Annotated in this window: 46 protein-coding genes (1 of these 46 running past the window's edge); 14 read left to right on the top strand and 32 right to left on the bottom strand. The window is 45.0% G+C overall.

Going from position 1 to position 57,671, the window contains the following annotated elements:
* The 8 genes from atpA to PN466_RS00550 form a co-directional block, all read right to left on the bottom strand.
* Positions 1 to 904, bottom strand: partial view of a F0F1 ATP synthase subunit alpha gene (gene atpA, locus PN466_RS00585; protein ID WP_271936098.1) — the 5' portion only. Its footprint begins 614 nt before the window's first position; 904 of the gene's 1,518 nt are visible here — the first part of the coding sequence; its start codon is at positions 902 to 904; its stop codon lies beyond the left edge, outside the window.
* Positions 905 to 988: 84 nt separating this feature from the next.
* Positions 989 to 1,537 carry an ATP synthase F1 subunit delta gene (atpH, locus tag PN466_RS00580; protein WP_271936096.1) on the bottom strand — a complete coding sequence of 183 codons (549 nt, stop codon included), beginning with the start codon at positions 1,535 to 1,537 and terminating at the stop codon, positions 989 to 991.
* On the bottom strand, positions 1,537 to 2,079 hold the full coding sequence (locus PN466_RS00575) for a F0F1 ATP synthase subunit B (RefSeq protein ID WP_278002931.1): 543 nt from the start codon (positions 2,077 to 2,079) through the stop codon (positions 1,537 to 1,539). The genes atpH and PN466_RS00575 overlap by 1 nt, the downstream gene beginning before the upstream one ends.
* Positions 2,080 to 2,201: 122 nt before the next feature.
* A complete protein-coding gene (locus PN466_RS00570; RefSeq protein ID WP_271936095.1) occupies positions 2,202 to 2,681 on the bottom strand; it encodes a F0F1 ATP synthase subunit B' in 480 nt (159 codons plus the stop codon).
* Between the two features lie 201 nt (positions 2,682 to 2,882).
* Positions 2,883 to 3,128 carry an ATP synthase F0 subunit C gene (gene atpE, locus PN466_RS00565; protein ID WP_271936094.1) on the bottom strand — a complete coding sequence of 82 codons (246 nt, stop codon included), beginning with the start codon at positions 3,126 to 3,128 and terminating at the stop codon, positions 2,883 to 2,885.
* Between the two features lie 128 nt (positions 3,129 to 3,256).
* Positions 3,257 to 4,012, bottom strand: a complete 756-nt coding sequence (gene atpB / locus PN466_RS00560; protein WP_278002930.1) for a F0F1 ATP synthase subunit A — start codon at positions 4,010 to 4,012, stop codon at positions 3,257 to 3,259.
* A 98-nt stretch (positions 4,013 to 4,110) separates the two neighbouring features.
* A complete protein-coding gene (locus PN466_RS00555; RefSeq protein ID WP_271936092.1) occupies positions 4,111 to 4,545 on the bottom strand; it encodes an ATP synthase subunit I in 435 nt (144 codons plus the stop codon).
* 250 nt (positions 4,546 to 4,795) lie between these two features.
* Positions 4,796 to 6,004, bottom strand: coding sequence for a class I SAM-dependent methyltransferase (locus PN466_RS00550; RefSeq protein ID WP_271936090.1), 1,209 nt, complete (start codon positions 6,002 to 6,004; stop codon positions 4,796 to 4,798).
* Between the two features lie 381 nt (positions 6,005 to 6,385).
* On the opposite strand from PN466_RS00550, the gene PN466_RS00545 reads away from it, so the two are divergent.
* The 5 genes from PN466_RS00545 (at position 6,386) to PN466_RS00525 (ending at position 12,486) form a co-directional block, all read left to right on the top strand.
* Positions 6,386 to 9,058, top strand: a complete 2,673-nt coding sequence (locus PN466_RS00545; protein ID WP_271936088.1) for a phycobilisome rod-core linker polypeptide — start codon at positions 6,386 to 6,388, stop codon at positions 9,056 to 9,058.
* Between the two features lie 484 nt (positions 9,059 to 9,542).
* Positions 9,543 to 10,028 carry an allophycocyanin subunit alpha gene (apcA, locus tag PN466_RS00540; protein ID WP_271936087.1) on the top strand — a complete coding sequence of 162 codons (486 nt, stop codon included), beginning with the start codon at positions 9,543 to 9,545 and terminating at the stop codon, positions 10,026 to 10,028.
* A gap of 85 nt (positions 10,029 to 10,113) precedes the next feature.
* Positions 10,114 to 10,599: an allophycocyanin subunit beta gene (gene apcB / locus PN466_RS00535; RefSeq protein ID WP_271936085.1), complete on the top strand. Its 486-nt coding sequence runs from the start codon at positions 10,114 to 10,116 to the stop codon at positions 10,597 to 10,599.
* 246 nt (positions 10,600 to 10,845) lie between these two features.
* Positions 10,846 to 11,049, top strand: coding sequence for a phycobilisome linker polypeptide (locus PN466_RS00530; protein WP_271936083.1), 204 nt, complete (start codon positions 10,846 to 10,848; stop codon positions 11,047 to 11,049).
* A gap of 258 nt (positions 11,050 to 11,307) precedes the next feature.
* Complete coding sequence (locus tag PN466_RS00525) at positions 11,308 to 12,486, top strand: FtsW/RodA/SpoVE family cell cycle protein (RefSeq protein ID WP_271936081.1); 1,179 nt, start codon at positions 11,308 to 11,310, stop codon at positions 12,484 to 12,486.
* 20 nt (positions 12,487 to 12,506) lie between these two features.
* Here PN466_RS00525 and PN466_RS00520 read toward each other — a convergent pair whose 3' ends face one another.
* Positions 12,507 to 17,747, bottom strand: a complete 5,241-nt coding sequence (locus PN466_RS00520; RefSeq protein ID WP_271936078.1) for a response regulator — start codon at positions 17,745 to 17,747, stop codon at positions 12,507 to 12,509.
* Positions 17,748 to 17,956: 209 nt separating this feature from the next.
* Here PN466_RS00520 and PN466_RS00515 point away from each other — a divergent pair, with 209 nt between their 5' ends.
* Complete coding sequence (locus tag PN466_RS00515) at positions 17,957 to 19,930, top strand: response regulator (RefSeq protein ID WP_271936077.1); 1,974 nt, start codon at positions 17,957 to 17,959, stop codon at positions 19,928 to 19,930.
* A gap of 25 nt (positions 19,931 to 19,955) precedes the next feature.
* On the top strand, positions 19,956 to 21,845 hold the full coding sequence (locus PN466_RS25815; protein WP_271936076.1) for a response regulator: 1,890 nt from the start codon (positions 19,956 to 19,958) through the stop codon (positions 21,843 to 21,845).
* A 1-nt stretch (position 21,846) separates the two neighbouring features.
* On the opposite strand, the gene PN466_RS00505 is transcribed toward PN466_RS25815, so the two are convergent.
* Complete coding sequence (locus PN466_RS00505; protein ID WP_271936075.1) at positions 21,847 to 22,308, bottom strand: Lrp/AsnC family transcriptional regulator; 462 nt, start codon at positions 22,306 to 22,308, stop codon at positions 21,847 to 21,849.
* A gap of 151 nt (positions 22,309 to 22,459) precedes the next feature.
* Between PN466_RS00505 and PN466_RS00500 the strand changes: the two genes are divergently transcribed.
* Positions 22,460 to 23,089, top strand: a complete 630-nt coding sequence (locus PN466_RS00500) for a LysE family translocator (protein ID WP_271936074.1) — start codon at positions 22,460 to 22,462, stop codon at positions 23,087 to 23,089.
* Here PN466_RS00500 and thyX read toward each other — a convergent pair.
* On the bottom strand, positions 23,078 to 24,556 hold the full coding sequence (gene thyX, locus PN466_RS00495) for an FAD-dependent thymidylate synthase (protein ID WP_271936073.1): 1,479 nt from the start codon (positions 24,554 to 24,556) through the stop codon (positions 23,078 to 23,080). The genes PN466_RS00500 and thyX overlap by 12 nt on opposite strands.
* Positions 24,557 to 24,724: 168 nt before the next feature.
* Positions 24,725 to 26,128: a dihydrolipoyl dehydrogenase family protein gene (locus PN466_RS00490; protein ID WP_271936072.1), complete on the bottom strand. Its 1,404-nt coding sequence runs from the start codon at positions 26,126 to 26,128 to the stop codon at positions 24,725 to 24,727.
* Positions 26,129 to 26,456: 328 nt separating this feature from the next.
* On the opposite strand from PN466_RS00490, the gene lepB reads away from it, so the two are divergent.
* On the top strand, positions 26,457 to 27,143 hold the full coding sequence (gene lepB, locus PN466_RS00485; protein WP_271936071.1) for a signal peptidase I: 687 nt from the start codon (positions 26,457 to 26,459) through the stop codon (positions 27,141 to 27,143).
* A gap of 125 nt (positions 27,144 to 27,268) precedes the next feature.
* Here lepB and speA read toward each other — a convergent pair whose 3' ends face one another.
* From speA to PN466_RS00460, 5 genes are all read right to left on the bottom strand, one after another.
* Complete coding sequence (speA, locus tag PN466_RS00480; protein WP_271936069.1) at positions 27,269 to 29,227, bottom strand: biosynthetic arginine decarboxylase; 1,959 nt, start codon at positions 29,225 to 29,227, stop codon at positions 27,269 to 27,271.
* Between the two features lie 45 nt (positions 29,228 to 29,272).
* Positions 29,273 to 29,596: a hypothetical protein gene (locus tag PN466_RS00475; protein ID WP_271936068.1), complete on the bottom strand. Its 324-nt coding sequence runs from the start codon at positions 29,594 to 29,596 to the stop codon at positions 29,273 to 29,275.
* Between the two features lie 109 nt (positions 29,597 to 29,705).
* On the bottom strand, positions 29,706 to 30,221 hold the full coding sequence (locus PN466_RS00470) for a DUF3368 domain-containing protein (protein WP_271936066.1): 516 nt from the start codon (positions 30,219 to 30,221) through the stop codon (positions 29,706 to 29,708).
* Entirely contained in the window at positions 30,218 to 30,466 is a 249-nt protein-coding gene (locus PN466_RS00465; RefSeq protein WP_271936065.1) for a UPF0175 family protein, read from the bottom strand. The genes PN466_RS00470 and PN466_RS00465 overlap by 4 nt, the downstream gene beginning before the upstream one ends.
* A 162-nt stretch (positions 30,467 to 30,628) precedes the next feature.
* A complete protein-coding gene (locus PN466_RS00460) occupies positions 30,629 to 31,993 on the bottom strand; it encodes a serine/threonine protein kinase (RefSeq protein WP_271936063.1) in 1,365 nt (454 codons plus the stop codon).
* A gap of 93 nt (positions 31,994 to 32,086) precedes the next feature.
* Between PN466_RS00460 and ndk the strand changes: the two genes are divergently transcribed.
* On the top strand, positions 32,087 to 32,536 hold the full coding sequence (ndk, locus tag PN466_RS00455; protein ID WP_271936061.1) for a nucleoside-diphosphate kinase: 450 nt from the start codon (positions 32,087 to 32,089) through the stop codon (positions 32,534 to 32,536).
* Between the two features lie 147 nt (positions 32,537 to 32,683).
* Here the strand turns inward: ndk and PN466_RS00450 are convergent, their stop codons facing one another.
* The 5 genes from PN466_RS00450 to PN466_RS00430 form a co-directional block, all read right to left on the bottom strand.
* Positions 32,684 to 33,964, bottom strand: coding sequence for a cation:proton antiporter domain-containing protein (locus PN466_RS00450; protein ID WP_271936060.1), 1,281 nt, complete (start codon positions 33,962 to 33,964; stop codon positions 32,684 to 32,686).
* On the bottom strand, positions 33,965 to 34,636 hold the full coding sequence (locus PN466_RS00445) for a hypothetical protein (protein ID WP_271936058.1): 672 nt from the start codon (positions 34,634 to 34,636) through the stop codon (positions 33,965 to 33,967). It abuts the gene before it with no gap.
* 98 nt (positions 34,637 to 34,734) lie between these two features.
* A complete protein-coding gene (locus tag PN466_RS00440; protein ID WP_271936056.1) occupies positions 34,735 to 36,399 on the bottom strand; it encodes an ABC transporter permease in 1,665 nt (554 codons plus the stop codon).
* Positions 36,400 to 36,509: 110 nt separating this feature from the next.
* Complete coding sequence (locus PN466_RS00435; RefSeq protein ID WP_271936055.1) at positions 36,510 to 37,457, bottom strand: ABC transporter ATP-binding protein; 948 nt, start codon at positions 37,455 to 37,457, stop codon at positions 36,510 to 36,512.
* Between the two features lie 102 nt (positions 37,458 to 37,559).
* On the bottom strand, positions 37,560 to 38,915 hold the full coding sequence (locus PN466_RS00430) for a dihydroorotase (protein WP_278002929.1): 1,356 nt from the start codon (positions 38,913 to 38,915) through the stop codon (positions 37,560 to 37,562).
* Positions 38,916 to 39,070: 155 nt separating this feature from the next.
* Between PN466_RS00430 and PN466_RS00425 the strand changes: the two genes are divergently transcribed.
* A complete protein-coding gene (locus PN466_RS00425; protein ID WP_271936054.1) occupies positions 39,071 to 40,414 on the top strand; it encodes an aminopeptidase P family protein in 1,344 nt (447 codons plus the stop codon).
* On the opposite strand, the gene PN466_RS00420 is transcribed toward PN466_RS00425, so the two are convergent.
* Positions 40,407 to 40,823, bottom strand: a complete 417-nt coding sequence (locus PN466_RS00420; protein WP_271936053.1) for a bacteriohemerythrin — start codon at positions 40,821 to 40,823, stop codon at positions 40,407 to 40,409. The two genes, PN466_RS00425 and PN466_RS00420, sit on opposite strands and share 8 nt — an antisense overlap.
* A gap of 220 nt (positions 40,824 to 41,043) precedes the next feature.
* Between PN466_RS00420 and mrdA the strand changes: the two genes are divergently transcribed.
* Both mrdA and PN466_RS00410 read left to right on the top strand, forming a co-directional pair.
* The gene (gene mrdA / locus PN466_RS00415) at positions 41,044 to 42,801 is read left to right on the top strand and encodes a penicillin-binding protein 2 (RefSeq protein ID WP_271936052.1); all 1,758 of its coding nucleotides are present in this window, start codon (positions 41,044 to 41,046) and stop codon (positions 42,799 to 42,801) included.
* 49 nt (positions 42,802 to 42,850) lie between these two features.
* Positions 42,851 to 43,450 (top strand): rhomboid family intramembrane serine protease, encoded by a 600-nt coding sequence (locus PN466_RS00410; RefSeq protein ID WP_271936051.1) that lies wholly within the window; start codon positions 42,851 to 42,853, stop codon positions 43,448 to 43,450.
* A gap of 21 nt (positions 43,451 to 43,471) precedes the next feature.
* On the opposite strand, the gene PN466_RS00405 is transcribed toward PN466_RS00410, so the two are convergent.
* The 9 genes from PN466_RS00405 to PN466_RS00365 form a co-directional block, all read right to left on the bottom strand.
* Positions 43,472 to 46,345 (bottom strand): sensor domain-containing protein, encoded by a 2,874-nt coding sequence (locus PN466_RS00405; RefSeq protein ID WP_271936050.1) that lies wholly within the window; start codon positions 46,343 to 46,345, stop codon positions 43,472 to 43,474.
* A 225-nt stretch (positions 46,346 to 46,570) separates the two neighbouring features.
* On the bottom strand, positions 46,571 to 47,644 hold the full coding sequence (locus PN466_RS00400; protein ID WP_271936048.1) for a glucose-1-phosphate thymidylyltransferase: 1,074 nt from the start codon (positions 47,642 to 47,644) through the stop codon (positions 46,571 to 46,573).
* Between the two features lie 70 nt (positions 47,645 to 47,714).
* Positions 47,715 to 47,975 (bottom strand): hypothetical protein, encoded by a 261-nt coding sequence (locus PN466_RS00395; RefSeq protein WP_271936047.1) that lies wholly within the window; start codon positions 47,973 to 47,975, stop codon positions 47,715 to 47,717.
* A 10-nt stretch (positions 47,976 to 47,985) separates the two neighbouring features.
* Entirely contained in the window at positions 47,986 to 48,873 is an 888-nt protein-coding gene (gene rfbD / locus PN466_RS00390) for a dTDP-4-dehydrorhamnose reductase (protein ID WP_271936045.1), read from the bottom strand.
* Complete coding sequence (rfbC, locus tag PN466_RS00385) at positions 48,870 to 49,418, bottom strand: dTDP-4-dehydrorhamnose 3,5-epimerase (protein WP_271936044.1); 549 nt, start codon at positions 49,416 to 49,418, stop codon at positions 48,870 to 48,872. The genes rfbD and rfbC overlap by 4 nt, the downstream gene beginning before the upstream one ends.
* 91 nt (positions 49,419 to 49,509) lie before the next feature.
* The gene (locus PN466_RS00380; protein ID WP_271936043.1) at positions 49,510 to 51,006 is read right to left on the bottom strand and encodes an HlyD family efflux transporter periplasmic adaptor subunit; all 1,497 of its coding nucleotides are present in this window, start codon (positions 51,004 to 51,006) and stop codon (positions 49,510 to 49,512) included.
* A 91-nt stretch (positions 51,007 to 51,097) separates the two neighbouring features.
* A complete protein-coding gene (locus tag PN466_RS00375) occupies positions 51,098 to 54,181 on the bottom strand; it encodes a peptidase domain-containing ABC transporter (protein WP_271936042.1) in 3,084 nt (1,027 codons plus the stop codon).
* 40 nt (positions 54,182 to 54,221) lie between these two features.
* A complete protein-coding gene (locus PN466_RS00370; RefSeq protein WP_271936041.1) occupies positions 54,222 to 54,977 on the bottom strand; it encodes a peptidylprolyl isomerase in 756 nt (251 codons plus the stop codon).
* Positions 54,978 to 55,241: 264 nt separating this feature from the next.
* A complete protein-coding gene (locus PN466_RS00365; protein ID WP_271936040.1) occupies positions 55,242 to 56,447 on the bottom strand; it encodes a tetratricopeptide repeat protein in 1,206 nt (401 codons plus the stop codon).
* Between the two features lie 213 nt (positions 56,448 to 56,660).
* On the opposite strand from PN466_RS00365, the gene PN466_RS00360 reads away from it, so the two are divergent.
* A partial coding sequence (locus PN466_RS00360; RefSeq protein WP_271936039.1) for a hypothetical protein occupies positions 56,661 to 57,671 on the top strand: 1,011 nt, incomplete at its 3' end.

The raw sequence follows: 57,671 nt of genomic DNA, 5'->3' as shown, positions 1-57,671 counted from the left end.
CCCGCTCGAGCAGACGGGAGTGGAGATAGAAGACATCCCCAGGATAGGCTTCACGACCGGGAGGACGACGCAAGAGCAGGGACATTTGACGGTAGGCTTGGGCTTGCTTACTCAAGTCATCGTAGATTACGAGAGTATGTTTGCCTTTGTACATGAAGTATTCCGCCATACTGGCTCCAGTATAGGGAGCAATATATTGTAGGGTGGCGGGGTCACTGGCGTTAGCGGCAACCACGATCGTGTAGTCCATGGCTCCCTTTTCTTCCAGGGTAGCAACGACTTGAGCTACCGTAGAAGCTTTTTGACCGATCGCCACATAAACACAGACTACATCCTCGGACTTCTGATTGATAATCGTATCAATAGCAACGGTTGTTTTTCCGGTTTGGCGATCGCCAATAATCAGCTCCCGTTGGCCGCGACCGACGGGAATCATCGCATCAATTGCGGTAATCCCGGTTTGCAGGGGTTCGCAAACCGATTGACGGGCAATAATTCCAGGAGCGGGAGATTCAATCAACCGACTTTCGCTAGTATTGATGTCGCCTTTCCCATCGATAGCTTCACCCAGGGGATTCACCACCCGGCCAATCATGGCATCACCGACGGGGACTTGGGCGATCCGGCCGGTAGCACGAACGGAACTACCTTCTTGGATATTGGTTCCATCACCCATCAATACCGCCCCTACATTGTCCTCTTCCAGGTTGAGGACAATACCAACGGTTCCGTCTTCAAATTCTACAAGTTCTGCGGCCATGGCGTTGTCTAAGCCATAAATCCGCGCAATACCATCACCCACTTGAAGAACTGTACCGACTTCAGAGACTTTTACATCTTGGTCGTACTGTTCAATTTGTTGTTGGATAATACTGCTAATTTCGTCTGGTCTGATAGCTACCATATGCGTCTATTTTGGGATATAAGAGGTGCTGTGTGTACTTCAGATTTTGAGCTTTAGGACGCTCAAGTCTCCAGGGAGGAGACCCTAGGCCAGAGCTAAACCAATGCGCCGCAGTTGGCCTCGCAGACTGGCATCAATCACTTGAGATCCCACTTGGATGATTACGCCACCAATGAGGTCTGGATCGATACGAGTTTCGATTTCTACATGCCTAGCGTTGGTCATCGCTTGAGTGCGTTCGGCGATCGCTGTGCGTTCTTCGTCCCTCAGTTCTACGGCTGAGGTCACCTGGGCCAACACGGTTTGATTCAGTTTCCGCAATAGGGCCAGGTAGGTTTGGCAAACGCCATCTAAAAATTGGATGCGTCCGCGATCAACCAGTAGGAAGAGGAACCGTTGAACATAAGCATCCGTTCCCTCTTGTGTAATTTGTCTGAGAACCCCTTTTTTCGCATCGGGGTTCACTAAAGGATTACCTAAAAACGAGCGGAGTTGTTCGCTGCTCTCCCACATTTCTAAGATTAGACGCACATCATCACCAAACTTATCAGTCAGGTCATGATTTTGGGCGATGGACATTAGCGCTTGGGCATAGGGTTCTACAATCGAACCGATCATGGAACTATTTGCCATTAGTTTCCTCCTACCCTAGCAATGCTGCGATCGATCAGTTGATGCTGAAGATCGTCATTTAATTCATCTCTAATTTGGGATTCCACCCGTTGCATCGCTAAAGCAACCACCCGTTTCCTAAGTTCAGCAATCACTCGAGTTTGTTCAGCTTCTAGATCTTGGGCGGCTGTTTCTTGTAATCTTTGGATGTCTTCATCCGATTTAGCCAAGATGGTGGCTTTTACCGATGCGGCTCGCTCTACCGCCTGTTGACGGATTTTTTCCGCTTGAGCTTGAGCCTGAGCGAGATTTTGTTCTTGTTCTTTGAGCGCAGATGCCGCTTTTTGTTGTCGCTCTTCGGCATCTTTAATGGCGTTTTCAATGGCTTCGCGCCGGTCGGCTAGGGTCTTACCCACTGCCGAGCGACCGAAGTACACCAGCACTCCGATAATAATACCGAGGTTAATGAGGTTCGTCTCAAGTACATCAAAATTGAGTCCGAATCCACCTTTTGTTGCTTCTGTTGCCAGCAACCACAAATTACCCATGCTAGGAAAGTCCATTTGAGCGCAGTTTTTCTACAGGTTTTCCTCGTTTCCGACCCAGGATTGGGACACAAACGAAGTCCGAAATGTTATGTGGGTATCGAAGGTTAACCAGCAAGATCCTCCCAATCAGGAGGAGATCAACAGGTTTTGAGCAGTTTATCGAGGATTTGGCGACTGAGTTGGTCTACCTGTCCTTCTAAAACGCCTAGGGTTTCCTGTTTTTGTCGATCAATTTCTTGCGTGGCTCGTTCGCGTTTGGCTTGAGCTTCTCGCTGGGCCTGAGCCATGTTCTGAGCTGCAATTTTATCGGCTTCAGCTTGAGCTTGAGCAATCACAGATTGTGAGTGTTTACGAGCGCCTGCGAGTTCTTCTTCATACTGATTCGCGAGCTGTTCAGCTTTGGCTAAACGTTCGCGAGCTTCGGTTAAATTAGAACGGATATAGTCGCTCCGTTCATCTATAGCACTGCCGAGAGGCTTATAAAAAATCTGATTCAGTAGAGCTGCTAAGATAAGGAATTGGATAGCCATTACAGGTAAAGTGGCATCTAGGTCAAAAAGACCTCCTGCTTCCTCAGCCGCTGCTTCTACTGCAAGAAGTATTGTCCCATCGATCATTGGCGATCGTCCCCAGTTTTTAACGATTTGCTCTGGTTTTACAATTATCCTGTTCTTGGTTAACAGAGCAGGGTTTCCCTAGAGTTTCTAGGGAGTTTGGTCTAATCTGTAACGGAACTGACAATCTCGGCGATTGGCTTTCGTTAGATTAGGGTAGAGATAGAAAGCGTTCCTATCTCTACTGTTCGTCAGCGCGATCGCTTACGAGAAGGGGTTAGCAAACAAGAGTACGAGGGCAACAACCAGACCGTAGATGGTTAGCGCTTCCATGAATGCCAAACTCAGCAGGAGAGTGCCTCGGATTTTTCCTTCAGCTTCGGGTTGACGGGCAATACCTTCTACGGCTTGACCAGCAGCGTTTCCTTGTCCAATTCCAGGGCCGATAGCAGCTAAACCAACAGCAAGGGCAGCAGCAATAACGGAAGCAGCAGCAATTAGTGAATCCATGATGGGTTCAATCTCCTTTTTTAAATTGAGTACACTTGATAGGATTTTTTCTTTCGGCTTGAGACCGAAGACCGGCAGAGTGAGCTTCTCTCTCTGTTGGGATGGGGATGAGCCTTGTCCCTTGACGGCTAACTATGTTCTTCTTCGCCATGATGGGGATCTTCTAGAGCTTCCCCAATGTAGGTGGCTGCCAAGGTAGCAAAGATGAGGGCTTGAATGGCACTTAAGAATATTCCCAATGCCATCACAGGTAAGGGAATAAACAAGGGAACCAGTAATACTAACACCCCAACCACCAGTTCATCAGCCAGAATGTTACCAAATAGACGGAAGCTCAGGGATAGAGGCTTAGTGAAGTCTTCAATTACCTTGAAGGGGAGCATGAAGGGCACTGGCTCAACGTAGTGAGCAAAGTATCCTAAGCCCAGCTTTTTGAGACCGGCGTAAAAATACGCTAGGGAGGTCAAAAGAGCTAGGGCGACCGTGGTATTGATATCGCTGGTTGGCGCAGCTAGTTCACCTTCTGGCAAATGGATGATTTTCCAGGGAACTAAGGCCCCTGACCAATTTGACACAAAGATGAACAAAAATAAAGTACCGACGAAGGGAACCCAGGGTCGATATTCTTTTTCACCCATGGCATTTTTGGCCAGGTCTCGAATAAATTCCAAAGCGTACTCCATGAAGTTTTGCATTCCGCTGGGTACTCTTTGGACGTTTCGAGTGGCGGCGATTGAGGCAATCACAAGCAGTCCAATCACAAACCAGGAGGTGATCATGACTTGCCCATGAATTTTGAGATTACCGATTTCCCAATAGAGATGCTTACCGACTTCAAGCTCGGCGAACGGGAGGCTATGATAAGCGTCCAGGAAGTTAAGCATATCCATTATTAAAGAGGGTTCAGAGTTAGGGTACCGATCGAAGTGGCTTGCCTTTTTACAGGATTTTACCGATTATCCATGGGGCGATCGCTCGCTGATTATGGAGTTAAGGTGGTCCTGAGAACATAAGCGATGATCGCAGCTTTGTAGGTTAAAAATCCCAAAAAAATGGGCACGATTTCTAGCTGTTTCCATTGGAAGGCGACAATCATCACGCCAATGAAAATGGCTAAACCGGTATTGCCAAGACGTTGCTTTGCTCGTCCGAGTCCTTCTACGTTTTTAGCCAACAGTCTGAGGTAAACTATCCCCGCACAGGAGCCGATCAGATAACTGAGGGCGGTCCCCAGGGAATAAAAGAACCAGACAGACACAAAGGCAACTCCTGTCATTCCCAATGTCCAACCATACAATTGAGTTTGCAGTTGATAATACTCTTCCATTGCGCCCGGTGAGGCACTGGGGAGAGGGGTTTGGGGCAGGTCTTCTGCTGTTAGCGTTTCCGTGTTTGGAGATTCGTCGGAGGTGTTCACTTCGACTGGTTAACCTGAGTTGTTGGTCTGCGTTTTCCCATCACCGCGTAAAAAGGGATATTCCTTTGCGGGAAAAGGATTCTGTGGAGTTTTCTCCGTCAGGAGAGCCACAGAGGATCTAGCCAAACGTTCTTTCAGGTGACCCTGAGAGGTCTGTTCGTAGACTCCCTGGAAATCATATCACGGAGAGGGATCAGTTTCTGAAGAAAGTGTTAATCCTTTGAGGGCATGAGGAAATAGGGAATTATCCTCAAAGATTTGTGGGGTTATCTCCCGATATTGGGGGCGTTAAAAGAATCAAGTTTTGCTCTAGAAGAAATCGCATCTGCTCTAGGTTGTGTGAGGTTTCGCCCAGAATCTGCGCAACGGTTTGTTGCCCATTACAGGCTTGAAGCAGTTGGAATTGTTCCTCGGATAGGGTAACGGGTTGATAGTCCGGGTTGAGAAGGCTTCGGGAGGGCCATCCATGGAGACAAGGATTGGGTTCAGGAATCGCTGCGGCCAGACTTTGATCGGCAGACCAGTCGGTGCGATCTAGGGGAGGACGAGCAAGGAAGAATTCGTAGTGGGTCAGTTCTGGATCAAGCAGTTCAATCAAGCGATAGCGTTGGCGTTCGCTTAGATTTTCTACCCGTTTCATCAGCTTGGGTGCTTGCCCAAGCAGGCGTTCAATCGTCCAATACTGGGGATTGGAAAAGCCGACAAAGGCTAATCCGGAAGCATCGATTAATTCAAACAGAGTATCGATGGTGTAATCAATTTCTTGGGGATGAACGTACATATCGGCAAAACATTCATCTTGATGATTTTCCAAGGCCCAGCGCCGTTTGTCTTCCCGCACGATGCGGTTATCTTCTGGTAATACGGAAAACAGATCGCGGCCAATTTTTACGCCATCCTGGTAATCTCCACGATGTTCTCCTTGCAGCAGAGCGATCGCCTGTTGCATCAGTTGAATTTCAAATCGTCCCAAGTGGGCGTAAACAAAAATATGGAGAATTCCCCCAGGCGCTAACTTACAAGCTAGGGATTGAATGCCACGAATGGGATCGGGGAGGTGGTGTAAGACTCCCACACAGTTGATGAGCTGAAACTGTCCCGGTAATTGGGCCACATCGTACAAACTGAGGTGATGAAATTCCACTCGGTCAGCCCCCGATCGCTGGCAACGCTCCTGAGCCACGGCGATCGCTCCAGCACTCAAATCAATGCCCACTACAGAGGCTTGGGGATTAAGATGAACCAAATATTCTGTACCCACACCTGTGCCACATCCAGCATCCAGAATACGGATATCTTGGCGAGGGGGTTTTCGTCCCGTACAGAACTGGTAAGCCGTCAGCCAATTCCAGCGCCAGTTGTATCCCGGAGGAGGTTCATCAAGGAAGGGTTCTGGAGGAAAGGGATAGGTATCGTACAGTTTCGCGACGGCGTTACTAATAGCTTGAGCTTCGGACATAGTGAGGAGCGTGTGATTTCTGCCAGATCTGATTATCCAATATTTGGGCCACAGGGATAATGAGAATTTTTGCTCATCAGGGGGGGGGATAAGAGCGGCTAGAGCGGGGTGAGAGAGGATTAGATGACTCCTAGAGCTGTTAGAAGTTGTTGATAACGTAACAAAACTTATCTTTTTTCTCAGTCAGGGGACTGGGATCGCCTATGATGGTGAATCGTTACGCTTTTTAATAAACAAGGGGAGTCAACCCAGACTACTCTTAAGATCAAACACCAATAGCTATTCAAGGATCGGTCCAATGGACTGGCCATGGATAGCCAAAAGCTGTTTAACGCATTAATGCAATTGCTGTAAACATCCAAAGGGAGCGAAGAAGAGCGCATGACTATCAAGGCAAGTGGTGGAAGCTCCGTTGCTCGTCCGCAACTGTATCAAACGGTAGCTGTTTCAACAATTTCTGTTGCTGAACAGCAAGACCGTTTCTTAGGACGGACTGAACTCGGTGAACTTTCAACCTATTTCGAGTCGGGTCTCAAACGGTTGGCGATCGCCGAAGTCCTCACCAAAAATTCTGAACTGATTGTTTCACGAGCAGCCAATCGGATCTTTACCGGTGGCTCTCCCATGGCTTTCCTGGAAAAGCCTGCCGATCCCGAACCCATGCTCGTTGGAGCAGGTCAACGCACGCAAGGCACAGAAACCTTTGTAGAAAGCAAATCCGGTGGTGGACTCTTTTCTGGATTTGGGTCTTTATTTAGCGGTGCCAGCGCCGGCCCCGTCCCTCCAGGATTCCGTCCCATTAACGTTTCCCGTTATGGGCCGGCAAATATGACCAAATCCCTACGGGATTTAAGTTGGTTCCTGCGTTATATCACTTATGCAATCGTTGCTGGAGACCCCAATATTCTCTCCGTCAATGTCCGAGGACTCAGAGAAATTATTGAAGGCGCTTGTTCTACGGCTGCAACCCTCGTAGCCCTACAGGAAATGCGAGCTGGCGCTTTAGCATATGTTAAAAATGACGCAGAAGCCAGTGATATCGTTGGACAATACTTTGACGTAGTGATTGCGGAATTCAAAGCTTCCACACCGTCAAACAAAATCCGTCAACGCCAGACCTTAGATCAACAAGGACTCACACTCCCTCAAATCTATTTCAATGCGTCTGAGAATCGGCAAAAATTTGTCATGAAGCCCGGCTTGTCCTCTTCCGAAAAACAGGAAGTGGTCAAGGCAGCCTATCGGCAAATCTTTGAACGAGATATTACTCGTGCCTATTCCCAATCCATTTCTTATCTAGAATCTCAGGTGAAAAATGGCGATATCTCCATGAAGGAGTTTGTACGTCGTTTATGTCTGAGTCCTCTCTATCGCCAGCAGTTCTATGAACCGTTTGTCAATAGTCGGGTTGTAGAACTAGCCTTCCGTCATATTCTCGGTCGAGGTCTGTCGAGTCGCGAAGAGTTCCAAAAGTATTTCTCCATTGTTTCTGATGGGGGACTCCCTACTTTAGTGGGTGCTTTAGTCGATTCCCAAGAATACGCCGATTACTTCGCAGAAGAGACGGTTCCTTACTTGCGCGGTTTAGGACAAGAAGCCCAAGAGTGCCGCAACTGGGGGCCCCAACAGGATCTGTTTAAGTACAGTGCCCCCTTCCGCAAAGTACCCCAATTTATTACCACCTTTGCGGCCTACAACGGTCCCTTACCGGATCAGCATGTGTATGGTTCTGGGAATGATCCTCTGGAAATTCAGTTTGGAGCGATTTTCCCGAAAGAAACCCGCAATCCCAGTAATAGTCCTGCACCCTTTGGTAAGGATACGCGCCGTTTGTTGATTCATCGAGGCGCAGGGATTGAGAGTCAGATTTCAGCTCCAGGAGCACGGGGTAAAGCACCCGGTAGTTTAGGGGCGAAGGTCTTTAAGTTGGATCAAGTCCCGGCAACGGTGAGTAAAAAAGCGGGAACTAATATCAAGTTCTCGGAAACTTCCACTCAAGCGGTAATTCGCGCCTGTTATTTACAGGTCTTTGGCCGGGATGTTTATGACGGTCAACGCCTGAAGGCGATGGAGACTCGCCTGGAAAATGGAGAGATTACAGTTCGGGAATTTATAAAAGCGCTGGCTAAGTCAGATGTTTTCCGTAATCTGTACTGGAGTTCTCTGTATGTGGTGAAGGCGATTGAGTATATCCACCGTCGGTTGTTGGGTCGTCCGACCTATGGCCGTCCGGAAATGAATCAGTATTTTGATTTGTGTTCTAAGAAGGGTTTTTATGCTCTGGTAGATGCAATTATTGATTCCGTTGAGTATGCTGAGTCCTTCGGAGAAGATACCGTTCCTTATGAGCGGTATTTGACTCCAGCCGGGTTGTCCTTACGCTCGATGCGGGTAGGTACCCTGCGTGAAGATATGGGTCAACTGGTTAAACCAGAAGAGACTCCACGCTTTATTGAACTAGGCGCGGTCACTTCACCACGAGGTGAAATCGAAGTACAAGAGCGGATTACTCAAGGGGTTCGCAAACAACGGGAACAACGTAAGGTCTTTAAGTTGACTAATTTGACAGATGTTCCAGCCGTGAAGATCTTGATTGGTGCCGCTTATCGTCAAGTCTTTGAGCGCGATGTAGCACCGTTTGTGGTCAGCAATGAGTTCTCTAGTTTAGAGAGTCGTTTGGGTAATGGTGAGATCACGGTCAAGGAGTTTATTGAAGGGTTAGGTTGTTCTGATCTGTATATCAAGGAGTTCTATACGCCTTTCCCGAATACGAAGGTGATTGAGCTGGGAACCAAACATTTCTTAGGTCGTGCGCCTTTAGATCAAGCGGAGATTCGTAAGTATAACCAGATTTTGTCTAGTGAGGGTATTCGTGCCTTTATTGGGGCAATGGTTAATAGTATGGAATATCTACAAGCCTTTGGTGAAGATGTGGTTCCCTATTGTCGGTACAATACGCTTCCTGCGGCTAACTTCCCGAATACGGAGAAACTTTATAACCAGTTGACGAAGCAAAGTAAGGAGATTGTGATTCCTAGCTTTGAACCGGTCTAACGACCATCAAGGTTGAAATTTGAACTCCATCCCTTAGAGGGTGAGAGGGGTGTCCATTGGGGAAGAGTTAAGGCTCAATCCCTGATGGACTTTATGGTTTATGGGAAAAATCGTGAAGCTTTGTAACAACCGATCGAAGCATAGTTGAATGGTCTTAAATACCTATGCTAACCAGATTAGAGAAGGGGTCAAAATGAGGGTAAATGTTAAAAAATATTAAGAAGTGATTTAGGATGTGAACTCCATGCCTGACAATGAGTTCGGACGGATATAAAACCAATGAGCTATATCAGAGGTTAATGTCCGGCGATCGCTGAGTCAAACTCTGTGTTTTTAAGCTAATTTCCTTGAGCTATGCCAAGGTCTCTTAAAAAAAGCAAGTTCATAACCGAAGTTGCAACACAATTAGACTCAGACCCTTTGGCGCAAGCCATCTATATAAGACCCAATTGGTGACAATTTCTATTTTGGAGGACTCCACAACATGAGTATCGTCACGAAGTCCATCGTGAATGCTGATGCTGAAGCTCGTTATCTCAGCCCAGGCGAACTGGATCGGATCAAAGCTTTTGTAACATCTGGTGAGCAACGTTTACGGATTGCCCAAATCCTCACTGACTCCCGCGAGCGCATTGTTAAGGAAGCTGGTGACCAACTCTTCCAAAAACGCCCGGATGTGGTTTCTCCTGGTGGAAATGCTTATGGCGATGAAATGACCGCAACCTGCCTGCGGGACATGGACTACTACCTGCGTCTAATTACCTATGGAATCGTGGCTGGTGATGTCACCCCCATCGAAGAAATCGGTTTGGTTGGTGCAAAAGAGATGTACAAATCTCTGGGCACTTCCATAGATGCAGTGGCTGAAAGTGTTAGTTGCATGAAAGCTGTCGCAACTTCCCTGATGTCAGGTGAAGATGCAAATGAAGCCGGTTCTTACTTCGATTATGTCAAAGGTGGTCTGACCTAGACTTCACCCAAGTTTTAGCCAAGGCTCAGGTTTTGAGCATTAACTACAACTGACCATTTTAAGTAACTTCATCAAGAACACAACCATGCAAGACGCAATTACTGCTGTTATCAATTCTTCTGACGTTCAAGGTAAGTACCTTGATACTTCCGCTCTAGACAAGCTCAAAGGCTACTTCCAAACAGGTGAGCTGCGGGTTCGTGCAGCTACGGCAATTAGTGCTAATGCTTCTACCATTGTAAAAGAAGCAGTTGCTAAGTCTCTGCTGTACTCTGATACCACTCGTCCTGGTGGTAATATGTACACCACCCGTCGCTACGCTGCTTGTATCCGTGATTTGGATTACTACCTGCGTTATGCCACCTATGCAATGTTGGCTGGAGATCCTTCTATCTTAGATGAGCGGGTTCTCAATGGTTTGAAAGAAACCTACAACTCCTTGGGTGTTCCCATTGGTTCCACAGTTCAAGCTATCCAATCTATGAAAGATGTTACGGCTAGCTTAGTTGGTGTTGACGCTGGTAAAGAAATGGGCGTTTACTTCGATTACATCTGCTCTGGCTTAAGCTAGGCTAAGTGCTTCAACTGAAGGTGGTACTTTATCAACTCCCTTCAGACGTGGAGTCTGGGAAGTCTAGGGTAAGTCCTAGACCGTTACAAGCCTAATCTATGGAAAGGGTTTGTCTCGGTGATTATAGCCAGCCGATCGCAATGGTCTAGAATTGGCTCTTGACTCCCAGACTTTGGAGGGTAAAGTAAAAAGGTTTTAATACCATTTTTTCTGTATTTTTGAATCACAATTAGGAGAGATTAGCCCATGCGGATGTTTAAGGTAACGGCTTGTGTGCCCAGTTTAAGCAGAATTCGGACGCAACGAGAACTCCAAAATACCTACTTCACGAAGTTGGTTCCTTATGATAATTGGTTTCGTGAACAACAGCGAATTATGAAAATGGGTGGCAAAATCCTCAAAGTGGAGTTAGCTACGGGTAAAGTGGGAACCAACGCTGGTTTGATCTAAATTCTGTATCAGTTGCGCTCCGGATGAGGGTTTTCCCTGTTGACAAAACCTGCACAAGAGTTTTCTAACAAAGCAAAAGTAAGGGTTAAAGCTTTACTTTTGCTTTGTTGTTTGTTAGAGTCCAGGGAGAATTGGGTGGATACAGTAGCTTCCTCTACCTGTGGAGTCGGGTCTAATTTTCATTTGTGCCTGTACTCCCAAGCTATTCCCTCTTCCCGGTTCTCTGTTCCCCAACACGAAGCGCTATAAAAACAGTCCTTGAAGTTCCAACAGTTAATTCTTTTGATTGACCCCTCGGTGAAGGAATGGGCAATAGAAGCCAGACTATTGCGGTGGTTAACATTCCTTTGGTTATCGGTTGGGTTGGTGATTCTGTTTTCTGCATCCTATCCTCTGGCGAATAGCTACTATGGGGATGGGTTTTATTATGTAAAGCGGCAGATGGCTTGGGCGGTTTTGGGCTGTGTGGGGTTTAATTTCATGGTTCATACGCCGTTGAAATCGTTGATGAGAGTTGCCCAATGGTTTCTACTGCTGTTTCTGGGATTGATTGGGGTGACGGTTATTCCTGGATTGGGAATAACGATTAATGGGGCCACTCGTTGGTTGTCTGTGGGGGCGTTTCCGATACAACCATCGGAGTTAATTAAGCCATTTTTGGTTCTGCAAGGGGCGCAAGTGTTTGGTTTATGGCCGTCGTTGAAACCGGCGATTCGCTGGCGATGGTTGGCAATTTTTGGGGCTGTGTTGGTGGGGATTTTACTGCAACCGAATCTGAGTACGGCGACGTTTTGTGGGATGACGTTGTTTGCGATCGCCGTGGCTTCGGGTTTACCCTATCGCTCCTTGCTGACAACTGGGGGAGTAGGATTGGGTTTGGGGATGTTGAGCTTGAGCATGAATGAGTATCAACGGCAGCGGATTATGACGTTTTTAGATCCTTGGGCCGATCCGATGGAGAATGGTTATCAATTAACTCAAAGTTTGATGGCGATCGGCTCAGGAGGGTTTTGGGGAAGTGGGTTAGGACTCTCTCAACAAAAATGGTTCTATTTACCCATTCAGTACACGGATTTTATTTTTGCAGTCTATGCTGAGGAATTTGGCTTTGTCGGCAGTCTGCTGTTGTTACTGATGCTAGGGGTGTATGCCACCCTAGGGTTGGTGGTGGCGCTCAAATGTACGGATAAGTTTCATCGTTTAATTGCGATCGGTGCGACTTTTCTGCTAGTGGGACAATCCTTGATTAATATTGGAGTGGCGACTGGAGCCTTACCCACCACTGGTTTACCCTTACCAATGTTTAGTTATGGGGGAAATTCGATGATTGCCAGTCTGTTATCTGCGGGGTTATTGGTACGAGTGGCTAGAGAGAGTCGTCAAGCGCAGGTGGTGTCTCTGGACGATCGCCGTAAGAAACAGACCCAGCTAAAATAAGATTAATTTTGGCGAAGGTATTATTTAGAGGTGAGAAAGGGAGCGATCGCCTCACAAATCCGTTCAAACTCAAAGTTATTGACCCGTGTCATTAACCACTGGGAAATTTGTACATCTTGAATTTCACTGGTGAGATCGAGAATAGATTCATGATCGGCTTCAATCGCATGTTGATGAAGGGCCCATAAGCTCTCCGATGATAAGGTTGGCCACGGTAAATCCCCAATTGAGGCGATCGTCGGTGAAGTCAGTTTAGTGTCCATGGGTTCAACCGTTGACTCTAGGGAACAGGTTTCATACAGATACCGAACGCCTAAATGATGAGCAATTTTCTCTAATAGCATATCTCCCTGAAAGGGTTTGCTAATAAAATCATCACATCCAGCCGCTAAAACCTGTTCTCGATCGTCCTGAAAGGCATGAGCGGTAAGTGCCATCACCACCGTAGCTTGACCTTGGATAGTCGCCTTAATCTGATGAGTCGCATCTAAGCCATTGAGGACAGGCATCCGCATATCCATGAGGATCAGATGGGGTTGCCAACTTTGCCAAATGGCGATCGCTTCTTTACCATTTTGGGCAGTCCGCACTTCAAAGCCCACATGACTTAATAAATGCAACATCAATAAGCACTGATCCTGTTCATCATCAACAACTAAGATGCGATGAACCGGTTGATCTGGAGCTAACCCAATGATCGCTTGTAGAGGACGAATAGAAATAATAGATTCAGCTTGTCCTAGCTGCAAGGGAATCTCAAAAAAGAAGGTACTCCCTATTCCCACAGTCGAGTTTACCTTTAATTGACCTCCCATTAATTCAACAAAGTGTTGACTGATCGCTAATCCTAACCCTGTTCCTTCTTGATCGTTATGCCCAGAATCAGAAATCAGAGTTAATCCCTTACTTTGGACAAACGGTTTAAACAAAACTTCGATATTTTCAGGAGCAATACCGATCCCCGTATCAGCCACACTAAACCGGAGATTATGTTGATTGGGATCGCTTGCTAATGTATCCGATAGCATGACCTCTAGGGTAACTGAACCTTGGTGCGTAAATTTAATGCCATTATCTACCAAATTTAGAAGGACTTGTCCTAATTTCTTTTCGTCTCCATAAATATATTGAGAGACGCTATCTTCAACTTTTATGTTCAGTTCTAGCCCTTTAAGACGAGCTTTAAGCTGTAATATATTCTTGAGCTTCTCTACACTTTTTAGTAAATCAAAATGAGTATAATTCAAGGAGATTTTTCCCGACTCTATTTTAGACATTTGTAGGACATCATTGATCAAGTTAAGGAGATGTTCGCCACTTTGATTAATTATTTTGAGTTGTTCTTGCTGAATAGAAGATAACGATCCATCACGTCCCATAACTTGTGCAAATCCTAAAATTGCATTGAGAGGAGTCCGGAATTCATGACTCATTTTTGCTAAGAAAGAGCTTTTCGCTCGATTAGAAGCATCAGCATGATCTTTAGCAATTTTTAGTTCTTCCGATTTGGTCTGAATTTGATCCACTAATTGCAACTGTTGAATTCCCAGACTAATCTGGTGGGCAATATACATGGCTACTTGAATTTCATCTTCTTGCCATTGACGAGGATGTTTATTTTGATAAATCCCTAATAATCCCCAGAGCTTTTGAGAGGAAAATAAGGGAATAATAAGATAAGATCTAGCTTGTATTTTTTCGAGAAACTTCAGATACTCAACTTGAAACCCTGCTTGATAAATATCTGTTATAGATAGGTATTGATAGTGAGGATAAGGCGGGATATCTAACCCAATCAGTCTCAAAGGATGAGGGTATTGACTTGGAGTATCGATCCAGAATTTAACGGCACAGCTTTCATCATTGATTAATTCGGAAGAACCAGAACTCCGATCTCTTATATCAATGATAGAAGTCCATTCTGAAGCCACGGAATCGGCAATGAATTGACCACTCCAATCTGGGTTTAATTTATAAAAAGCAACTCGATCGCTGTTAAATAAATTTCGGATTTCATGGGTAGTGGATTTTAATATTTGATCGAGATCTAATAGGGGTTGCATCTGTGCGAGTATTTTAGCAATAGACCGTTCTTTCTGGGCTATTTTCTCTAATTTATCTTCAGAAATCTTGCGTTCTAGTTCTGCTTCTGCTCGGGCTGAGAATATCTCTAGAATGACTTGCCTTTGGGCATCTATTTCCAATGCTTTTGTATCTAATATCGCCAGATAACCAATAATTTCTTGGTGAGTATTTCTTAAGGGTAAACCCAAATAGCTTTTGGCTTTTAGTCGGGAAATTAGTGGATGATTTCCAAATTTTTCTTGTAATTTATCTCGATAGTAAACTGATTCTCCGGATAAAATTTGATCGCAAGGGGCATCTAGAGTTTCAAAGTCATCAATTTTCTCTACTTCTGTAGAATTCCAAAATGCTAAAATATTGACTTTGCGAAGTTTGGGATCGGAGACTTTGGCCAGTAAAGCGTATTTGACTTGTAAAAGATTGGCTAAATATTGAGTACAACTATTAAAAAATTCATTTCCAGTAGCAGAAGCAATACCTTCGGCAATCAACTTTAACCCTAACTCCCGTTGCTTGTGAGCTGTGATATCAACACCAAAGGCTTGAATATCAACTAAAGTTCCCCAATGATCGACAATGGGTTGATTGGTCCACCTTAACCATCGATGTTCTCCTGTCCCTGAGCAATACTTATATTCCCAACTTTTGGGATTTAGAGTAGTTAAGAGTTCGAGAATATTCTCTTCAACTTCTTCAACTGACTGGGCATCAACCAACCATGAGTTAAGTTTTTTACCGATTAAGTCTTCAGCATTATGATTGAAAAAATGGCAAAAGTATTGATTGACAAAAGTGAGTTCTGTGTTGGGTTTCCAGCGGCAAATCAAAACATCTTTTTGGACTTCAATCAGTTCTCGATATCGCCGTTCACTCTCTTTGAGTGCCCATTCTATTTTATGGGTTTCTGTGATATCTTCTACCATGCCAAAAATAAATTGGATTTCATCTTTATCTTGAATCGATGAAACCGTCAGTCTTCCCCATCTGATCTCCCCATTTTGGTGAATATAGCGTTTTTCGACTTGATAGGATTGAATTCTACCGAGTAATAAATTTTGAAAGTTGGGGTCATTTTGATAGTCATCGGGATGAATAATATCTTTAATCTGAAGGTGTTGAAGGTCTTGTGAGGTATAGTTGAGGAATGATTCAAAGGCAGCATTGGTTTGTAAAATCTGCCCCTCTAAAGTGGTAATATATATGCCAATACCGGCTTGTTCAAAAATGGCTCGAAACCGGGCTTCACTGTGTTGAAGGGCGGTGCTTATGGTTTCTAGAGGGGTAATATCTCGAACGACTAACAGGGCGGTTTGGTGAGATAAGGGGGAAATTTTAGCGGACAACCAAATCCGTTGATCGCCAATCATGAGGTGATATTGAAGGGTTTGGGTTTCTCGGGTGGCGATCGCCTGTCGGATAGCCGTTAAGTGGGCATCTGCTTGGGCTTCGGGTAAACAGTCATACAAGCTTTTATATAATTTACTTTCTGGCGGTTTCTGGAGAAATAAGGGATTATTGGTCATGAATTTCAGACAAATCCCTTCCTGGTTATACACCATGACTACATCATCCATAGCCATGAGCATAGCTCTTTGCTCGGCTTCAATCTGTTTTTGGCCGATTACAGTTCCAAGTTGGGAGGCGATCGCCGAAGCAAAGGCCAATAATTGATGGGATTGATGGTGAAAATCTAAGGTGGAGATTCCCGACAGAAATAGCACCAACACCGCAACGACCTTTTCTTGCTGTTGCTCTGCTGAGACGGAGAAAATGGGAATCCACAACCCTTGCTGGATATGACACAGAGCAGCTAAATTCTCGTGTTGACAAATTTCCGGCGATTTCTCTGGCACATCCGGCACATATTGTGCCTTTCCCGTTACCCAAACTTTCCCCAGCAAACCGGTTCCACTCCTCCAAGTTTGGCCTTGACACACCAAGCGAAACCGTTCTAAATGACCCAATACTTCTGGCGGTTCCTGTTTATGGCAGTACCAGGCTGGACTGAGGGTTAAACTGCGACCATCATCACTCGGTAGCCAAGCTTCACCGTAGCTCCAACCGCTGGCTTCACAGAGATGTTCTAGGGCAGATTGAAGGGCACTCTCAAAATCCGGCGATCGGCTAATCGCTTGAGTCACCTTAAGTAATAATTGAGTCTCCTCTTCTGCCTGTTGCCGTTTCAGAGCCGTTTGTCGAATCCCAATCCACTTGCCTAACCCTTGAGCCATCAGCTCTAGAATTTCTTGAGCTTGAGTATCTAATGTATTTAGGGCATCATGAGTTGACCCAAACACCAAAACACCATAAAGTTCATCCTGTACCCAAATGGGTGTACCAATAAACGATTCCAACGTGTAGTTCCCCAAATGGAGGGGTTTCCGTTGTCTAGACCCCCGATCGGGTTGTTCATGGGTTATGGTTTGTTGCCTGCGAATTACCCAATCTAAATAAGTATCTTGAAAGTCGAGTTTCGAGCATCGACTGATACCGTCCAGGGTGGATTCCACAGCATCAATCACATACAGATCCTCTTCTATGTGACCAATCAAGCCAACCGAACATCCTAAAATAGAGCATCCCGTTTGCAGATAATCCCGAAACAAAGCTTCAATCGTGCGATAATGGGATGTATCTAAACGGTGTATCTGTTTCAGATGAAAGCTAAAGCGCTCCAGTTTTGCTTCCATCAAATGACGATATTCAATTTCTTCTTGTAGACGTAAATTCTGAGTGAGCAGTTTTTGTTGGGTTTGAGAGGCTCTGACATGATAGTCAATCCGGGCAAGCACCTCAGACTTTAGGAAGGGTTTAGTCACATAATCAACCGCTCCGACTTCAAAGGCCCTCACCTTATCGATTTCTTCTCCTAGGGCACTAATAAAAATAATCGGGATATCTTGGGTTAAGGGATCGGCTTTTAGCAAGGAGCAAACTTGATAACCATTAAGTTCTGGCATTAGAATGTCAAGTAAAATCAAGTCAGGAGGCATTGCTTTAGCACCCGATATTGCCAATGCACCTGTGACTGCCGATCGCACCTTATAGCCCTCTTGAGAGAGCATCTTAGCAAACAAATGCAAGTTGGCTGGGATATCATCAACCACAAGGATATTGGGTTTAACTGAGATGGGTTCCTGCTTAATCATCAGCGATCGATCAGACAATGAATGCAAAATGGGAACTTGGCTTGAGAGACAGAAACAGAACGATTGTGAATCTAAAGTTATTTTTGATTCATAACATATCTGTGATTGCCCTCTATTGTAAGTCTCTATGGATATTTTTGCCATAAATTCAGTTGATCTTAGAAGACAAAATAAGAATCCCCCTATAGACGTTCAGAAGTTTTGTTGTTTTTAAAAATCCATCGAGTGCTAAATTTATGACTTCTAATCGAGTTATCCTCTGTGTCGATGATAACCCCATTATTTTAGATAGCTTAAAGCGACAACTGAAAGCATGGTTGACATACGGTTATTTTATTGAGCAAGCTGAAAGCGGAATGGAAGCTCTAGAAATTGCTGAAGATTGTTTGTTGGATCAAATGGATATTGCTTTAATTATTTCCGATCATATGATGCCGGAAATGTCGGGCGATGAGTTATTAATTAGAATCCATGATTTATCTCCAAAAACATTGAAAATCTTATTAACAGGTCAAGCCAGTGCTGATGTTGTGGGACGAGTGGTTAATTATGCTAAGTTATATCGATATATTGCCAAACCTTGGGATGAGGAAGATCTGAAGTTGACGGTCATTGAGGCATTACGCAGTTATGACCAAGATCAAAAATTAGCCCAGCAAAATCAAACCTTACAACTGATCAATACAGAACTCAGGGAACTGAATCAGGACTTGGAGAAAAAAGTTTATCAAAGAACACAAGAATTGGAACTGGCAAAACAAGCCGCAGAATTAGCAAATCGGGCTAAAAGTGAGTTTTTAGCTAATATGAGTCATGAGCTGAGATCCCCTTTGAATGTAATTTTGGGCTTTTGCCAATTAATGGGTCGTTCTCCTATTTTACCAGCGGAACATCAAGAGAATGTTCGGATTATGAATCGGAGCGGTCAACATTTATTAACTTTGATTAATAATGTTTTGGATTTGTCTAAAATCGAATCGGGAAGAGTCACTCTAGACGAAGGCTGTTTTGATTTTAGGAGTCTAATTCATGATCTAGAGGATATGTTTAAGCTCAAAGCAGAGCAAAAAAATATAGAATTAATTTTTGTTATTGGTCGAGAAGTTCCAAACTACATTTGTGCAGACCAAGTCAAATTGCGTCAGGTTTTGATTAATTTACTCAATAATGGAATTAAATTCACTCAAAAAGGGCAAGTTTTCCTTCGTGTTTTAGCCATCGAAAATGAAGAATTGAGTGCCTCAAAAAAAGTGGCTCTGCAAGTGGAAGTAGAAGATACTGGCCCTGGAATAGCTCCAGAAGATCGGCAAAAGCTATTTGAGGCATTTGTGCAAAGTGAAACGGGAAAAGTGTCTCAAGAAGGAACGGGTTTAGGCTTGACGATTGCCCAAAATTTTGTTCGGTTAATGAACGGTACAATCACCCTTAAAAGTCAAGTGGGTTATGGGAGTAAATTTCAGTTTACGATTGAAGTCTGTACGGTTGATGCAAATGAAGTCGTCCCGAGCAGTGGCAGTCGTCGAGTAGTGGGTTTAGCACCAGAACAGTCTGTGTACCGAATTTTGATTGTGGACGATCAGTGGGAAAATCGGCAACTTTTGTTACAAATTTTAGAACCGATCGGTTTTGAAGTAAAAATGGCAGAAAATGGACGAGAGGCGATCGCCATTTGGGAAAGTTGGAAACCTCACTTAATTTGGATGGACATCCGGATGCCAGTGATGAATGGAGATCAAGTAACTGAGCATATTAGAGCGAATACACCAGCAACCGATCAATCCCCTATCATTATTGCCTTAACTGCAAGTATTTTAGAGGACGAACTCGATCGGGTAGTCAGGGTAGGGTGTAATGATTGTGTACGGAAACCCTTTACAGAAACTCTAATCTTTGAAAAGATTGCCCAATATCTAGATGTACGTTATATTTATGATTATCATTTAGAACAGCCAAGGGAAAAATTAATCACTACTTCTCTATCCCCATTTATTCTCACAGCCCATAGCCTCAAGGTTATGCCCAATCAGTGGCTAAAGACATTATATCAGGCAGCAGATGCCATTGATGATGATCGGCTTTTACAGTTGATTGAGCAAATTCCTGAGCAGCATTTTGCTTTAGCTAACGCCCTAACTGATTTAGTAAAAACCTTTCGCTGCGATCAAATCCTAAGTTTGATTGAAGAGAGCGATATTGATATTCTTGATTAAGATGAGGAGCTAGTTTGTAAAAACTGTGGATACTTACAAAGGGAATATTTTAATTGTTGACGATCAACTGGAAAATCTCCAGGTATTATCTAAAACTTTATCTGAGGCTGGATATAAAGTTAAGGGAGCTGTGAAAGGAGAAATGGCTCTCAGAGCTTCGCGAGCGGGAAATCTGGATTTAATCCTTTTAGATATTAAATTACCGGATATGAATGGTTATGAAATTTGTCAGGAGCTAAAAAAAGACGAACAGACTCAGAATATTCCCATTGTCTTCCTCAGTGCGTTAGATGAAGTTTTAGATAAAGTCAGGGCGTTCCAAGTTGGAGGGGTAGATTATATTACTAAGCCGTTTCAGGTGGAAGAGGTTTTAGCCCGCATTGAACACCAATTAACGATTCGACGATTGCAAAACCAGCTAGAAGCGCAAAACAAAACTCTGCAACAGGAAATTCAAGAACGTAAGAAAGCTGAAGAAGAGGCCGCAGCAGCGTCTAAGGCGAAAAGTCAATTTTTAGCGAATATGAGCCATGAACTCAGAACGCCTTTAAACTCTATTTTAGGGTTTACTCAAGTGATGCTTCGGGATTACCAAACTAATGATGAACAGCGAGAATATTTAGAAATTATTAATCGAAGCGGCGAACATTTATTAGATTTAATTGATGATATCCTTGATTTATCAAAAATTGAAGCGGGAATTATTCATTTAAATGAAAAAGACTTGGATATCTACTATTTATTAGATGGCTTAGAGGATTTGTTTGAAATCAAAGCAGAATCTAAAAATATCCATCTAGAATTTAATGTTGACCCCCAAGTGCCACAATACATCAAATCAGATGAACAAAAGCTTCGGAGTTGCTTGATTAATTTGATCGGCAATGCCATTAAATTCACAGAACTCGGTCAGGTGAAACTAAGTGTAACGCTACAACAGAACAGGGGTCATCATGGGAATATTGAATTCAAAGTGAGTGATACAGGCCCAGGGATAATACAGGAAGAACAACAGGATTTATTTAAGGCTTTTGTCCAAACGTCAACCGGGATAAGTTCTGCTCAAGGAACTGGTTTGGGTTTGTCGATTACTGATAAATTTGTCCGTTTAATGGGAGGAGAAATTTCCGTTAGCAGTGAAGTAGGAAAAGGAACAGTATTTGTGTTTGATATTCCCCTGAAATTAGGCCATCAATCTTTACCTAATTTCAGGGAAAGGGATACTCGCCAAGTCGTAGAGTTAACTCCCGATCAAAAGATGTACCGTGTTTTAGTTGTTGATGATACCCCAGAAAATCGCAAGCTGCTGGTTAAGTTACTTTCCCCTGTGGGTTTTGAAGTGATTGAAGGGACGAATGGTCAAGAAGCGATCGCTCTTTGGGAGAGTTGTAAACCTGACTTGATTTTCATGGATACTCGGATGCCTGTAGTCGATGGCTTAGAAGCGACTCGTATTATTCGGGAGCAAGAACAGCAGCAGGGTCTAAAATCAACAGTGATTATTGCCTTAACTGCTAGCGCTTTTGAAGAAAGGCGTACAGAAATTATACAGGCTGGTTCCGATAATTTTATTTGTAAACCCTTTAAAAGTCAGGTGATTTTTAATAGTTTATCTCGTTATTTAGAGGCTTCTTACATTTATGAAGCGATGCCAAAATCTAGAAGGAAGCTTAAAAAACATCGGTTACGCAGCGATCGCTTCTGGGGAGAACAGTTTACTCAAATGTCACCAACCTGGGTACAGACTCTCTATTCTACTGCAAGAGAAGTGAATGAAGAAAAAGTTGAATTTTTGATCAAATCAATTGCCCCGACTCACCCAGCCCTATCTGAAGCCCTGACTGCTTTATTTGATAACTTTCGCTTAGATATTATTATGCAAGTAACCCACGATTATTTGCAGCGATCGCCCTAACCTAGTGACGATCCATAATGCCTCGTCTCGGAAGTGGTGACGAAAGAATAATAGAAGTCGAAGTTTGTCCAAACTCACTCAGTTGATTGATTATCTCCTCTAAGTGTCCCATTGAAGAGACCGTCACTTCCATAAAGAAAGAGAAGTTACCCGTGACATGGTGACACGATCGCACTTCTGGCAACGTTTCAATCAAGGTTAAGATCTGCGGATACTTCTGAGGAGTCGTGGTGAGGGCAATAATAGCAGCAATAGCATAGCCCACTTTTTCCGGGTTGACCTGGGCTTGATATCCCGTAATGATACCCGCTTCTTCCATTCGTTTTACCCGTTCGGCGATCGCTGGAGCAGACAACCCCACCTTTCTCCCTAGCTCCGCCAATGATATTCTTGCCTCCTCTTGCAAGATCTCCAGAATCCGCCATCCTGTTCGATCGAGCAGCTTTTCAGAATCAAAAGTCATTAGTCTATTTTACCTCATAATTCTCCAAAAATTTCTTCATTTTCCTTCAAATTCCTATTCAATTATGCTTTATACTTAGCTATTCTAAAACAGAGTAGGAGAAACCCATTCCCTATTCCCCATTCCCTATTTCCTAGCACTATAATTCCCCATGGAACTTTCAGTCATTCTCAAAGGATTAATCATCGGTTTATCCATAGCCGCACCCGTTGGCCCCATTGGCATTTTATGCATCCGTCGCACCTTAAGCCAAGGCAGAATCGCCGGATTAGTCTCCGGTTTAGGCGCAGCCACTGCCGATGGTTTCTACGGCTGTATTGCCGGATTTGGATTAACTTTCATCTCCAATCTTTTCATCGAACATCAAATCACATTACGCCTCATTGGTGGATTTTTTCTCTGTTATTTAGGCATCCAAACCTTTCGCTCATCTCCCAGTAAAGAAGAAGCTAAAATTGACGGCAAAAACCTATGGCGGGCCTATATTTCCACCCTCTTTCTAACCTTAACCAATCCCTTAACTATTCTCTCCTTTGCTGCTATCTTTGCCGGATTCGGAGCTGGAAATACTAACGGACACTATGGGTTAGCTCTTATCCTCGTCCTAAGTGTATTTTCTGGGTCAGCCCTATGGTGGTTCGTCCTCGTTACCGGCATTGGCTTCATGAACAATAAAATTACCCCTCATCGCTTGCGCTGGATTAACCGTATTTCTGGAGTCATTTTATCCGGATTTGGCTTAATTGCTCTCTGGAGTATCAGATTCTCATCAGGGGGATAATTTCGCCTTTTTCAACCGATTTTTCTCATACCATTCAGCAATTTCAGGCATCCAACTTTGGAAATGGGGAAAAATATGTTCGCAGAGTTTTTGGCATTCGAGTTGAGCATCTAGCTTATATCTTAAGTCTAACAAATGCATCAGCGATCGCCCATTCAAAGAAACTACAAAATGCTGACGCACATCAAACGGAATAATCCCCCGTGCGTGTTCTTCCGATATGCCGCTCTCCACCATCTGCTGATATCGTTTTGCCGCTTGCAAACACCACTCTAAATCCGATTGTCGCTGTTCTTCGGTATAAGTATAATGCTTACCTTGACGATTGCTATATTCCCCCACCGGCCGCAGGTAAAACACCTCTTCAATCGGTCTTAAACCTTCAGCCGCTTGTATAATTCTCGCACCGGTATAGCGGTTAGAGTTATGAACCACGAGACCATTAGCCACAAAGTTATGCCAGTTTCCCGCGACTTCTAAATCATAGGTCATTTGCTCGCCTAAATACTCCACTTTGACAATTTTGACGGGATGAGCTTTAAGTTTATAGCGCTTCGCGCTAGGGAATAGGGTTGTGGTACATGGTTTTGAGGATGCAACACTATATTTCATAACAGCACTTTGCGCTGTATTCCCTGAAGAATTCGTTTGATAATTCGTAGAAAAACCGGCGGTAATTTTCTCTTCCATCCCAGCTTTTTCCCGATACAAGCGATTGCCAGTGACCGGGATTCCATTACACATCACCGCAGCGTCTTTAGTCATGTTAATCACATGACCATCCTTTCCAGTCACTAATCCCACTGCTTCACCCATAGTTTGCCAACCTCCTGAAGTGAATAGACGATGATTGATGGTACAATCGAGTGTTTTTCCAGTTTCTAAAGTTATCCGATAAACCGGTTGAATCCCTTGACAGATAACTTGTTCAATATGTCCAACTTCAAACAAACCAGTGTCCTCGTTTAAGACTCGTAACCGCATCTTCTGGAGTCTCTTTTTACAATCACGGCGATATTCTCCAGGGGGTTCACCTTTTCGACCCCTAATTTGTCTTGAACGAATTGCTTTTTCACCATTGTGCCAGAGGTCATATAATTCTCCGATGGTTTTTCTCAGCTTTTTGCTGCTTTCACCATTACAATTGACAAAGGTGACTTCCGTATTGGCAGCTAGACATTGTACATCGAACGAAATTCCTACCCGATGAGTCCGTACCTGTTGCATAACACTGTGGGGAAAATAACCACAGTTTAAAATGATTTGAGGATGCTCTAAGGGGCCATAATGTCCGCGACCGCCTGATAATAAATGTTTGACAATCAGTTTCCCGGCTTTCAATTCGTTTGGCCACTTTTCTCGCTCATCGTAGACTAGATTTTCACTATAATCTTGATGCATCGCCGCATAGATGACTTGCTGGGGATTGGGGGTTTTAGCAATGACTTCAACTCTAAATTTATCCATGATTGAAAAGGTTAGATTAAGCCCTTTTTTCTTTGATATTGCAACTCATCAATCCTTGATAGGCAAGGGGATGGTGCCCCTTGTTAAGGGCAGCTTCATAAAGAAAAGGTACAGGCCAGATTGAATCCTAAAAAATGACGACCCTAGAATATCATAGTTTCTAACTGTTTAACCTCGTTTCCAGGAGAGCCACCAATTAAGAATTGTTTTCGACCAATAAGATTGATGGAATTGCTGAATTTGCCAGCGATCGCCCACTCTTGTCAGCAGTTGTGATACACTGCCGAATACCCCCGGGCTATCTTGGAGCGCTTGCAACTTCAGTCGATGACGAATAGCTAGACTCAGGGGTTGGATCAACTCTTCTGCTCTGGTTCCCAACACTGTAGCGCCTAGAATTGTGCCATCCGGTTGTATCATCACTTTAATAAACCCGGTAATCTCCCCAGATAAAACTGCCGCTGGATTGGTCTTTAAATCTTCTTGAATCACCTGCACCTTATCTCCATATCGCCCCCTTGCGCTGGCTTCGGTTAATCCCACTCTAGCTAAAGTGGGCTGGCTGTAGACCGTATAGGGTAACTGTTGATAATCAATCGTAAAGAATGGTAAAAATAAGGCGTTTTTAGTGGCGATTTTTGCCTCATATAGGCTAAGATGAAGTAATGAATATCCACCCAAACTGTCCCCACAAGCATAAATTTTGGGATTTGTAGTTTGTAGTTTGTTGTTCACTCTTAAACCCCGATCGCCCCATTCCACGCCGAGAAACTCCAACGTTGGAGCAGGAAATGGCAAAGCAGGAGGAGTAACTAATAACACGTTATCGACGGCGATCGCCCGATTTCCCACTTGCAACCAAGTTTGTCCCTCAATCGGTCGTGCTTGAGTCACCTGGGTTTCCAGTAAAATCTCCACACCCAACGCCTTCAGTTGAGCTTGAATCAGGTTAGACGCTTCCGGTTCTTCCTGGGGCAAAATACAGGAATTTTCGGTAATCAGCGTTACTTGAGACCCCAACTCTTGAAAGACTTGCGCCCACTCAATCCCACGGGGATCTGATCCAATAATAGCCAAAGACGAAGGAGGTGACTTCAAGCTCGCTAGTTGCTTTGGGGTTAGATAACCCGTACTCGCTAACCCCTCAATCTCAACCCTGGGCTGGGTTTCCGGAGCCAGCAAATAGGCAGAAGAGAGCAAACGACGGTTGCTTAAGGCGATCGCAATTTGTCCCTGTTTTTCCTGAAACTCCGCCCATTCCTGCACTAAATCAATTCCCAACTGCTCTAGAGCTGGCGGAGAGTCCATCAGTGCTAAGGTCTCCACTCCAGTTTGTACCCATTGACACAACCCTTGATAGGATAGATTCTCAGCATCCCTCATCAGATCGAGCCGATTTTGCCCCTGTCGCAACGGTAGGGGCAACGTTAAACCATCCTCGAAACCATAGCTAAGAGAAGTCTCTGGTGGCACAATCAGGGCAACCCTAGCCTTTCGTTGCGCCGCCATAACCGCCGCATAGGTTCCCGCTGGAGAACCCCCCCAAACAATCAGATCGTAGTCAACAGACACAATAAGCAGTTATACGAGAGTGGACACAAGCAACAAAGTTAACTCTTGAGCGTCTATATTTCCTGACTAATCTACCCCATCCATTGACAAGCAACCTTGCCAAACTTCTACAATAGAGCCATCCTCAATCCGAACTGTCCCGAACTTCAATTCCCTTGTGGGAAAAAGAACGTGACCCGGGGAATTGACGGATTTAGCAGAAGTAGACAGAAGAGGGAACTTATAGATAACATCTTTAGAGCCTATTGTATTCTAGCGGTACACTAAAACAACGTCTTCACGATCAAGAGGCACTTGCCTCTCCCTTGCTTCAACTTCGTCCTAACCTATGACTCGTGTGAATAAACCCAACTCTGACCAGAATACCAACCCGACTCCCGAAAATCCTTGGATTGAAGGACTCAAAACCATTGGACTGGCAGCCCTTCTTGCCATTGGGATTCGTCATTTTGTCGCCGAAGCCCGTTATATTCCCTCCGGGTCAATGCTACCCACCTTACAGTATGAACCCACCCACGATCGCCTCATTATTGATAAACTCGGCTATCGGTTTGGCGATCCTAAACGGGGGGATATCATTGTGTTTTCTCCCACAGACAAGATGAAGGAAAAGGACCCCAATTTCAAAGATGCCTTAATTAAGCGAGTCGTTGGTTTACCGGGCGATAAAATTGAGATTGTAAATGGGCAAGTTTATATTAACGATCAACCCTTAGATGAAAATTATGTAGCTTCCGAGATTAATCCCTCCGCCCAGATCAACGATACATCCGATCATCAATTTACAACTGTAGATGTTTGTCCTCCCGATCAACGATTTTTGGATCAACCCCAAATTGTGCCTCAAAATTCCTATGTGGTTTTAGGTGATAATCGCAATAGCAGTTATGATAGTCGCTGCTGGGGGGCAGTACCGCGCAAAAATATTATTGGTCGTGCCGTGCTTCGCTTTTGGCCATTGGGACGTTTTGGAACCTTGGATGGAGTCCCCATTTATCCAGAGGAAGAGAGTTAATTCATCTCTTGCTTTGTAGGGTGAAAAATTTTTATCTCTACCCATATTATATAGCAAAGGAAGTAAGGAAAGGGAGAGTGAAGAAATTCCCTATTCCCTATTCCCTAGCGCGAAGCGGTCTAACTCTACACAGATAAATAGGTATAGCGGTTGAGACTTTCCTTGTAGCTATTGAGTAACCGTTGCGATTCGGCAATAGAAATCGTTCCTTCTTCTAGAGCTAATTCCGTTTGCTGGCGAATACTTTCAATTAAGTCTTCAATATCATATTCTACATAACTCAAAACATCCGCCATCGTATCTCCTTTTACGACCTGTTTAACCTGATAACCTTTAGGCGTTAAGGCAATGTGAACCGCATTGGTATCGCCAAACAAATTATGCAAATTCCCCATAATTTCCTGATATGAACCGCCTAAAAATAAGCCCAGATAATAGGGATCTCCGGGGTTTAGGGGATGCAAATCCAACAAAGATTTTACATCGCGTAGATCGATAAATCGAGTGATTTTACCATCACTATCGCAGGTAAGATCAGCTAAAGTTCCTTGACAAGTGGGCTGTTCATTTAAGCGATGAAGAGGCATAATCGGGAATAATTGATCGATCGCCCAGCTATCCGGCGCTGATTGAAACACCGATAAATTGACATAGTAGATCGAAGCCATACTCATCTGGAGACCTTCGAGATCGTCTGGTACATAGGGTTCGTGGCGAATGATGTCCAAGATCTTCTCACAACAGGCCCAATAGAGCTGTTCGGCTTTCGCCCGTTGGCTTAAACTCAAATAGCCAAAATTAAACAAACTAATGGCTTCTTCCTTAAACTGAATCGCATCATGGTAGCATTCCTGATAATTATTGACCTGAATAAATTGGTATGTTTCCCACAAATTGCGGATGATCAAATGATCGCTACTTTCCACCTCGAAAGTCTTCTGTGTCAGCACTTCACTGGTCCCTAAGACATCAAAAATGAGTACGGACTGATGGGAGGCGATCGCCCTTCCACTTTCGCTCACCAATACAGGAGCTTTCACTTTGGCTTGTTCGCAGGCTTCTTTGACCTCAGCGACAATATCATTGGCATAATTCTGCATATTGTAATTTTTCGAGGCATAGAAGTTGGTTTTTGAGCCATCATAATCGACCCCTAAACCGCCCCCCACATCCAAATAGCGCATATCTGCACCACTTTTAGCCAACTGTACATAAATTTGGCTCGCTTCCCGGATGGCATCTTTAATCACACTAATCGAGGAAATTTGAGAGCCAACATGGAAATGCAACAGTTGCAGAGACGATAAGAGATTGGCCTCTTGTAGGCGTTCCATCACATGGACAATTTCGGGAATGGTTAAGCCAAATTTTGCTCCATCTCCCGTGGATGTAGCCCAACGACCTTCCCCTTTAGCGCTCAGTTTCGCTCGCACTCCCACCACTGGAGTTACCCCTAATTCTTGGTGAGCTTTGATCGCTAACTCCACTTCTTCGAGTTGCTCTAAAACAATGATCGTTTGTTTGCCGAGTCTGCGGGCTAAGATGGCGGTTTCGACATATTCCTTATCCTTATATCCGTTGCAAATTAACAGGGAATTGGAGGTTTTCAGGAGAGCTAAGGCGATCAACAATTCGGGTTTTGATCCCGCTTCGAGACCAAACTGGAAGGGTTGGCCAAAATGAACCAAATCTTCTACCAGTTGCCGATGTTGGTTGCATTTGACGGGAAATACCCCTTGATAAATGCCAGGATAATTGTATCGGGTGATGGCTTGAGAAAAACAAGCATTCAGCCGTTCCAGGCGATCGGCCAGTATATCGGAAAAGCGAATGACGAAGGGAAGATGAATATCGCGCTGTTTGAGAGCTTCCACCAGCTCATAGAGATCTAAAGAACCCCCGCGATCGCCTTTCGGAGAAACCACCACATGACCGGCCGCATTAATGGAAAAATAGGGGTCTCCCCATCCATTAATGCGATAAAGTTCCTCAGAATCCTCAATTGTCCAAGCGGGTTGATTCGGTTCTGGGGTTTGTATTGGGGCGATCGCCTGTTCTGCCGTTGATATGACCTCAACACCCATAGTCTAGTCCTCTGAAGATTTAGCCAAGATAGTTCTTGTCGCATTCTAACGCTCACGCCCCATACCTTGGTCAGATTGCCCCTTTTCTATTCGTTTCGGTTTGGGTAGGAATAGGATAAAAAGCAAAATCGCCACTAGTAACCCCCCTCCGAGACTCAAACCCGCCGATTTTACAAAGGGATGCACAGTAGTAGCATGGGCATCCCACGGCATGAGGAAGGGGTTTTCTGGTGTAATGAGAGCGTAGCTGGTGGCGATCACACTGGCAGCGGCCATGCCTCCACCGACGAACCCAATTGTAATACTTAAAATGAGAGTAAATCCTGACCAAGCTCCGGGTTTGCGGAACTTGGATGTTGCTTTGAGCATAGCATGACGGAGGGCGGAGGCACGGTTTTCGCCCTGGGCCAGGTTTTGGGTATAACCCGCCCCTACGATTCAATTAAAAATGGGTTTGGGTTGGCGATCTCCCGATCTTTTACTTTGTATTGTAGAGATCGCCTGTTTCTCCAACCCTCTCCAAAATCTGACGATACAATGCTGGAGAGATTCTAAACTGCGAATGGTCAATCAAATCATCCATTAAAGGCTTTACCGCACTGAGCAACTTTTTCTGCTTCGCTTCCACTAACATACCCAATAGCCCAGTAATTTTCAGTCCCAGCCGATGGGCTTCTGCTCTACCAGAGCGCTCATCGATCAAGAGTAAATCTGCTTTTAATTCTAACGCAAGCGAGATCGCCTCAGATTCCCCCGGATCTAACCTCACCTCTTGCTGAAGGCGTACCACTTCCTCATCGTTGGTAACTTGCCTAACCTCTAACCAGGTGATCGTTTGCATGTCAACTGCTCCAGGAACCGGTGGCGCGATCGCGACCAGTTCGCGATATACTGCTTCGGGGATGATGAGGCGATCGTAGAGTTCCGGCAAAAGGTGCAGATGGGAAATTGCTGCCAAGCTCGTAATCACTGATGTATCGCTGATGATAATCACAATCGCCCTAAGTCTTGCAAATTCTGGATATCCAACTCAAAATCCTCCACATCATAGGAGTAAAGGGGAATACTTCGCTCCTGAAGAAGTTGGCGAAACTGGGGTGCAGACATACGAGCCAACTGACTGGCATACCCTAATGTCAAATGTCCCATTTCAAAGAAATGTAAAGCAATTTCGCGACAAAACTGATCCGGGGTAAGGTGTGAGGCTTGAAGGATGTCATCGGAAATCAGAATACTCATAGATTAATGAACAATGAACAATTAATAATGAACAATGGGTCTGGGTTGGCGATCTCCCAATCTTTTACTTTGTATTGTAGCGATCGCATGGGTGAGGGGGAAGAAACGGGGTTTCTGGCGATCTGTACCTCTTTATCCTAGATCCGGGTAGAAACCCGGTTTCTAGGTTTCTGGCGATCGCCTGTTCTCTTCCAACCACTCTGAAATTTCCGCTACTAACCATTCCTTTTCTCGGAAGGAAATAAAAGAGCCAAATTGATGCTTTTTCACCCCTTCAAATAGGGCACAATTTAGCAGAGGTCTACCCTTGACTTTAGTCTGAGTATCGTGGACACAAATTTGTTCTAAATCTGATGTTTTGCCTTGAATTGTACGATTAAGAAACCACACTTTCCATTGAAGCCAAAAATCATCTGAGTCTATTCTCATATAGGTTCTCACCCCTGAACTCCAGGATAAATAGAGAATAAAGCCCAAACCCACCAAAATATGCAGGATCGCAAAAGAAAAAATCAGGCTCAGTCCGTGTGCCAAAATACCAAGTAACATGGATCCATTCCAAAATAAAGCAAATATCCATATAAAACCATCTTCTGAACGAAAGCCTCTTGGGGGAATATTCATCACTAATAATCCAGAGGTTTTGTGTAGTGTGATATTACTTTTTTTGGGCTTTGGATATGTGTATACATCAGCGATATCTTTTCTGATATCTATATGAGACTGACTTTCGAGCGCCTTTAATGCCTCAGTTGCGGACTCAAAGCGATCCTCAAACATCGGTTCTAAAACACGATCGAGCCAATCCGCTAATGTCGATGAACTGTTCACCGAAGAGTGAAAATCAATTTTCATCCGTTTCTGAGGCAGGCGATCGGGAGAATGATGGGTAAGTAAATATAATACGGTTGCACCTAAACTATATAAATCGGAGGAAAAATAGGCTTTACCTGTTAACTGTTCCGGTGGCATATACCCAATTGTACCGACAAAGGTTTGACCACTAGAAATCGTCTGTCGATAAACCTCTTGCACTGCACCAAAGTCAACCAAGAAAACTTGACCATCCGGTTGATAAATAATATTCTGGGGTTTGATATCCCGATGGATAATAGGAGGCGTAAAGTTATGGAGATAGACCAGTATTTTTAGGATTTGCACGGTAATATCCCTGATTTCTTCTTCCGTGAAATGCTTCCCGTTTTGAATCACATCCTCTAAAGACGCTCCAGCAACTAATTCCCGAATTAAATAGAAGATGCGATCGTTTTGAGTATCGACATGAAAGAAATCGAGGTATTGGGGAAGTTGGGGATGATGCAAATGGGCAATCACCTTAGCTTCTCGTTCAAACAGTTCCAAAACCTTCCACTCTTGTGCTTGCTTTAACGATACTGCCTTGATTGCGACCCTTTGATGATTGCTCAAGTCTTCAGCCTCATAGGTGATTCCCATCCCTCCTTGACCTAAAGCGTCAATAATCCGATAGCGTTGGGCAATCAAATCATTGCATTGGTGTAGGGTCATATTGATGATTCTCCCGTTAATCCCTAATTAATCCATTATATTTTGGGTTTAATGAGATAATTGAAGCTGGCTCAACCTAAAAAGGAGATCGCTTTGGAACGTACTTTTCTAGCCATTAAACCCGATGGTGTACAACGGGGATTAGTGGGTAACATCATCAGTCGCTTGGAAAGCAAAGGCTTTACGTTAGTAGGCTTAAAGTTGATGAATGTCAGTCGGGAACTGGCCGAGCAGCATTATGCTGTGCATAAGGAACGGCCCTTTTTCAGTGGTTTAATCGAGTTTATTACGTCTGGGCCAGTAGTCGCCATGGTCTGGGAAGGGGACGGAGTTGTTGCATCAGCTCGGAAAATTATCGGTGCAACAAATCCCTTAAATGCAGAACCCGGAACCATTCGGGGCGATTTTGGGGTCGATGTTGGCCGAAATCTGATTCATGGTTCAGATGCGATCGAAACGGCTCAAAATGAAATTAACCTATGGTTTAAGGAAGAAGAATTGGCTTCTTGGGAGCCGAGCCTGATGTCCTGGATACGGGAATAGGCAATAGGCAATAGGCAATAGGCAATAGATAATAGGAAATGTCCTAATATCATTTCTATTTAATCTTGCCACGAATTGATCCTTGAGAGGCAATTGGCTCTAAGCCCCTTGTTTAATGGGAACTTCATATTTCCTATTGCCGCTAGATTACGGTTTACTCAGAAGTTTTGGCCCGCTCCACTGAATGCCGATCGCCCCTAGGGGGGCAGTTACAATTATACTCAAAACGGCGATCGCTAAAATGGTTTGTCCTGTTACTTCTGTCATTGAGGTCATTTTACCGTCATAAAATAAACTCAGGGGCACTGCACCAATGGCAGCTTGTACTGTTGCTTTGGGCCAATAGGCAATGATGCAAAAGAGCTTTTCTTTACGGTTCAAATGGGACTTGAGTAAGGAAAGCCATACCCCCACACTGCGAGCGAGTAAGCCCAAAAACAGAATCAACAAGCCAATCCCCAATACTTCCACACTGATTTGATTCAGGTCTACTTGTGTACCAATATAGACAAATAACAGGATTTCCGCTAACACCCACACTTTACCAAATTTAGCGGCTAGGCGATGGGCAAGAGTATCATATTTTTCCAGAATGATAAACCCGATCGCCATAATTCCTAATAAACCGGCGATCGGAATGAGGTTTTTCACCGCATCGACTTCGGTAAACTCATAAAAGAGCACCGCAATCATTGTAAATATAATTACTTTTTTGGTATCCCGGATATGATAGCGCTTAAAGAACCATACCAAGCCAAACCCAATCCCCGCCCCAATGGCTGCACCCACGAAAATTCCCAGGGGAACACTCACCAATACATGGGTTACATTTAACGATTCACCCGTCGCTAAACCAACAAAAACACCAAAAATAGTAATAGCAAATACATCATCCACCGATGCACCAGCTAATACTAAAGTCGGCACTTCTTTGTGTTTTCCCCAACCCGCATCCTTAAGTTCGAGCATGGATGGCACAACCACGGCTGGGGAAACGGCTGCTACAATAAACCCCAGCATTCCCCCTTCAATCCAGGTTAAATGTAAGAGAAAATGGGATAGCAGTAAAATCACGCTGCCCTCAATAATTCCGGGAATACAACTGAGGCGAATGGCTGGCCCACCAATGGTATTTAAGGTAGCGCGATTAATGCCCAAACCAGCACGAATCAAAATCACAATTAACGCGACTGTTTTGAATTCTTTCAAGAGCGCTAAAACAGGATCGCTTACCCAATCGAGAAAACTGGGGCCAATGATTAATCCAGTAGTGACTAATCCCAATAATCCCGGCATTTTGATCTGTATAAACAGATAATAGAAGAGTAGCGATACCAGGATTATTAAGGCGAATTCAAGTAACATGAATGTCTGGGTAATGCGTAATGGGTTACCCGTCAGGGTATAACAAAAGTTGGCGATCGCCAATTAGCCCCATAGACCACAACACAATCGAGTTGTATCAATACCGTACTGGGTATAGATCGGTTTTAGCAATGACTCAGCATATTTCCTACGCTCGTACATATAGGCTCCTCGGTCAAGAGCAGAAAGGCCGGATGGTATTTTTTCGTCCATCAGCATCAAGCTTACCGAAATTGCATCATGGGTTCTAGCACACTCTGCGGCAGCTTGAAACACACAGGTCAGACTAGGAGCTTGAACATCGGGAACGAGGGGCGTGAATTCTCGTTTCTCCTTATCCCAACCGTCATAGCAGTAAATTTTTGAAGATTGTGAATTGCTAACCGCTGGCTCAACGACATAATAGGGAACATCCCCAAACAGAATGGGCATTTGGGATGCCCCTTTTTCGGCAACCCAGACGAGTCCAGTATCCAGAGGTACAGAATAGACAGAGTTACACCACTCTCCTAACATAATTGATTGATTGTGCCACTCATAGAAATCATAGATCTCTTCAGAAAGTGGGAAGTTCATCTCTTCGGCATACAGGTCAATCATTTCGCGCTCTAAACCGGGTTCAAGACCAGAGAAGGGACGCTTGTGATATCGAAGAGTCGTAGCGTGGTAAGAATTGCTGGTTTCAATCCAGTGTGAGAGTTCATGTAGGGCTTCACTCAGTGGTGATTGTGGCATATTCTCTATCTTCTTTGCTCATGATCAAGTTGGCGATCGCTAAATCTTACGAGATCGCCAACTGGAAGGAGAACTAATGTAACCTTTAGTTCTCGATATTAAGCATGACCCAAGGCTTTAGAGGCCGAAACCCCCGCTTGTCGCAGTTGCCGCGAATATTGGGTGCTAACTAAACCGACAACTGCCCATTGGGTTAACACGGAGACCATGACGGTCACGGCTGATGCATGGTTGAGGGCTTCCCAGGGAAAGATGGTAAACATCCACACAAGGGGTATGTTGTGAGGTTCGGCAGACAGAACCAGGAACAGCAGCGGAGGTAAAGTAATAGACCCAGCGATCGCTGCGGTTGCCCAAATCCCGCTTTTCTTGGATTTCATCATCATCATCAGTTGGGCAACACTGGCATAAACGAGCAGGACAGAAAAGCTCAATAACAGGTTGAAGATCCCATGGATAACATTGCCCTCATCTCCGGGCCACATTAAAATCCAGGGTAGGATGATCAATTGAGCTTGGAGTAGATTTAAGGCGATCGCTAATAGAGCTGGACTTTTATCTCCAGATATCAGGTCTTGAAATAGTCCTTGATGGCGCGTTTCCGACATATGGCGATACCGGGCCCAATCGACACAAACCTGTCTTTGGGGAGACAAAGCAGCCATTAATCCGGCAAAGAAAATCAGGTTGAAAATCAGCAAACAATAGAGATTTTCAAACTCATATCCATGGGGAGCTAAACCCAGAGTAAAGACGCTGAAGCATCCGGTTAACCAAAAGGACTGTTTTTTGCTGATTAAAGTCTTATTGGGATTGCGGAAACAGCGATCGATTACGAGCCAATTCCAGGTTGTCCATACCCCGCAAGTCACCACCATGGCTATACTTAAGGTCACCACGGTCTGACCAATAGGCAGAATAAACCAATGCCAGTCCATCGAATGATCCAGCAAATCGATTAAATTGTAATGAAAGAGCCAAATATGAGGCAACCATTTTTTCTCAATTAGATAGGGAATTAAGCTAGAAGGCGAAACCAGTTTCAGGACATCAATGGGCGCATCTTCGACGCGCATCAGGAACGTGAAAAACAGAAATGCCGTAACCAAAGCACCGCCTAACCAAGCTTGGAAGCCACCCATCCAATGACTGACCAAACCGAAGAGAATGGAACCACTGAAAAAGAAGGCACTACAAGCCAATAGCACTCCATAATAGAGGGCGAGTAACCCTAGGGGCATATGCAGATTAATTGCTGCCCACAGATGGAGGGGAAAAGCCAGGAAGCAGCCAAAATAGAGTAAGCTGGGCGCTCCGAGCAGTTTACCCATCAAAATTTGTTGGGTAGATTGGGGACTCAGGCGAATGAAATTGAGGGTTCCCTTGCGCTCTTCTCGGTCAAGGTCGCTAATAATTAAATAGGTTCCGCCGACTAAGAAGGCAAATACACCCACCACAGTTAACCAGACAAAAACATCCGACCACCACAGTTGCCAGTTAATTTCTAGGTTGCCGAATTGATCCGTCAAGCAACGTAACTGGTTGTAGTAGTACTTCTCATTGCCTTCGGTACAATAGCGATGAAATTCCCTATGGCGATTGGGTAATTCATTAAGGAAGCCAAATAGCACCAAGATTTGGGTAAATAAAGACATACCACCGGCAACTATGATGTTCCGAGTCTTAAACCGGCCTTTAAGTTCTCGAAATAATTGGGGGTTGATCTCCCCAATTGCATTCATTAAATCTAGTCTCATCGTCATATATCCTTTATAGGGGGCACAAGGTTAGATCTTGGGGGATAGGGAGATAGGGGGATAGGGGGAAATATTACCCACTGCCGACTCCCTTCTTACAGATGTTCATCCTTAGATTAAGATGCTTGTTTATGACCCAGTTTCAGGAAGATGGTTTCTAAGTCTTCCTGAGTGGCGTAAAACTCAGTTACCAGTAAATTCGCGCTCACGAGCGATCGCAATAACTCGGCGCTCTCTTCTGGGGTTCCGTTAAAGTTGACCCGTAAATGACCGGATGAGAGAGTTTCCCATCCATCCACTTGGGAAAATTGTTTAAGTTCTGTAATCAGTGCATCTTGAGATCCCAGGGTTGCGATCGAGATTTGTTGACGACTTAGTCGTTGATACAAATCCTTTAGAGTTGTACTTTCCACTAGGTAGCCCAATTCCATGATTCCCACAGACGTGCAGAGTTCTGCCAAGTCACTGAGGACATGGGAAGAAATTAAAACCGTCATTCCCGCTTCTTGGAGAACTTTAATAATTTCCCGAAACTGCATCCGCGCAATGGGGTCTAATCCCGAAACCGGTTCATCAAGCAATAAAACAATGGGTTCATGGATAATGGTTCGGGCTAGGGAAAGTCGCTGTTTCATCCCCCGCGAGAGGGTGGAAATCTGACTATTACGTTTATTGCCCAGTTGTACCAGTTCTAGCACATCATAGAGGCGTTGCCGACGGCGCGGGTCTTTGAGTTGATATAAGCGGGCAAAATAGTCTAAATAATCCCAAACTGTGAGATCGTCATAAACCGGGAAATCGTCCGGTAGATAACCAATACGCCGTTTTAGGCTGGGGTTAGAATGGTCTCTGAGGAGGCGATCGCCATTAATATAAATCTCACCTGTTGTTGGCTCTTCAGCCGCTGCCAACATACGAATTAAGGTCGTTTTCCCTGCACCGTTGGGGCCAATCAAACCATAGACTTCACCGCGTCCAACTTCTAAATCTAAGTCGTTGACTGCAATATGACGATCAAATTGCTTGGTTAGTCCAGAGGTACGGATTGCCAGTTCTTTTCCCATAATCCCTAATTTAAAGCTTAAGTATCAGCCTAGCCTGTAGGACTGGGATTTGGCAGTATTGTTTCCAGAAGTGTAACCGGTCCACTGAGTGAACAGTTTTATCTAAGTTAAGGTTAACGACCTAGGGGTTGATGGGCGATCGACATCACATCGGTGAATCACCCGACCCTGTAAAGCCTGATGCAACCAAGGTGTATTGGCTGCGAGGGATTTCAGAGTCGTGTTATCTGGAGTCCAAGACACTTGAGGATCGAATACAATTAACTCTGCGGGTTGCCCCACATCGAAACTTGGTGGCGTTTGATGTAAGCATAAAGCTGGATGGGTACTTAAGCTGCGCCATAATTGCACGGCTGAGAGTTCTCCCGTTTCTACTAATCCTTGCCAGAGTAGGGGTAGAGCTAATTCTAAGCCGATCGCCCCTGCCGGAGCCGTTTCAAAGCCGACTGTTTTTTCTTCATAAGTATAGGGCGTATGGTCAATGGCGATCGCATCGATTGCACCTTGGCTCACCCCCCCAATCAAGGCTTCTCGATCTTCAGGATTGCCCAAAGGAGCCATTAAGCGGAAACTTGGATCATAGGGAATCAAGTTATACATAAAATCTGCTCGCTGTCCAGATGGACGGCGATCGCCATGATGATGGGAGGAAATGGACTCCGTATCCAATAATAAATGCATCCAACTGGTACTTGCAGTGACCGGAAGTCCACTCTCCTTTGCCTCTTGAATCAACTGTACAGACCGTGCAGTAGACACTCGCATGACATGGACATGGGTTTGGGTTTGGGCAACCAATTCTAGAAGTGCCGCCAATGCTGCGGTTTCGGCAGCGGCGGGAATTCCGGGTAAGCCTAACTGGGTAGACATCAGGCCTTCGCGCATTACCCCATTGGTGGCTAAATCTACTGCCAACGGCCAGATGGCTACCGGTTTTCCTAACGGCCCGGCATATTCTAATAATCGTCGTAAGAGGAGTAAATTGGCGATCGCTAGGCCATCACTAAACCCCACCACACCCACACTGGCTAACTCCGCCAACTCATTCATTTGTTGCCCTTTTGCTCCTTGGGTAAGCGCCCCCCAAAAGGAGAGTTGTACCCCCAGAGACTGAGGCGCTTTTCCTGTCAGCAGAGATACAGTTGCTGGGTTATCGATGGGTGGGTTAGTCGTTGGCAATACACCCACCCGAATAAATCCCCCGGCTCTAGCTGCACAGACTAAAGACTCCAGAGTTTCCCGCTCTTCAAACCCCGGTTCCCCACTTTGACTATATAGATCCACCAATCCCGGTGCGACGATCAGTCCCCGGCCATCATGCACTTCAGTTTCTGGGGGATAGCGATCGATGGACGCACCTATGGCTTTAAGTTTGCCATGATCTAACCATACATCTTGAATCTGGTCAGTTTGGGCGATGGGATCGATCGCCCGCACTTGTTTAAGCAGCGTACTCATCAGAAAAATTGGGTCGGAAACCCCGCCCTGGAAGGGCGGCTTGACTAAACATAGGCTACCACAATTACATCTTAGGTACTACAATGTGAAAAACCCTTTGACTCGCACATGGAAAGAGCATTTAAGCTTCGATTTTACCCAACTTCTTTCGAGATATGATTTTGGCATCATCACGCCGCTCTAACCTCTCTCAACACATTGATTTTCCGGTTGTCCTCTGGTCGGGTCAACCCAGTCCCCGCAATTTTCCAGCGAATGTTTATCCCTTTCGCGCCAATAGTCATTTTCTCTATTTTGCTGGTCTCTCCATTCCCCGCGCAGCGATTCGTTTAGATCGGGGCAAGCTAGAATTATTTGTGGACGATCCTGCCCCGGGTTCGGTATTATGGCATGGCCCGGAACCGACTGCGGCTCAATGGGCAGAACAAATGGGTGCTGATGCCTATTATCCCTTAGCTGCTTTAGCTGAGAGAGCCGAAGATGCCGCAACGCTACCAGTGCAAGATTGGGCAACTCGCCAGCAACAAATGCAGTGCTTGGGTCGTTCTGTATCTCCTCTGGAGGGTCAAGATTTAGAGTTAGCTAAGGCAGTGGTTGAGTTGCGTCTGTGCCATGACGAACTGGCTTTATCAGAAATTCGGCAAGTAGTTTCGGTGAGTGTGGAAGCGCACTTAACCGGGATGAAGGGGACAGCCAAGGCTAGTACGGAGGCTCAGGTGCGATCGCTCATTGAAAGCGTATTTATTGCCCATGAAATGACTCCAGCCTATTCAAGTATTGTCACGGTTCATGGAGAAATTCTACATCACGATCGCTCTGCTCATCCCTTAACTCCTGGAGATTTATTGCTCGTGGATGCAGGAGCCGAAACTCTGGGGGGATGGGCATCTGATATTACCCGCACTTGGCCGGTGAATGGGCAATTTTCCCCCACTCAACGGGCAATTTATGAGGTCGTTTTAGCTGCCCACGATCGCTGTATTGCTCAAGTCAAACCCGGTCAAGAATATGAGGAAATCCACTTAGAGGGAGCCTTGGCCATGGCAGAAGGATTAGTGGATTTAGGCATTTTAATTGGCAATCCAGAAACCTTAGTAGAACAGGATGCCCATGCCCTCTTTTTTCCCCATGGAATTGGTCATTTATTGGGTTTAGATGTCCATGATATGGAAGATTTGGGTGATTTAGCGGGTTATACTCAAGGACGCAAAAGGAGCGATCGCTTTGGCTTGCAGTTTTTGCGATTAAATCGTCCTCTCCAACCAGGAATGGTCATTACCATTGAACCCGGATTTTATCAAGTCCCAGCGATTTTAGATAATCCCCAATTCCGCCATCAATATGATAAACTTGTTCAATGGGAAAAGCTTGCTCAGTTTAAAGATGTACGCGGGATTCGCATTGAAGACGATGTATTAGTTACAGACCAAGGGGCAGAGATATTAACAGCACAATTACCAACGACTCCAGACCAGATTGAACAAGTGATGATTAACTAGCCATAGGCTTATTTGCCTGCACCAAAGGTTCCAATTGTTTATCAATGCGGCGAATATGATTCACAAACCAATCGAGTAAATTGCGTTGCACTTGATCTGCAACGAGATCGAAATTTCGATTCATTTCAATATCACTCTTAATCTGGGTCAACATCTGCACAAAACTCTGATGGGCATTTTTATTGTCACAAGCTACAGGACACTGATAATTATTCATACAACCTTCTTCATACTGAAAATGAACGGCTACATAGCCATCGAGCATTTTCAAAATACTTTTAATTTCTCGGTTCGATTTTTTCGTCTTCAAGCCTTCTAGCAATCGATCCATTTCATCTAGCAACTGTTGATGTTGAATATCTAATAAGGGAATTCCAATTTCGAGAGAATCTGTCCAAGTTCGTGGCATAATCCACCTCTTTAGGCTTAAATAGGAAAAGAATTCAAACCGATTCTAACATGACTCACAGGACTGAAAGTTGATCAGATAATAAAGATTTCTCTAAAGTCCTGATATAGGGTATAGGAAACAACATTTGTTTTGGACTAATACCGTAATTACTCCGGATTAGTCTAGGGTGCAGTAGAAAAAAATCAATAACCCGAAGAAACAACAAAACAGAATTTCTATGACTTCTATTTCTTCCTGGTTTGCTGAAAGCACACCGGCCAAAATTTCTCGTAAACGGCTCCCTCAAACCCTAGTAATCGTTCTGATTTTTACTAGTATGTTCACAGCGTATACTTGGAAATTAGCCGAACTGCAAATTATTCGGGGGAAAGAAAATCGAGAACGAGCAGATAGTAATCGCATTCGCCAAATGCCCGTCCCCTCAGACCGGGGTAATATTTTCGATCGCCAGGGAAAAATTGTAGTCTCCAATCGTCTCTCTCGGTCGGTTTATCTTTGGCCCAAAGAGCGATCGCCAGAAGAATGGGAAATTCAAGCGCAACAGTTAGCAACCGTTCTTAATATCTCCCCAAAAGAAATAATCGATCAACTCGCAGCCGATCATTATCAATCTCGCCTACCAATTCGCATTTACCGCAATTTGAGCTTAGAAGAATTTACGGCTCTCTCCGAATTCAATCTGGTTGGGGTAGAAATTCGTTCAGAATCGAATCGTCTCTATCCCCATGGAACCTTAGCCAGCCATGTGATCGGTTATGTAGGAGAAGCCACCCATGAAGAACTCGACGCTAACCCAGATTATCCGATGGGGATGATTGTGGGCCAAATGGGGGTAGAACGGCTAGCCAATGAGCAACTCAAAGGTCAATGGGGTGGCCGGTTGGTAGAGGTGAATGCTAAGGGGGAAGAGTTACGAGAATTGGGCTTATATGAATCTCGGTCTGGGGATTCAGTGCAGTTAACCTTAGATCTAGACTTGCAAAAGGCCGCTGAACAGGCTTTAAGAAACCGTCGGGGTGGAGTAGTAGCATTGGATGTTAAAACAGGTGGAGTATTGGCCATGGCTAGTGGCCCGACGTTTGACCCACAAATTTTTACCCGTCGGGTGACTCCTGAGGATTGGGAAGAGTTACAAGGAGAAGATCAACCCTTTTTGAATCGCGCTCTACAGGGTTATCCTCCAGGAAGTACATTTAAGATTGTGACCGCAGCCGCAGGGATGGAGTCGGGGAAGTTTAGTCCCTATTCGATGTTAATGACTTCTGCTTATATTACAGTGGGCGGAATTCAATTCCATGAACATAGCGGTGGGTATGGGGTGATTGGGTTTCGGGATGCCCTCGCTTACAGTAGTAATACCTTTTTCTATAAGGTGGGTATGGAAGCCGGGGTCAAGGCGATCGCCGAATGGGCCGAAAAGATGGGCATTGGCAAAACCACCGACTTAAGTCTCTTGGGGTTAGAGGGAGGACGGAATGGTTCTGTGCCGACTCCCGAACAAAAGCAAGACCTCTATGGTGAGCCTTGGTATCCCGGAGACACGGTGAGTATGTCTATTGGTCAGGGTTTGGTTTTAGCGTCGCCCTTAGAGTTAGCCGTAATGATCGGTAGTATTGCCAATGGGGGAATGCGGGTCAAACCCCATCTATTGGCTTCGCAAACCAATACCCAGACCATGCAACCAGAACCGACGGGATTATCTCCAGACACCATCGCGGCCATTCGCGAGGGTTTAGTGGCTGTGGTGCAAAAGGGGACGGGACGAGGGATGAATGATGGTTCGATTCCTTTGACGGCTGGAAAAACAGGGACTTCGGAGGTGTTGGGACAACAGTCCCATGCGGTGTATGTCGGATATGGCCCCGTCAGCGATCCCCAAGTGGCGATCGCCGTAGTAGTGGAAAATGGCGGTTATGGTGGTAAAACCGCTCTACCGGTGGCTCAAGCGATTTTTCAGGCTTATTTCCGCCAGTAGAGCAGGAGAAATTGTTAACCTAGAGAAGATATCCTTTGAGTCACGAAAGATGAGTAGTCAGGAAGGAAAGGCGATCGTTAATGAATTCAAAACCCAGATATTTATTTTGGGTGGGTTTGTCACCCTTTTCTGGGTAGTCGAGATTGTAGATCTGCTCTTTTATAGCGGAGGGCTAGATCAATACGGCATTTTGCCGCGCAATATTATCGGTTTGCGAGGTATTCTCTGGTCTCCGTTCTTGCATGGTAATCTTCCCCATTTAATCGCCAATACAGCTCCCTTTTTAATGTTGGGATGGTTGGTGATGTTGCAAGAAACCAGCGATTTCTTTTGGGTAACAGCCATTACCATGTTAGTGGCTGGTAGTGGAGTTTGGCTATTTGGGTCCCCAGCGTTTCATATTGGCGCAAGTAGTTTAATTTTTGGCTATTTGGGGTTTTTACTCTTTCGCGGCTTGTTTGAACGCAATTTTTCCTCAATCTTTCTTTCCCTAGTCGTAGGTTTTTTCTATGGCGGTCTCATTTGGGGCGTGCTTCCCGGACAACCTGGGATTTCCTGGGAAGGTCACTTGTTTGGACTCATTGGAGGTGTGCTAGCTGCTCGCTTTTTAGCCAAGCGTAAACACAGCACTTCGCATGGTAATAGGTAATGGTCGATCTGAGCATCCCCCCTATTCCCTATCTTCTCTAAGATAGTCCCGAAATCCGTCTGCTCTCAACGGTTTGCTGAAGTAATAGCCTTGACCGTAGTCACAACCTAAGCGTTGTAAAAACGCCTGCTGTTCGGCCGTTTCGATCCCTTCGGCGATCGATTTCAAGCCCAGTCCATGGGCCATTGCCAGAATGGTTGTCACTAGAGATACGGCTTCAGGGTCTTCAGGAATTTCCCGAATAAAAGAGCGGTCAATTTTTAAAACTTGGAACGGATAGCGCTTGAGACTACTCAAAGAAGAATATCCTGTTCCAAAATCGTCAATAGCTAATCGAATCTGATGATCGTGTAATTGGTTGATTAATTCTTTGGCATGGGGAATATCTTCCATCAGCAGCCGTTCTGTAATTTCTAATTCTAAGCAATCCGTACTAATTTGATGACGCTCGATAGTGGCTAAAATCTGCTTGATAAAATTAGATTCCCGGAATTGACGTGGGGATAAATTAACGGCCACCCAAAGGTGAGAAGGGCGTAATCCTTGCCATTTGACTACTTCTGCACAGGCTTGATCCAAAGCCCAATCACCTAAGTCTACAATTAATCCAGTTTCTTCGGCAATGGGAATAAATTGATCTGGACTCACTTGACCGAGTTCTGGGTTTGACCATCGCATCAAGGCTTCTGCTCCCACGACTAATCCAGATGTGAGTTCAATAAAAGGTTGATAGACCATATATAATTCATTCTGGGAAATCGCATGGTGCAGATGTTTTTGTACCAGAGTGCGTGTTTGTACTTGCTGATTAATTTGAGGCGTAAAAAAACGAAAAGTATTTCGTCCTTCATTTTTGGCTTCATACATAGCAGAATCAGCATGTTTCATCAGCATCGTACCATTGAGTCCATCATCGGGATATAGGGTAATGCCAATGCTAACGGAAATAAAAATTTCTTCTCCTTGAACATCAAAGGGAGTCTTAAAGGCATGTAAGATGTTATGGGCGATATTTTCGGGATCATACAGAGATGCAAGATTAGGGAGAAGAATTAAGAATTCATCACCACCTAATCGAGCTAAGGTATGACTTTTCTGGATACACAGCAGTAATCTTTGTGCTACTTCTTGAAGTAAACGATCGCCGAGTTCATGACCTAAGCTTTCATTGATTTGCTTAAAATGATCGAGATCCAAAAGCAATATAGCAACCTTATTTTCTTTCTGCTCTGCTTGAGTAATGGCCTGTTGTAGGCGATCGCGAACTAAGATGCGATTGGGTAAAGCTGTTAAGGTATCATAATTAGCATGATATTCTAACAGGGCTTCATTTTGCTTGCGTTGGGTAATATCTTCTTTGACTGCAACAAAATGGGTGATTTTCCCTTCAAGATTTTTAATAGGAGAAATTGAAGCATGTTCCCAAAACACATGACCATTCTTGCGTCTATTCTTAAATTCTCCATACCATTCTTGTCCTGATGCGATCGTCTCCCACATAATTTTATACTCTTGATCGCTAGTATGACCAGATTTCAAAACTCTTGGATTTTTACCTTGCACTTCTGCGGCAGTATAGCCGGTAATTTTTTCAAATTTTGGATTGACATATTCAATGTTTCCTTGAGCATCTGTAATGACGATAGAAGCGGGACTTTGTTCGGAAGCTTGATAGAGAATTTGTAATTTTTCTTGAGCTTGTTTGAGCCTGGTAATATCAATCAATGAAACCAGGTGTGCCATTTCCTCTTCCCAAGGTATCTCTACTGCTTTCACTTGTAGAATTACAGGAACTTGTCCCGATTTTTCTAGCAAAATTTCTGTGGTTTTTCCCGATGTATCTACAACCAGATAAGTGCCTAATAAATCTTCTTTCTTCTGGTTGAGTAAATCTTCAGCTACCGGATTTGCGAAAACGATTTTACCGTTTTGGTTTAAGATAACTAATCCATGAATATGGGTGGTAATAATATTTTTGATTCGTTGTTCACTTTGACGGAGTTGTCGATCCGCTTGATAGCGATCGCTAATATCTGTGTAAACGGCGATTATCCCACTGAATTTACCACTGACATCCAACATGCGATTAAGTTTAACCTCAAACCATCGTTTGCCTCTCTGAGTCAATAATTCAGTTTCATAACGCTGCTCCAACTGATCGGTGCCCATAAAATTTAGCACCTGTTCATTGAGCCAAGGGAGTTCTAGTTGAATCGGGTCTAGACTATAATAAAGAGAGCCAGGAACAGTTAAGTCAGTAAAGGTACGAGCAGCCGCTGAATTTAAGTTAACAATTTGGTTTTTCCGATCGAGCAGAAATACGGGATCGCTGAGACTTTCAAATAAGGTTAAATATTTATTTTTAATATTTGCCAGATTACGATTTTCTTCTTGTAACTCTACGATAGATTTATTGGTATTCTGACTTATCCATTCTCCACAAATCCCTAGTTCAATCCGATCAAAAAAACGATGGATAAATAACCGATATTTCTGATATTGTTCAGGTTGAAACTCTCCGATTTCAATTAAGTCGAGATAGGATTGTCGATAATATTTAAATAATCCCAGAAATAATTCTATGGTAATTCCCCGACTGCGATGACGTTGCGCTTCGACTATGCCAAACCCACTACTGATATCTGGCATTTTCGGGAGATGGGGACTTAATTCTTGAATCCCAAAATTTTCGGCGATCGCCTGAATCAGAGGTGTGGATAGGCCACAAATCGAGACTCGCCAAGCTTCAGCTAAGGTTGAGGTATAGGCAGCATAACCTTGTTGCTTGGCATAGTGTAATATTTGATGCATCAACCACGCTTCATGACTGGCAATCAAATCAGATAGGGGTTGAAAAGGATTCTCAGAAGAGCTATACCAGTTTGCATTATTCATAGGTTATTGAAGAGAGGCTAATCTTCTCTAGCATCTACTCCATTAGTTCATGGAGGAATCTAGAGTCTTTAACCTCCAAATGACCACTTCTTGAACTATTGTAAATCTAGTCCAGTGATAACGAGTTGCTTATGTTTCACTTTGTTACAGTCAACCCATATAGACTATAGCAGGAGCCAGAAATCCCTTTTCTCAGAAGAAAGATCGCCCAACCCTATCGATCTCTTACACTAATTCAATCTGACAATCGTCTCCAATCATAAACCGTAGAGCTGTTGGACGACGAGGGGCAACATTTAAGCGAGCGCGTCTACCTACCACACTATCCACAATGCGTTGTGGGATATTTTCTAAGGTTGCTTCTCCTAAAATCACGCTGTGTTCAATATCGACTTCTGTTAAGGTTGTGCTATTAGCAATACTACTATAGGGGCCAATGAATGTATTTTCGATATGACAATTCTCCCCAATAGCAACAGGGCCACGAATAGTGCTATTAATTACTGTTGTCCCTTTGCCAATTTTCACACGACCAATCACTTGACTTTGAGGATCGATCGTTCCTTTAACCTCTGATTCTAAGCGGGTATCGAGAATAATGCGATTGGCTTCCAAAAGATCGTCTTTTTTCCCAGTATCTAACCACCATCCTTCGATCTGACGCGCTTCTACTTGTGTTTTGCGATCGATTAAGACTTGAATGGCATCCGTAATTTCGAGTTCACCCCGTGGCGACGGTTGGATACTGGCGATCGCCTCATGAATCGCCTCAGAAAAGAAGTAAATCCCCACCAGCGCTAGATTTGAGGGTGGGTCTTTCGGTTTTTCCACTAGCTTTAAGACTCTTCCGCGATCATCTACTTGGGCGACTCCAAAGGCACTGGGATTAGAGACGGTACGCAGTAAAATCAGCCCATCTAAGCTGTTTTCTTTAAATTGGGTCAAAAATTGGGTTAAATCACTTTCAATGATGTTATCGCCCAAATACATAACGAATGGGTCGTTTCCTAGAAAGGGCTGCGCCACCTTTACGGCATGGGCCAGACCGGCAGGTTTCTCCTGCAAAATATAGGTTATTTTTGCACCAAACTGTTCCCCATTCCCCGTGGTTGCTTTCACCTCTTCTCCAGTTTCGGGACTAATAATAATGCCAATATCAGTTATCCCTGCGGCCACAATGCCTTGAATGCCATACCATAAAATGGGTTGATTGGCAACCGGAACCAATTGTTTCGCACCCGTATAAGTAATGGGACGTAAGCGAGTGCCTTTACCACCAGATAAAATTAATCCTTTCATAATTTAATTATTCAATAGTTTTTAGAAGTGTAGGGGCGAACGGCCGTTTCGCTTCGCGACATGAACGCCCCTACAAGAAATTGTATGCGTTCAATTCAGCTAAGAATTCATCTACCGTTCCCAGTTTAAAATTCCCCGTTCTATATTCTGATCTTGCTTCAGCAACCTCTTTAAGTAATTGCGATCGCTTCTGCTCGGCTAAACGCTTATTGAGAATATCAAGGAGAATTTCTTGATCCTCCAAAGAAAAGCTTTCTATTTCCTCAATCGCTTGTTGAAAAGTGGTCACCGAGCGGAGTCGAGGTGCAGATGTTTTCGGATCTTCACTCATGAAATCACCCCTAATTGACTAACTTTTGGGCATATTCGGCTAACATCTTCCGTAAACTTTGTCGCCAATGGGGGGCAGGTGTTCCCAGGAGATCGGAGAGTTTTTGACCCGACAGAACGGAGTAAGCGGGACGTTTTGCGGGAGTAGGATATTGGTCAGTGGTAATGGGAAGCACTTGTTTAATTTTCAGGGGAATTCCCAACTGTTGGGCTTCTTCAAAAATGGCGATCGCAAAATCATACCAACTGGTCACGCCCGCATTTGTGTAATGATAAATACCTGCTGTTTCCGAGTTCAGCTTGGGAATCAATTGGGCGATCGCTCCGGCTAAATCCACTGTCCAGGTTGGCGAACCCACTTGATCGTACACCACGCGCAGTTCTTCCCGCTCTTTACCCAGGCGCAACATGGTTTTGACAAAGTTACCTGTCATCCCGTTTCCATACACCCACGCAGTTCTGAGGATGGCAAAGGTTGCGCCACTCTCTTGCACCACCTGTTCGCCCCGCAACTTGGAGCGCCCATAGGAACTCAGAGGGTTAGTCCGATCGGTTTCCCAATAGGGTTGATTTTTACCCCCATCAAACACATAATCCGTGGAAATATGGATTAACTGAGTCCCGGAAGCGGCTGCTAAACGGGCTAATTTTCCTGGTACTTCTCCATTCACTTGCATGGCCAAATCGGCATCCTCTTCGGCTTTATCCACTGCGGTGTAGGCGGCTCCATGCACCACAATATCCGGCTGCAAATCTTGCCAAAAGGATTCCACCTGGTCAAACTCCGTTAAATCGAGTTCATTGCGATCGATTCCCCTCACCTCTCCCAAGGGTTTCAACAAGGTGACCAACTCTTGGCCCAACTGCCCTTGGGCCCCAGTTACCAAAATTCGGGTCATGAATACACCTCAGCATCTGACAATAGCTTACCTGCCCGATCCTTAGCCGATAAGGTAGGCTCTAAGCCTTCAATTTGCCAATCAATGGCGATAGTCGGATCGTTCCACAAAATCGATCGCTCGTGCTGGGGAGCATAATAACCACTGGCTTTATACAGTACCTCTGCTATTTCTGACAGCACAACAAACCCATGGGCAAATCCAGGCGGAATCCATAACTGGCGATGATTTTGGGCAGTTAACAAACAACTGACCCACTGGCCAAAATGGGGGCTGCTTTTGCGGATATCCACGGCCACATCTAAAATTTCGCCGATCGCAGCACGGACGAGTTTACCTTGGGCTTGTTGAATTTGGTAATGCAGGCCCCTTAATACTCCCTTCACGGAGCGAGAATGGTTATCTTGGACAAACTCCACAGATTGACCGGTGATTTCAGCAAAGCGTTTGTGATTATAGCTTTCAAAAAAGAATCCGCGATCGTCTCCAAAAACTTTGGGTTCTAGGATCAGAACATCCGGAATTTTTGTTGGAATACACTGCATAAGGTGATTAGAGAGGCAATAGGAAATCGGCAATAGGGAAGCAAGAGGTAATCAGTTATTTTATTCCTGTTTACCTCCTCATCTTGGGGATTTAACGAACAGTTTCTAAGCTGCGGATTTTGGTGTCAAACTTATCGGTTAACAGACTTAAAATAGTCCGTTTGCGGACTTTAATATTGGCACTAATATCCATCCCGGCTTGCAAATCGAGTTGCTTATCATTAACCGTGAAATACTGTTTATCCAATTGAATGGTTGCCGGGAATGCATAGAATGGGCGCACTTGAGTCGGCTCTAGGGCATCTGAGCCAATCCAAGTCAGAGTTCCTTTAATGGTGCCAAACTCAGAAGAGGGGAAAGAGGAGACATCTAACTCCACTTGCATCCCTTCATTCACAAAGCCAATATCCTTGTTTGGGATATAAACTTCAGCAATCAAGGCATCATTAGGCACAATCGATAATAGGCGCTCTGTGGCTTGAGCAACATGTCCCGTACCCGCTTGTAAATCAAATACCACTCCACTGACGGGCGCTCGGAGTTCTTGATAACCCAGAGCCTGTTGAGCTTTGATCAGTTCTCCTTCGACTTCAGCTAACCGTTTTTTGCTCTCAATTTTAGCGCGCGCCAGTTGGGAATCGATCTCGGCAATCCGGCGTTGGTTATCGGCCACCCTAGTTAAAATATCCTTAGCAGAAATGGCGATCGCATTGGATACGGCTTCTTGAGATTGGGCTTTTTCCACCCGCAACCGTTGTTCCTCAAGCTCGAGTTGTTCAATTTCCCCTTCTCTAGCGAGCAACTCGTCCTGATAGCGTAGCACTTCCTGTTCTTGGCGATCGTATTGGAGTTGGGACAGGGCCCCTTCTTCAACTAAGGGCCGAATGCGGCCTAGGGTTTTCTCATTAATCGCTAGGGTTTCTTCGGTTTTTTGAATTCGATTGGAGATGGCACTGACTTGGCGTTGGGTGCGGTTAATCTGTTTGTCCAACTCAGCAATTTCCAACCGAGCTGCTTCTACCCTCGATTGATACTCAGCCCGCGAAGCACTTAGGAGTCGGTCTTGGTTACTATTAAAGGCGCTACTGACCGCTTGATTTGGGTTATAGCCATCGAGTTGAGCATTAAAGTATTCGTTTTCTGCCAACAGGGTTTGGCGCAAACTGGCCAAAGAGGCTAACTCAGGAGGACCACTTTGGATATTTCCACCTGAAAGAATGCGATCGTAAATCTCTATTTCTTCTTTGAGAGTAATTTCTTGCTTGGTCAGCGATTCAATATCTGCTTGGGGAGCGGTAGGGTCAAAGGTAATTAACAGTTCTCCTTCTTGTACCACATCCCCATCTTCGATCAAGATTTCCCGCACCATGCCACTGGTGGGGGATTTCACTTCATTGACCGATCCTTCGGGTTCGAGTTGTCCTTGGGCAGGAACGGCCTGTTCTATTTCGGCGATCGCCGCCCAAGCAATTCCCGACGACGTAATCAACAGGAGCAGCCACACCAGGACTTGAGACCAAATCACCGGCCGCTCCAGCAATATCGGTTGTTCGATATAGGTTTCTGTGTATCTCGGTTGCGTTTTCATTTGAGTAATGAGTAATTAGGGAATAGGGAATAGGGAATAGGGAATGGGTTCTCCTCCATCTCCGTGTCACCGTGTCACCGCGTCACCGCGTCTACAACTGGGAGTCCTGTTGCTCAAACAGACAGTAATACCGTCCTTTGAGAGCCATCAGTTCAGCATGGGTTCCCTGTTCAACAACGGAACCTTGATCCATCATAATAATTACATCTGCATTCCGCACCGTCGTTAAGCGGTGCGTAATAAAGAAGACTGTTTCTCCTTTGAACGTTTGGGCCAGATTTTGGCACACTTGCCGCTCACTATCATAGTCTAGGGCAGAGGTGGCTTCGTCAAGAATCAGCAGGCGAGGTCTTTGAAGGACCGTACGGGCGATCGCGATCCGTTGCCTCTGTCCCCCCGATAAATTCGCCCCCCGCTCGCCCACAACCGTGTTATAACCTTGGGGCAAAGACATAATAAACTCGTGAGCTACCGCCACTTTCGCTGCTTCGATAATTTCCTGCTCCGTAGCATCGGGGTTCGCCAAAGCAATATTTTCTTGCACCGAACCATTAAACAACAGCGTATCTTGGAGAACCACCCCAATTTGCCGACGCAGGGAGTACAGTTCCACCTTACTCACATCTAACTGGTCTACCAAGATACGGCCAGAACCGGGTTCATATAACCGTTGCAGCAGCTTCATCAGCGTGGATTTACCGGAACCACTTTGGCCGACAATTCCCACAAACTGTCCTTGGGGAAAGTCTAAATTCACATTCATCAATTGCCAGGTATTCGCGCTGGCAAACCGGAAGGACACATCTTCATACTTCACATGGCCATGAATAGGAGGCATGGAAATATTGGAACGGTTCGCTTCATCGGCTTCTGGATTGGCATCAAGAACATCAGAGAGTCGTTCAATCGATAGTCCAGTTTCCTGGAAGCTTTGCCACAGTTGAATCAGGCGCAATAGAGGAGAGGTGGTATACCCGGCAATAATCCGAAACGCGATTAACTGTCCTAGGGTAAAGGGGTTATCAGTCGAGGCAGTGGTTAGGACCATTTGCGCCCCAAACCAGAGAATCAATAGCCCAGAGAGTTTATTCAGAAATCCACTAATGGAACCAGCCGTACTAAAGGTGAGAACGGAGCGAAACCCCGATTTAATATATTTGGCGTACCGTTCTTGCCATTGCCAGCGGGATTTTAGCTCAATATTCTGGGCTTTTACCGTTTGAATCCCAGATAGCACTTCCACCAGATAGGATTGCACGTCAGCGTAGCGTTCGGCTTTGTGGCGCAGTTGGCGGCGGACAATGGGCGAAGCAACGATGGTTACCAGGGCAAACAGGGGAACAGTAGCCAGAGCAACGAGGGAGAGCTGCCAGCTATAGACGAACATCACCGCAATGTAGACGACGGAGAAGACGGCATCGAGAACAACGGTGAGGGCTGTTCCGGTAAGAAACTGACGGATATTTTCTAATTCGTTAATCCGGCCAGCCAGTTCCCCAACCCGTCGGCGGTCAAAGTATTCTAGGGGTAGCCTGAGCAAGTGGGCAATGACTTCTGAGCCGAGTCCCAGGTCAATACGGTTGGTGGTATCGACAAAGAGATAGGTTCTCAGCAGGGTGAGAATGGCTTCAAAGATCGCTACTCCCAGAAGGAACAGCCCTAAAATATCCAGGGTCTCGATACTGCGTTGCACCAGTACTTTATCGATAATCACCTGGGTGATCAGGGGGTTCGCCAGACCAAAAAGCTGAACAAAGAATGAGGCGATGAAAACTTGTAGCAGGATACCCCGATATTTAATCAGGGCAGGAACAAACCAACTGAGGCCAAATTTTTCCCGTTGTCTGTCTGGGGGGGACTGGAGCAGCAGCACTTGTCCTTGAACTACTCCCCATTCTTCGGCAAAGTCGGCAACTCGCCTGCGGGTAATGCCTTTTTCGGGCACTGCCATGACCACTTCCCGTTCGTTGATCCGGTAGAGGATGGCGAAGCTTTGGCCCCAGGGAATCATGGCGGGGCCTTTGATACGGTTGATGGATGCGGCGGGCAGTTGTACCATTTGTGCCTGTAGTCCCATCATTTCGGCGATCGCCCCACAAACCGTTAAGGAGATTTGCCCAACACTTCGCAGTTGATTTTCTAGGACTTTGCGAATCACATCCCGACGGAAAGAGACTCTCATGAACTGGCTCAACATCTTAAAGCAGGCCATGGGGGCCTCAATTTCTCCTTTACCGCGCACAAAGGGGTAGGAGATGCGATCGTCATTGCCTTGTTCGAGTTCGGGGATCTTTTCTGGGGCGCGACTGATATCGAGTCCACTGTCTTCCTTTTCTAGGCGTTCCCTGATCGGAGTCGAAGGGAGGGCTTTCGGAGATAGGGGAGATGGGGAGATGGGAGAATGGGGGGGAGGTGAGGAGGGTGCGAGGATCTCTTGCGTCTCTTGGGTTTGTTGGAATCGTTCAACGCCGAGTAATCTGGCTCCCCATCTCCCTTTAATGGGCAGTCTTTGATTGGGCTGTTCAGCTAAGGTATCGAGGGGAATATTGGAGCCAGAGGTAAAGTCTCCTACGGTTCCACTACTCACGAGCCATAGGCGTGAGGGGTTTAGGGTGTTAATCAAATCCCTAACTTGCAGGTTGCCAGACGGGAGGTTAACGGCGGTGGTATTGGCGATCGCCTTAAACGTCAGTTCTTTTAAGTCGGCCGTGCCATCAGCTTGTCTTGCTAGTTCTGCACTGAGCAGTTCAAAGACTTCACTGATGGAGATTTGTTGACCAATAGCTTCTCGAAATTGCGGTTCTTGATCGATTAAGCGGAGAAAGTCTTGGGCATCTAAAGTAATACAAATAACTTCCGTGGAAGCGAGGGCTGTTTCACACCCACTCTGGCGCAACAAACTCGTCCATCCCATTACTTCTCCAGGTTCGGCACGTTTTAAGCTCACCGTGGTTTGTCGCCGTTGGTCATAGCCTAAAATTCGCACTTGACCTTGATAGAGGATTGAGACTTGAGCGGGGACTTTTTCCCGGATTAGAATTGGTTGCCCGATCGCATAGCGCAGCAGTTTACATCCAGAGGTCAGTTGCTCTAGAGTTCTGGGATTAAGCTGATCAAAGGGATGGACTTTAGCTAAAAATCCTTGGATTTGAGAAGGCGAGACAGCTTGAGTCATATCAATTAGAAATTAAAAATTAGAAATTAAAAATTGGGTTTCATCGGTTTTCTGGTTCGTCAGATGACCAGAGGGAGCGGATGGGCCCTAGTTTTTGGACTTCTTCTCGCATCCAGAGTTCAAATAATTCATCAATTAACTGTCGTCTCATCGCATCATCAAATTTGGCAGGAATGAATTTTTCCAATCGGACGATAACATACCATTCTCCTAAATTTCGGGGCGGCCAGAGTTGAGCTGGCTGGGAAATCGAGAGCAGTTTGGCCAGGATGGGGTGAGGAGTCGAGACGGAGACTGGCCCTAAAACTCCTCCCGTATGAGCTTCAGGCCCTTGGGAGTATTCGCGGGCTAGATTGGCAAAACTTTCTTCTTCTTCTTGAATCCGAAAGTAGATTTCTTGGGCTAATCCCAGGTCTTTGGTGCGAATCAGGGAATATACGACCTGATCGAGGTGAGTTTTACGACTGAGAAAGTAGGATTCAACTTTATTGCCCCAATTGGCTTGTTTAAATTTTTCGATCAGCAGGGGACGGATGGACACTTCTTGGAATTGTTCGGCACTCATGCCTTGATTTTCCAGCCAAGCCGCTTTGTCTTCTGGGGTGGTGAACTTCAGTTGACTATGGACGGATTTGAGGGCAGCTTCAATTTCTTCGGGGGTGCAAGAGAAATCGGCGATCGCCCGATCAATGACTAATCCGCGCACCACATGGGGCATTAATTGATAACGGGTGAGCAGTGTTAAAATTTCATTCGTTTGAATGACTCGGTTGCCGACTTGTAGAATTTCTACCATTGGTTCTCATCAATAAGCGATCGCAGTTAAATTAGATTTGGCCTGTTTCCTTATCCCCCCTCCTGTCTATGGGACAGTTTCCGCAAGCGGACATGAACAGGTTAATGGAATTGGGCGCTTCCCGTGAAGGGCAAAACCCTTTAGTTTTTTTTAATGATACAGACTTCCAAAATAGGATAGCATCCCGATCGCGATTCAGCGCGAATTTGGGCAGGGGATAGGGAGATGGACGAATGAGGATACGCGGTGACGCGCCGAGATTCCCTATTCCCCATCCCCCATTTTATCCCGACGCTCTAAACTCTCCTGTGCCTTTTTCTGGCAGGTGTGTAATACTGGATCGTCGGGTTGCATCCCTAAAGCGCGATCGCACACTTCAAGAGCTTCGCGATCGCGTCCTAAATTCAACAGGGAAATCGCCTTGTTTTTCCAAGCTGCATAAAAACTCGGTTCTAGATTCAGCGCCTGTTCAAAACTTGCCAAGGCTAACTCAAAGTTCTGCAACTGAAACTGAGCCATTCCTCGGTTATACCAGGTTTGCTCATCGTTAGGGTTAACCGTTATTGTGCGATCGTAGGCCGCGATCGCCTGTTCAAATTTCTGTAACTTAAATAATAGATCTCCTTTCATGGCCCAGGCGATAGCTGACTGAGTATTTAAACTTAGTGCCCGATCCACATAGGCGATCGCCCCCCGTAAATTTCCCTGTTGCTCCTGCTCCACACTTGACTTCATCAGCGCCCTCATTTTCAATTCCTGTAATACTTCCTCTGGTTTATTCGTCTCCATACCCATCTGTTGTGCCAACTGTTGCACCATCTGGGGTCGTAATTGCAACCAATGCAATACCCCTGACAAACTATTCAAAGAGGGTAACTCTAGACGGGGTTGAGGACGTTTCTGAGGCGGTTGAAGATTCTCTTTAGGCTTCTCTTGGGGTTCAGGAGGCTTAGGAATCGGAAGTTTCTTGATTGCTGGAGGCTCTAGCACCACCGGTTTTTCTTCTACTACCGGGGGTGACTCGTCTACCTGCGGTTCTTCGATGACTTCCGGTTCTGCTTCTCTGGGGCGCTCCAAAAGAGCCAAACCAATTTCACGGGAACATTGTCCCAAAGGTCTAGGATAAACGTTTGCTAACTTGACCATCCGTTGAGCTAACTCCAGATTAGGCGAACGAGACTCTAAAACCCGTTCACCAAAGCGCTCTAACCATGCCAACCATTCTTCTTCAGTTGTGCGCTCTTGCCATTGGCTAAAAAATTGATTGATTTCTTTGAGGCTCCATCCTTGGGTATTTACCCCTTCCAGAAGCTGATTAAACAGGAATTCATAGTGAGTATAACTGAGGGGCGGTCTTTGAGGGGAATCAGCACTAGCAGCCGAAGTCCTCCGTAGCTTCTTCGAGATCTGTTGCCACCATCGAGATAAACGAGCAATCAGACTCCGCCATACTTTCCGCCAATCTACCATATGAGGAATTTGTGTGAACGACGTGTAAGCGCACCCATGTCTGCTGGTGGGTTCGCGGTTTCAACTCTAGACCAAGCTTGTTTTTCAATACAATCGGAGCGGCGGGATTTGAACTCATTTCTCCCAACCAAGCTAATGCTATCACAATAGCTAAAAGCTTTGCCAAATCTGCCTTGTAGAACCTTGAAAAGGAAATAGGCAGAAAATAGGCAGATGTCTGACAATTACACTAAACAGGCATGGTCTTTGGTGAATGAGTATTTTCACTCTAACCAAATTGACCCATCCAAGTACGTTGACCACGAATTGGTGAGAGCTTACCTCAAAGCTTGCCAGAAGAGTACCCCCAAGGGCATCTCCATTAGCAAGCAGGGAAACCGGCTTTACCTCCGGTTTAAAACGGCTACCAAACCGGCTACAGCCAACAATAGTTGCAATGAGTCCTTTACTCGTGATGGTTGCGTTAACGCTCTGGCAAAAGCTTTGGCAATCTCTGACAAGCTCAAAGAGACTGAAACAGAATCCGAATTCTGGGAATGGTATGAAGTGGAAATCAAGGGAGCTGTATCCCTCGAAAACGACATCATTACCATTGGGGAAGCCATTGAGATTGTGAAGAACAATTACATCAATGGTTACGACAAGTGTGGTAGGGATAGGAGCAATGAAAAGTCTAGGACTAACACCTTGGCTAATTATCGTTCAACCTATGGCTCTTACCATGCTAGGCTCAATCCCAAGTTACGCCTAACTGGAGAGAATATCATCTCTGAAATTACCAGAGGTTGGTCAAATTTATTCACTACCTCCGGTAATCAAACTATTTGCTCTAAAGGCTTCAAGAATGCCTATACAGCAATCCTGAAACTGCTTAGAGACACTAAGCTGGAGACTGAATTAGCCAAGGTAACCCAGCATTTTGGTACTCTTAGAATAGTTAGAAAGAGGGAAAAACAAGCCATTGACCTTGAAGCGTTTTTAGATTTTAGGGCTAGAGTTCTCGGTCTTGATGGATATAAATTGTCAACCAAGCAATTCAAAGCTTTAGATAATCGAAAATCTTGGTTTAAGGCATTTTGCATCAACCTACTTTATGGTTTCCGATGTTCTGAATTCAAAGCCATTCGGAATCTTGATGAATCAGTCACTATTGATGGCGAATATTTCCCAGCATTATCTGACCCTGATAATGAATGGCACGAAATTGTCTTAGGTGATGGGTTT

Origin of the sequence: Roseofilum reptotaenium CS-1145, from assembly GCF_028330985.1 — a bacterium.
GTDB classification, from domain to species: Bacteria; Cyanobacteriota; Cyanobacteriia; order Cyanobacteriales; family Desertifilaceae; genus Roseofilum; species Roseofilum reptotaenium.
Note: the sequence above shows the minus strand (reverse complement) of the source record. Positions and strands in the feature narration are given on the sequence as shown.

Coding starts and splice junctions, on each gene's coding strand:
- atpH (WP_271936096.1), bottom strand. CDS start 1,537: ATGGCAAATAGTTCCATGATCGGTTCGATTGTAGAACCCTATGCCCAA.
- PN466_RS00575 (WP_278002931.1), bottom strand. CDS start 2,079: ATGGACTTTCCTAGCATGGGTAATTTGTGGTTGCTGGCAACAGAAGCA.
- PN466_RS00570 (WP_271936095.1), bottom strand. CDS start 2,681: ATGATCGATGGGACAATACTTCTTGCAGTAGAAGCAGCGGCTGAGGAA.
- atpE (WP_271936094.1), bottom strand. CDS start 3,128: ATGGATTCACTAATTGCTGCTGCTTCCGTTATTGCTGCTGCCCTTGCT.
- atpB (WP_278002930.1), bottom strand. CDS start 4,012: ATGCTTAACTTCCTGGACGCTTATCATAGCCTCCCGTTCGCCGAGCTT.
- PN466_RS00550 (WP_271936090.1), bottom strand. CDS start 6,004: ATGTCCGAAGCTCAAGCTATTAGTAACGCCGTCGCGAAACTGTACGAT.
- PN466_RS00545 (WP_271936088.1), top strand. CDS start 6,386: ATGACTATCAAGGCAAGTGGTGGAAGCTCCGTTGCTCGTCCGCAACTG.
- apcA (WP_271936087.1), top strand. CDS start 9,543: ATGAGTATCGTCACGAAGTCCATCGTGAATGCTGATGCTGAAGCTCGT.
- apcB (WP_271936085.1), top strand. CDS start 10,114: ATGCAAGACGCAATTACTGCTGTTATCAATTCTTCTGACGTTCAAGGT.
- PN466_RS00530 (WP_271936083.1), top strand. CDS start 10,846: ATGCGGATGTTTAAGGTAACGGCTTGTGTGCCCAGTTTAAGCAGAATT.
- PN466_RS00515 (WP_271936077.1), top strand. CDS start 17,957: ATGACTTCTAATCGAGTTATCCTCTGTGTCGATGATAACCCCATTATT.
- PN466_RS00505 (WP_271936075.1), bottom strand. CDS start 22,308: ATGACTTTTGATTCTGAAAAGCTGCTCGATCGAACAGGATGGCGGATT.
- PN466_RS00500 (WP_271936074.1), top strand. CDS start 22,460: ATGGAACTTTCAGTCATTCTCAAAGGATTAATCATCGGTTTATCCATA.
- thyX (WP_271936073.1), bottom strand. CDS start 24,556: ATGGATAAATTTAGAGTTGAAGTCATTGCTAAAACCCCCAATCCCCAG.
- lepB (WP_271936071.1), top strand. CDS start 26,457: ATGACTCGTGTGAATAAACCCAACTCTGACCAGAATACCAACCCGACT.
- speA (WP_271936069.1), bottom strand. CDS start 29,227: ATGGGTGTTGAGGTCATATCAACGGCAGAACAGGCGATCGCCCCAATA.
- PN466_RS00475 (WP_271936068.1), bottom strand. CDS start 29,596: ATGCTCAAAGCAACATCCAAGTTCCGCAAACCCGGAGCTTGGTCAGGA.
- PN466_RS00465 (WP_271936065.1), bottom strand. CDS start 30,466: ATGAGTATTCTGATTTCCGATGACATCCTTCAAGCCTCACACCTTACC.
- PN466_RS00460 (WP_271936063.1), bottom strand. CDS start 31,993: ATGACCCTACACCAATGCAATGATTTGATTGCCCAACGCTATCGGATT.
- PN466_RS00445 (WP_271936058.1), bottom strand. CDS start 34,636: ATGCCACAATCACCACTGAGTGAAGCCCTACATGAACTCTCACACTGG.
- PN466_RS00440 (WP_271936056.1), bottom strand. CDS start 36,399: ATGACGATGAGACTAGATTTAATGAATGCAATTGGGGAGATCAACCCC.
- PN466_RS00435 (WP_271936055.1), bottom strand. CDS start 37,457: ATGGGAAAAGAACTGGCAATCCGTACCTCTGGACTAACCAAGCAATTT.
- PN466_RS00430 (WP_278002929.1), bottom strand. CDS start 38,915: ATGAGTACGCTGCTTAAACAAGTGCGGGCGATCGATCCCATCGCCCAA.
- PN466_RS00425 (WP_271936054.1), top strand. CDS start 39,071: ATGATTTTGGCATCATCACGCCGCTCTAACCTCTCTCAACACATTGAT.
- PN466_RS00420 (WP_271936053.1), bottom strand. CDS start 40,823: ATGCCACGAACTTGGACAGATTCTCTCGAAATTGGAATTCCCTTATTA.
- mrdA (WP_271936052.1), top strand. CDS start 41,044: ATGACTTCTATTTCTTCCTGGTTTGCTGAAAGCACACCGGCCAAAATT.
- PN466_RS00410 (WP_271936051.1), top strand. CDS start 42,851: ATGAGTAGTCAGGAAGGAAAGGCGATCGTTAATGAATTCAAAACCCAG.
- PN466_RS00405 (WP_271936050.1), bottom strand. CDS start 46,345: ATGAATAATGCAAACTGGTATAGCTCTTCTGAGAATCCTTTTCAACCC.
- PN466_RS00400 (WP_271936048.1), bottom strand. CDS start 47,644: ATGAAAGGATTAATTTTATCTGGTGGTAAAGGCACTCGCTTACGTCCC.
- PN466_RS00395 (WP_271936047.1), bottom strand. CDS start 47,975: ATGAGTGAAGATCCGAAAACATCTGCACCTCGACTCCGCTCGGTGACC.
- rfbD (WP_271936045.1), bottom strand. CDS start 48,873: ATGACCCGAATTTTGGTAACTGGGGCCCAAGGGCAGTTGGGCCAAGAG.
- rfbC (WP_271936044.1), bottom strand. CDS start 49,418: ATGCAGTGTATTCCAACAAAAATTCCGGATGTTCTGATCCTAGAACCC.
- PN466_RS00380 (WP_271936043.1), bottom strand. CDS start 51,006: ATGAAAACGCAACCGAGATACACAGAAACCTATATCGAACAACCGATA.
- PN466_RS00375 (WP_271936042.1), bottom strand. CDS start 54,181: ATGACTCAAGCTGTCTCGCCTTCTCAAATCCAAGGATTTTTAGCTAAA.
- PN466_RS00370 (WP_271936041.1), bottom strand. CDS start 54,977: ATGGTAGAAATTCTACAAGTCGGCAACCGAGTCATTCAAACGAATGAA.
- PN466_RS00365 (WP_271936040.1), bottom strand. CDS start 56,447: ATGGTAGATTGGCGGAAAGTATGGCGGAGTCTGATTGCTCGTTTATCT.